55 protein-coding genes are annotated in these 49,993 nt (G+C 64.4%); 20 read left to right on the top strand and 35 right to left on the bottom strand.

Going from position 1 to position 49,993, the window contains the following annotated elements; genetic code table 11:
- Window positions 1-136 precede the first annotated feature (136 nt).
- The 8 genes from ACCD03_RS20835 to mutL all read right to left on the bottom strand — a co-directional run bounded on the left by ACCD03_RS20835 (window position 137) and on the right by mutL (window position 7,171).
- Window positions 137-400 carry an Ada metal-binding domain-containing protein gene (locus tag ACCD03_RS20835; protein WP_316671424.1) on the bottom strand — a complete coding sequence of 88 codons (264 nt, stop codon included), beginning with the start codon at window positions 398-400 and terminating at the stop codon, window positions 137-139.
- A 6-nt stretch (window positions 401-406) separates the two neighbouring features.
- Entirely contained in the window at window positions 407-1,492 is a 1,086-nt protein-coding gene (gene ada, locus ACCD03_RS20830) for a bifunctional DNA-binding transcriptional regulator/O6-methylguanine-DNA methyltransferase Ada (RefSeq protein WP_325650782.1), read from the bottom strand.
- Window positions 1,493-1,604: 112 nt separating this feature from the next.
- Window positions 1,605-2,255: a DNA-3-methyladenine glycosylase gene (locus ACCD03_RS20825; protein ID WP_325650780.1), complete on the bottom strand. Its 651-nt coding sequence runs from the start codon at window positions 2,253-2,255 to the stop codon at window positions 1,605-1,607.
- 15 nt (window positions 2,256-2,270) lie between these two features.
- Window positions 2,271-2,927 (bottom strand): DNA oxidative demethylase AlkB, encoded by a 657-nt coding sequence (gene alkB, locus ACCD03_RS20820; protein WP_413412747.1) that lies wholly within the window; start codon window positions 2,925-2,927, stop codon window positions 2,271-2,273.
- Between the two features lie 10 nt (window positions 2,928-2,937).
- Window positions 2,938-3,678 carry a 2OG-Fe(II) oxygenase gene (locus tag ACCD03_RS20815; RefSeq protein ID WP_253538838.1) on the bottom strand — a complete coding sequence of 247 codons (741 nt, stop codon included), beginning with the start codon at window positions 3,676-3,678 and terminating at the stop codon, window positions 2,938-2,940.
- An 80-nt stretch (window positions 3,679-3,758) separates the two neighbouring features.
- Window positions 3,759-4,286, bottom strand: coding sequence for a GNAT family N-acetyltransferase (locus tag ACCD03_RS20810; RefSeq protein ID WP_253538835.1), 528 nt, complete (start codon window positions 4,284-4,286; stop codon window positions 3,759-3,761).
- Window positions 4,283-5,260: a tRNA (adenosine(37)-N6)-dimethylallyltransferase MiaA gene (gene miaA, locus ACCD03_RS20805; protein WP_413412746.1), complete on the bottom strand. Its 978-nt coding sequence runs from the start codon at window positions 5,258-5,260 to the stop codon at window positions 4,283-4,285. Before miaA ends, ACCD03_RS20810 begins: the two co-directional genes overlap by 4 nt.
- A 3-nt stretch (window positions 5,261-5,263) precedes the next feature.
- Window positions 5,264-7,171: a DNA mismatch repair endonuclease MutL gene (gene mutL, locus ACCD03_RS20800; RefSeq protein ID WP_413412745.1), complete on the bottom strand. Its 1,908-nt coding sequence runs from the start codon at window positions 7,169-7,171 to the stop codon at window positions 5,264-5,266.
- 126 nt (window positions 7,172-7,297) lie between these two features.
- Between mutL and ACCD03_RS20795 the strand changes: the two genes are divergently transcribed.
- Complete coding sequence (locus tag ACCD03_RS20795; protein ID WP_037031467.1) at window positions 7,298-7,945, top strand: VTT domain-containing protein; 648 nt, start codon at window positions 7,298-7,300, stop codon at window positions 7,943-7,945.
- A 3-nt stretch (window positions 7,946-7,948) separates the two neighbouring features.
- Here ACCD03_RS20795 and ACCD03_RS20790 read toward each other — a convergent pair whose 3' ends face one another.
- Together ACCD03_RS20790 and murJ are read right to left on the bottom strand one after the other, a co-directional pair.
- Window positions 7,949-8,794 carry a SirB1 family protein gene (locus tag ACCD03_RS20790; protein WP_325650767.1) on the bottom strand — a complete coding sequence of 282 codons (846 nt, stop codon included), beginning with the start codon at window positions 8,792-8,794 and terminating at the stop codon, window positions 7,949-7,951.
- Window positions 8,794-10,347 carry a murein biosynthesis integral membrane protein MurJ gene (murJ, locus tag ACCD03_RS20785; protein WP_325650765.1) on the bottom strand — a complete coding sequence of 518 codons (1,554 nt, stop codon included), beginning with the start codon at window positions 10,345-10,347 and terminating at the stop codon, window positions 8,794-8,796. The genes ACCD03_RS20790 and murJ overlap by 1 nt, the downstream gene beginning before the upstream one ends.
- 315 nt (window positions 10,348-10,662) lie before the next feature.
- Between murJ and rpsT the strand changes: the two genes are divergently transcribed.
- Window positions 10,663-10,929 carry a 30S ribosomal protein S20 gene (rpsT, locus tag ACCD03_RS20780; protein ID WP_004631753.1) on the top strand — a complete coding sequence of 89 codons (267 nt, stop codon included), beginning with the start codon at window positions 10,663-10,665 and terminating at the stop codon, window positions 10,927-10,929.
- Window positions 10,930-11,073: 144 nt separating this feature from the next.
- Here rpsT and ACCD03_RS20775 read toward each other — a convergent pair whose 3' ends face one another.
- Window positions 11,074-11,397: a DUF3579 domain-containing protein gene (locus tag ACCD03_RS20775; protein WP_232040882.1), complete on the bottom strand. Its 324-nt coding sequence runs from the start codon at window positions 11,395-11,397 to the stop codon at window positions 11,074-11,076.
- A 368-nt stretch (window positions 11,398-11,765) separates the two neighbouring features.
- Between ACCD03_RS20775 and argF the strand changes: the two genes are divergently transcribed.
- Complete coding sequence (gene argF, locus ACCD03_RS20770) at window positions 11,766-12,692, top strand: ornithine carbamoyltransferase (protein ID WP_024974875.1); 927 nt, start codon at window positions 11,766-11,768, stop codon at window positions 12,690-12,692.
- Window positions 12,693-12,776: 84 nt separating this feature from the next.
- Here the strand turns inward: argF and argG are convergent, their stop codons facing one another.
- The 3 genes from argG to murB form a co-directional block, all read right to left on the bottom strand.
- Window positions 12,777-14,114 carry an argininosuccinate synthase gene (gene argG, locus ACCD03_RS20765; RefSeq protein ID WP_045202694.1) on the bottom strand — a complete coding sequence of 446 codons (1,338 nt, stop codon included), beginning with the start codon at window positions 14,112-14,114 and terminating at the stop codon, window positions 12,777-12,779.
- 42 nt (window positions 14,115-14,156) lie between these two features.
- Window positions 14,157-14,474: a pyrimidine/purine nucleoside phosphorylase gene (locus tag ACCD03_RS20760; RefSeq protein WP_253538825.1), complete on the bottom strand. Its 318-nt coding sequence runs from the start codon at window positions 14,472-14,474 to the stop codon at window positions 14,157-14,159.
- A gap of 149 nt (window positions 14,475-14,623) precedes the next feature.
- Entirely contained in the window at window positions 14,624-15,652 is a 1,029-nt protein-coding gene (gene murB / locus ACCD03_RS20755) for a UDP-N-acetylmuramate dehydrogenase (RefSeq protein ID WP_325650759.1), read from the bottom strand.
- A 106-nt stretch (window positions 15,653-15,758) separates the two neighbouring features.
- Between murB and ACCD03_RS20750 the strand changes: the two genes are divergently transcribed.
- Window positions 15,759-16,244, top strand: coding sequence for a YajQ family cyclic di-GMP-binding protein (locus tag ACCD03_RS20750; RefSeq protein WP_009241389.1), 486 nt, complete (start codon window positions 15,759-15,761; stop codon window positions 16,242-16,244).
- 66 nt (window positions 16,245-16,310) lie between these two features.
- Here ACCD03_RS20750 and ACCD03_RS20745 read toward each other — a convergent pair whose 3' ends face one another.
- The gene (locus ACCD03_RS20745) at window positions 16,311-18,698 is read right to left on the bottom strand and encodes an acylase (protein WP_413412744.1); all 2,388 of its coding nucleotides are present in this window, start codon (window positions 18,696-18,698) and stop codon (window positions 16,311-16,313) included.
- 160 nt (window positions 18,699-18,858) lie between these two features.
- Here ACCD03_RS20745 and ACCD03_RS20740 point away from each other — a divergent pair, with 160 nt between their 5' ends.
- A complete protein-coding gene (locus ACCD03_RS20740) occupies window positions 18,859-19,875 on the top strand; it encodes a GlxA family transcriptional regulator (RefSeq protein WP_413412743.1) in 1,017 nt (338 codons plus the stop codon).
- Here the strand turns inward: ACCD03_RS20740 and plsY are convergent.
- The 7 genes from plsY to queG form a co-directional block, all read right to left on the bottom strand.
- Window positions 19,872-20,495, bottom strand: coding sequence for a glycerol-3-phosphate 1-O-acyltransferase PlsY (gene plsY, locus ACCD03_RS20735; RefSeq protein WP_232040875.1), 624 nt, complete (start codon window positions 20,493-20,495; stop codon window positions 19,872-19,874). The two genes, ACCD03_RS20740 and plsY, sit on opposite strands and share 4 nt — an antisense overlap.
- A 70-nt stretch (window positions 20,496-20,565) precedes the next feature.
- Complete coding sequence (gene ybaK / locus ACCD03_RS20730) at window positions 20,566-21,057, bottom strand: Cys-tRNA(Pro) deacylase (RefSeq protein ID WP_413412742.1); 492 nt, start codon at window positions 21,055-21,057, stop codon at window positions 20,566-20,568.
- 22 nt (window positions 21,058-21,079) lie between these two features.
- A complete protein-coding gene (gene xerD, locus ACCD03_RS20725; protein ID WP_045202701.1) occupies window positions 21,080-22,015 on the bottom strand; it encodes a site-specific tyrosine recombinase XerD in 936 nt (311 codons plus the stop codon).
- The gene (locus tag ACCD03_RS20720; RefSeq protein WP_413412741.1) at window positions 22,012-22,488 is read right to left on the bottom strand and encodes a methylated-DNA--[protein]-cysteine S-methyltransferase; all 477 of its coding nucleotides are present in this window, start codon (window positions 22,486-22,488) and stop codon (window positions 22,012-22,014) included. The genes xerD and ACCD03_RS20720 overlap by 4 nt, the downstream gene beginning before the upstream one ends.
- Before the next feature lie 61 nt (window positions 22,489-22,549).
- Window positions 22,550-23,527: a tripartite tricarboxylate transporter substrate binding protein BugE gene (locus tag ACCD03_RS20715; RefSeq protein ID WP_413412740.1), complete on the bottom strand. Its 978-nt coding sequence runs from the start codon at window positions 23,525-23,527 to the stop codon at window positions 22,550-22,552.
- 123 nt (window positions 23,528-23,650) lie between these two features.
- Window positions 23,651-24,301, bottom strand: coding sequence for a chalcone isomerase family protein (locus ACCD03_RS20710; RefSeq protein WP_413412739.1), 651 nt, complete (start codon window positions 24,299-24,301; stop codon window positions 23,651-23,653).
- A gap of 258 nt (window positions 24,302-24,559) precedes the next feature.
- Entirely contained in the window at window positions 24,560-25,717 is a 1,158-nt protein-coding gene (gene queG, locus ACCD03_RS20705) for a tRNA epoxyqueuosine(34) reductase QueG (RefSeq protein WP_413412738.1), read from the bottom strand.
- A gap of 16 nt (window positions 25,718-25,733) precedes the next feature.
- Between queG and tsaE the strand changes: the two genes are divergently transcribed.
- From tsaE to ACCD03_RS20690, 3 genes are read left to right on the top strand one after another with little or no spacing between them, the layout of a single operon-like run.
- Complete coding sequence (tsaE, locus tag ACCD03_RS20700) at window positions 25,734-26,312, top strand: tRNA (adenosine(37)-N6)-threonylcarbamoyltransferase complex ATPase subunit type 1 TsaE (protein WP_413412748.1); 579 nt, start codon at window positions 25,734-25,736, stop codon at window positions 26,310-26,312.
- Window positions 26,306-27,829 (top strand): N-acetylmuramoyl-L-alanine amidase, encoded by a 1,524-nt coding sequence (locus ACCD03_RS20695; RefSeq protein ID WP_413412737.1) that lies wholly within the window; start codon window positions 26,306-26,308, stop codon window positions 27,827-27,829. The genes tsaE and ACCD03_RS20695 overlap by 7 nt, the downstream gene beginning before the upstream one ends.
- A 3-nt stretch (window positions 27,830-27,832) precedes the next feature.
- Complete coding sequence (locus tag ACCD03_RS20690) at window positions 27,833-28,378, top strand: N-acetyltransferase family protein (RefSeq protein WP_413412736.1); 546 nt, start codon at window positions 27,833-27,835, stop codon at window positions 28,376-28,378.
- Here ACCD03_RS20690 and ACCD03_RS20685 read toward each other — a convergent pair whose 3' ends face one another.
- A complete protein-coding gene (locus ACCD03_RS20685) occupies window positions 28,379-29,410 on the bottom strand; it encodes a bile acid:sodium symporter family protein (protein WP_413412735.1) in 1,032 nt (343 codons plus the stop codon).
- A gap of 119 nt (window positions 29,411-29,529) precedes the next feature.
- On the opposite strand from ACCD03_RS20685, the gene ACCD03_RS20680 reads away from it, so the two are divergent.
- Window positions 29,530-30,426: a LysR family transcriptional regulator gene (locus ACCD03_RS20680; RefSeq protein WP_232040865.1), complete on the top strand. Its 897-nt coding sequence runs from the start codon at window positions 29,530-29,532 to the stop codon at window positions 30,424-30,426.
- Window positions 30,427-30,440: 14 nt separating this feature from the next.
- Here ACCD03_RS20680 and ACCD03_RS20675 read toward each other — a convergent pair whose 3' ends face one another.
- From ACCD03_RS20675 to ACCD03_RS20645, 7 genes are all read right to left on the bottom strand, one after another.
- Window positions 30,441-31,199: a 3-hydroxyacyl-CoA dehydrogenase gene (locus tag ACCD03_RS20675; RefSeq protein ID WP_252690766.1), complete on the bottom strand. Its 759-nt coding sequence runs from the start codon at window positions 31,197-31,199 to the stop codon at window positions 30,441-30,443.
- Window positions 31,200-31,345: 146 nt separating this feature from the next.
- Window positions 31,346-32,014, bottom strand: a complete 669-nt coding sequence (gene adk / locus ACCD03_RS20670) for an adenylate kinase (protein ID WP_253538789.1) — start codon at window positions 32,012-32,014, stop codon at window positions 31,346-31,348.
- Between the two features lie 346 nt (window positions 32,015-32,360).
- Complete coding sequence (gene kdsB, locus ACCD03_RS20665) at window positions 32,361-33,167, bottom strand: 3-deoxy-manno-octulosonate cytidylyltransferase (RefSeq protein WP_253538786.1); 807 nt, start codon at window positions 33,165-33,167, stop codon at window positions 32,361-32,363.
- Window positions 33,168-33,183: 16 nt separating this feature from the next.
- Window positions 33,184-33,372: a Trm112 family protein gene (locus ACCD03_RS20660; RefSeq protein ID WP_004631803.1), complete on the bottom strand. Its 189-nt coding sequence runs from the start codon at window positions 33,370-33,372 to the stop codon at window positions 33,184-33,186.
- Window positions 33,373-33,440: 68 nt separating this feature from the next.
- Window positions 33,441-34,490, bottom strand: a complete 1,050-nt coding sequence (gene lpxK, locus ACCD03_RS20655; protein ID WP_413412734.1) for a tetraacyldisaccharide 4'-kinase — start codon at window positions 34,488-34,490, stop codon at window positions 33,441-33,443.
- A 30-nt stretch (window positions 34,491-34,520) separates the two neighbouring features.
- Window positions 34,521-34,949, bottom strand: a complete 429-nt coding sequence (locus tag ACCD03_RS20650) for an ExbD/TolR family protein (RefSeq protein ID WP_004631807.1) — start codon at window positions 34,947-34,949, stop codon at window positions 34,521-34,523.
- 28 nt (window positions 34,950-34,977) lie between these two features.
- Window positions 34,978-35,598 (bottom strand): MotA/TolQ/ExbB proton channel family protein, encoded by a 621-nt coding sequence (locus ACCD03_RS20645; protein WP_045202714.1) that lies wholly within the window; start codon window positions 35,596-35,598, stop codon window positions 34,978-34,980.
- 1,075 nt (window positions 35,599-36,673) lie between these two features.
- On the opposite strand from ACCD03_RS20645, the gene xseA reads away from it, so the two are divergent.
- Together xseA and sodB are read left to right on the top strand one after the other, a co-directional pair.
- Window positions 36,674-38,083, top strand: coding sequence for an exodeoxyribonuclease VII large subunit (gene xseA / locus ACCD03_RS20640; RefSeq protein ID WP_413412733.1), 1,410 nt, complete (start codon window positions 36,674-36,676; stop codon window positions 38,081-38,083).
- Window positions 38,084-38,230: 147 nt separating this feature from the next.
- Window positions 38,231-38,809 carry a superoxide dismutase [Fe] gene (sodB, locus tag ACCD03_RS20635; RefSeq protein WP_009241368.1) on the top strand — a complete coding sequence of 193 codons (579 nt, stop codon included), beginning with the start codon at window positions 38,231-38,233 and terminating at the stop codon, window positions 38,807-38,809.
- Window positions 38,810-38,862: 53 nt separating this feature from the next.
- Here sodB and ACCD03_RS20630 read toward each other — a convergent pair whose 3' ends face one another.
- The 3 genes from ACCD03_RS20630 to ACCD03_RS20620 all read right to left on the bottom strand — a co-directional run bounded on the left by ACCD03_RS20630 (window position 38,863) and on the right by ACCD03_RS20620 (window position 41,203).
- Complete coding sequence (locus tag ACCD03_RS20630) at window positions 38,863-39,582, bottom strand: site-2 protease family protein (RefSeq protein ID WP_112183829.1); 720 nt, start codon at window positions 39,580-39,582, stop codon at window positions 38,863-38,865.
- A gap of 3 nt (window positions 39,583-39,585) precedes the next feature.
- The gene (locus tag ACCD03_RS20625; RefSeq protein ID WP_413412732.1) at window positions 39,586-40,515 is read right to left on the bottom strand and encodes a DUF2167 domain-containing protein; all 930 of its coding nucleotides are present in this window, start codon (window positions 40,513-40,515) and stop codon (window positions 39,586-39,588) included.
- A 145-nt stretch (window positions 40,516-40,660) separates the two neighbouring features.
- Complete coding sequence (locus ACCD03_RS20620) at window positions 40,661-41,203, bottom strand: ester cyclase (RefSeq protein WP_316671354.1); 543 nt, start codon at window positions 41,201-41,203, stop codon at window positions 40,661-40,663.
- A gap of 251 nt (window positions 41,204-41,454) precedes the next feature.
- On the opposite strand from ACCD03_RS20620, the gene ACCD03_RS20615 reads away from it, so the two are divergent.
- The 7 genes from ACCD03_RS20615 (at window position 41,455) to ACCD03_RS20585 (ending at window position 46,700) form a co-directional block, all read left to right on the top strand.
- On the top strand, window positions 41,455-41,982 hold the full coding sequence (locus tag ACCD03_RS20615) for a hypothetical protein (RefSeq protein ID WP_413412731.1): 528 nt from the start codon (window positions 41,455-41,457) through the stop codon (window positions 41,980-41,982).
- Window positions 41,983-42,091: 109 nt separating this feature from the next.
- A complete protein-coding gene (locus tag ACCD03_RS20610; protein WP_413412730.1) occupies window positions 42,092-42,862 on the top strand; it encodes an IclR family transcriptional regulator in 771 nt (256 codons plus the stop codon).
- A gap of 58 nt (window positions 42,863-42,920) precedes the next feature.
- On the top strand, window positions 42,921-43,685 hold the full coding sequence (locus ACCD03_RS20605) for a glutamine ABC transporter substrate-binding protein (protein ID WP_045202721.1): 765 nt from the start codon (window positions 42,921-42,923) through the stop codon (window positions 43,683-43,685).
- Between the two features lie 15 nt (window positions 43,686-43,700).
- The gene (locus ACCD03_RS20600; protein WP_045202722.1) at window positions 43,701-44,369 is read left to right on the top strand and encodes an amino acid ABC transporter permease; all 669 of its coding nucleotides are present in this window, start codon (window positions 43,701-43,703) and stop codon (window positions 44,367-44,369) included.
- On the top strand, window positions 44,366-45,169 hold the full coding sequence (locus ACCD03_RS20595; RefSeq protein ID WP_413412729.1) for an amino acid ABC transporter ATP-binding protein: 804 nt from the start codon (window positions 44,366-44,368) through the stop codon (window positions 45,167-45,169). Before ACCD03_RS20600 ends, ACCD03_RS20595 begins: the two co-directional genes overlap by 4 nt.
- Window positions 45,166-46,125, top strand: coding sequence for a formimidoylglutamase (hutG, locus tag ACCD03_RS20590; RefSeq protein ID WP_413412728.1), 960 nt, complete (start codon window positions 45,166-45,168; stop codon window positions 46,123-46,125). Before ACCD03_RS20595 ends, hutG begins: the two co-directional genes overlap by 4 nt.
- Entirely contained in the window at window positions 46,122-46,700 is a 579-nt protein-coding gene (locus ACCD03_RS20585; protein ID WP_045202724.1) for a HutD family protein, read from the top strand. Before hutG ends, ACCD03_RS20585 begins: the two co-directional genes overlap by 4 nt.
- A 98-nt stretch (window positions 46,701-46,798) precedes the next feature.
- Here the strand turns inward: ACCD03_RS20585 and ACCD03_RS20580 are convergent, their stop codons facing one another.
- The gene (locus tag ACCD03_RS20580) at window positions 46,799-47,083 is read right to left on the bottom strand and encodes an HU family DNA-binding protein (protein ID WP_003272088.1); all 285 of its coding nucleotides are present in this window, start codon (window positions 47,081-47,083) and stop codon (window positions 46,799-46,801) included.
- 311 nt (window positions 47,084-47,394) lie between these two features.
- On the opposite strand from ACCD03_RS20580, the gene ACCD03_RS20575 reads away from it, so the two are divergent.
- Entirely contained in the window at window positions 47,395-48,147 is a 753-nt protein-coding gene (locus tag ACCD03_RS20575; protein WP_413412727.1) for an oxidoreductase, read from the top strand.
- A gap of 50 nt (window positions 48,148-48,197) precedes the next feature.
- On the opposite strand, the gene ACCD03_RS20570 is transcribed toward ACCD03_RS20575, so the two are convergent.
- Window positions 48,198-49,529 carry an MFS transporter gene (locus ACCD03_RS20570; RefSeq protein ID WP_325654189.1) on the bottom strand — a complete coding sequence of 444 codons (1,332 nt, stop codon included), beginning with the start codon at window positions 49,527-49,529 and terminating at the stop codon, window positions 48,198-48,200.
- 180 nt (window positions 49,530-49,709) lie between these two features.
- On the opposite strand from ACCD03_RS20570, the gene ACCD03_RS20565 reads away from it, so the two are divergent.
- The coding region (locus tag ACCD03_RS20565) for a hypothetical protein (RefSeq protein WP_413412726.1) at window positions 49,710-49,993 on the top strand (284 nt) is incomplete at its 3' end.

Genomic DNA, 49,993 nt, shown 5'->3' with positions numbered 1-49,993 from the left:
GCCGGGGCGGGCGCGGCAGGCTTGTGTGCGTCGTCGGAGCGGCCACAGCCCGCCAGCGCGAGAGCGGTGAACGCGGCAAGCAGCAGGGGTTTGGTCATGATGTGCGGAGCGTGTCGGCGATGTTCAGCCCACGACTTTACCCGGAACTGACCGATCGTTTCCATGCCGCATACGCCTGGGGCATGCACACCGCGCAGGGCCGGTAGCCAGCGGCACGCGCGTCGGCTTCGTTGAGGAAGAACACGCGGTGGCGCACATAACCGCCGCGCTCGATGGCCCGGCGTGCTGCTGCGCAATCGAGCCGGCCATAGATGCGCGCGCGCCGATGCCCGCCCAGCGTGCCGGGCACGGCGCTCTCATAGGGCTGGCCGCTGGCGCCGATGAGGGTCCACGTTCTCACGTGGTTTCATGCGGCGGATTGCGCCTCGCGTTCCAGTAGCGCCAACTTGCGTTCCACGCCCCAGCGATAGCCCGAGGTGTTGCCGTCCCGGCGGATCACGCGGTGGCACGGGATGGCCACCGCAATGTGATTGGCCGCGCAGGCCTGCGCCACCGCGCGCACCGCCTTGGGCGCGCCGATGCGCGCGGCAATCTCGGCGTAGCTTGTGGTGCTGCCCGGCGGCACTTCACGCAGCGCTTGCCACACGCGCTCCTGGAACGCGGTGCCGCGCACATCCAACGGCAGCTCCAGCCCGATGGATGGCGCTTCGATCAGCCCCACCACCCGAGCCACGAGGTCTTCGAAGCCCGCGTCGCCACCGATGAATTCGGCCTTCCGGAACGTGTCTTGCAGATCGCGCACAAGGGCGTCGGGATCGTCGCCCATCAGGATCGCGCAGATGCCGCGATCGCTCTGCGCCACCAGGATCGAACCAAGTGAGCATTCGCCCACCGCGAAGCGGATCGTCGTCTGTGCGCCGCCTGCGCGGTAGCGGCTGGCCGTCATGCCGAGCACGTTGTCGGACGCCTCGTAGAAGCGGCTGCTGGCGTTGAACCCGGCGTCGTAGATGGCCTCGGTGACGGTGCTGCCGCGCTCCAGCTGCGCGCGCAGCTTGCGGGCACGATGCGCATCGGCGTAACCCTTGGGCGTGAGGCCCGTGACGCTCTTGAACAGGCGATGGAAGTGATACGGGCTCAGCCCGGCGTCTTGCGCGAGCGCGTCGAGCGTGGGCGGCGTGTCGGCTGCTTCGATGCGGCGGCAGGCCTGTGCGACAAGCGCGGTTTGCTGCGCGCGCACGGTGGTCTGATCCGGCGCGGCGCGGCGGCTCGGGCGATAACCGGCGGCTTCAGCGTCGGCCGGCGTGTCGAAGAATTCGACGTTTTCCGGGCGCGGCAGGCGCGACGGGCTGCTCGGCTGGCAATACACGCCGGTGGTCTTCACCGCATAGACGAATTGCCCGTCGGCAGAGGGGTCGCGCGCCAGCACGCGAGCCCAGCGCGGGTCGTGTGCAACGAGGGTGGTGTCCGGTACGGTGCGGGCGGAGGTTTGCATGGCGTCATCCAGTGGACTGCGATGACTGTACTGTAGGTACGTCCGTCTGGCCGGGCACTCCGGGTCTTGCGGTCAAATTCGATGCCTCGTTCGCGTCACCCGTCCTATGCGTTCACGAGCGTGAAGCGTTGGCAGGCACCCGCCACAAATACCAGGCCGCGACGGTTCGATATGGGCTCCATGCGAGGCCGAGCTTTTCCATCTGGTTGCGCGTGGGTGTGGACTCGAGGCGCTTCAGGCGGCGATAACCGTCGCGTACGCCGAAATCATCCGCAGGCAGGATGTCGGAGCGCTCCAGCGTGTAGATCAGCAGCATTTCGACCGTCCATCGGCCAACCCCGCGCAGGGTCACCAGCCGATCGATGAGCGCTTCGTCTGACATGGTCTGCGCGTGTTCGCGCGTGGGCACGACGCCGTCGAGGGCGGCTTGTGCAATGCCGCGAATGGTCGCCAGTTTGGTCGCAGAGAAACCGCAGGCGCGCAGCGCTGCCTCGTCTGTGGCGAGCACCTGCTGCGGTGCGGGAAAAGCGGCGGCCGGATACAGCGCGAGGAAACGTCCGAGGATGGCGTCACCGGCCTTGGCGTGCAACTGTTGATAGGCGATCGCGCGGATCAGCGCTTCATAAGGTTCGCGCGCAGGCTTGGCGGTGTGGCGGCAGGGGCCGATGGCGGCAATATGGCGGGCCCAGTCTTCGTCCAGCGTGGCCAGGAATGTTGCGGCTTGCCGGTAGGCGCTTTCGGACAGGTCTGCGGCAATGGTCATGCGCTGATTTGCCGGTCAGCCGGCTTTGCGGAACGTGAGGTTGATGCGCTGGCTGCCCAGCAGCGTATGCGGGTGGTCTTTGAGCGGCGCAACGCCGTGATAGCGCAGGCGATCCGGGCCACCCCAGACGACGACATCGCCGTGAAAAAGGGGAATGCGCTGCGCCTTGTCTGCGCGGCGATGTCCGCCAAACAGGAAGACCGCCGGCATGCCAAGCGACACGGAGACGATGGGCGCGCCGTAATCCTGTTCGTCCTTGTCCTGGTGCAGCGACATGCGGGCGCCAGGCACATAGCGGTTGATGAGGCAGGCGTCTGGCGTGAAGGTGGGGAAGCCCGCTTCAGCGGCGGCGTTACGCGCCAGGCGCAGGAACATATCGGGCAGCGGCGGCCACGCGGCTCCCGTGAGCGGGTCGAGCGTGGAATAACGGTAGCCGCGGCGGTCTGAGGTCCAGCCCAGCGTGCCGCTGTTGGTGAGCGCGACCGACATTTCGAAGCCGCCCGGCGTGACCATGTGACGGAACACTGCCTGCTGTGCGATGGTGTGTACCGCAGCGAGCAGGGCCGGCGCATCCGCCAGCGCAAAGCCACGGAACACAAAGGCCGCCTCGCCGAGCGCGATGCGCGCGTCGTCAGCGGGTGCGTGGTCGGCAAACAGGTCCCCGGTCGTCATGGTGAGCTGGCTATAGCGCGTCGTGGAAGATGATGCCCACAGTATGCCGCTGGCCCGAGCGCAGGCGGCTCACGCCGTGGCGCATGTTCACGCGGTACGTGCCGCGCGTGCCTTGTACGGGGCGATGGTGCACCGCAAAGACCACTGCATCGCCTTTGCGCAGTGGCACCACCTCGGGCCGCGATTGCATCCGAGGGCGCTGCTCCGTCATGACGAACTCGCCGCCGGTGAAATCGACACCGGGTTCGGACAGCAGGATGGCCACCTGCAGCGGGAAGACGTGCTCGCCATAGAGGTCTTGGTGCAGGCAGTTGTAGTCGCCGGGGCCGTACTGCAGGATCAGCGGCGTGGGGCGCAACTGGCCGGCTTCGTGACAGCGGCGCAGGAAATCGGCGTGCTTGGCTGGATAGCGCACGTCGATGTCCATGACTTGGTTCCAGCGGTTGGCGATGGTCGCCAGTGGCGGGTAGAGCGACGTGCGCAACTGCGCGACCAGGTCCGGCAGCGGATACGCGAAGTATTGGTATTCACCGCGCCCGAAGCCATGGCGCTCCATCACCACGCGCGAGCGGTACAGGCGATCCTGCGGATACAGCGCGGCCAGGGCGTCGCACGCGTCATGCGTGAGCAGGCTGGGCAACACGGCGCTGCCGACCTCATTGAGGGCGTCCTCAACGGCATGCCAGTCGATGTCATCAAAATTGGGATGGCGCCCCGCGCTGACATGCGCGGCGGCAGTGGAAGGCGGCATATGCGCTCCTTTCGGAGATTCAATATGCCAAGCCTACGCTCACGGGAGTGCGCGCGGCACTCCGGAGCTTGCGGTCAAATTCAGGCCTGTGCGGCCAGGCTGGCGGGCATGGTCGTGGCGGCCAGCTTGGTCAGCGCGTCGCCGGTGGCGCGGCAGATGCGCCACTCGGGCAGCACATCCGCGCCCATGGCTTCGTAGAAAGCGATGGAGGGCGCGTTCCAATCGAGCACGCTCCATTCGAAGCGGCCACAGTCCCGCTCTTGCGCTAGACGCGCGAGGTGGATCAGGAGTGCCTTGCCGATGCCCAGGCCGCGGTATTCGGGCTCCACGAACAGGTCTTCCAGATACAGGCCCGGCTTGCACAGGAAGGTCGAGAAGTTGTGGAAGAACAGAGCAAAGCCCACGGCGCGGCCGTCGACTTCCGCCAGCACCGCCTCGCAATACGGGCGCGGCCCGAACAGCATCGTCGCCAGCGCGTCAGGCGTGGTCTGCACGAGGTGCGTGAGCTTTTCGTACTCGGCCAGCGCAGAGATCAGGCGCACGAGCGAGGCGCAGTCATCCGGTGTGGCAGGGCGCAGCGTGAAGCGGGTCGCTGTGGTGACGGTCATGGTGATTGCGATTCCAGTGAGGTTTGGACCAGGCGCGCGACCTGGTCGACGTAATCGGGCGCGAGGCAATCGACCACGTGCCGCTCGGGCGTGCTGCGCAGCCACGTGATCTGGCGCTTGCAGAGTTGGCGCGTGGCTGCGATGCCTTGCTCGCGCAGCGTCGCCATGTTGATTTCGCCTTCGAGGTAAGCCCACGCTTGGCGATACCCCACGCAGCGGATGGACGGCAGCGTGGGCGAAAGATCGCCCCGGCGGCGCAAGCGCTCCACCTCGTCGAGCAGGCCGCCGGCGAGCATCGCATCAAAGCGCTGCGCGATGCGCGCATGCAGAACGAGGCGGTCGGAGGGCTCCAGCGCGATCGTCAGATACGGCGCCGCTGCATCGTGCTGCTGGAACGCATTCGCGCCAGCCTCGCGGGCGAGCAGGGCAGACATCGGCTGACCGGTCAGCCGATACAGTTCGAGCGCACGTTGGATGCGCTGCGAATCGGTCGCGTGCAATCGCGCAGCCGTCACCGGATCGACCAGTGCGAGCTTCGCGTGCAGCGCCGGCCAGCCATCGCGCGTCGCTTCGGCATCGATTTCCGCGCGGATGGCAGGATCGGCGCCGGGCAAATCGGAGAGGCCTTGCGTGAGCGCCTTGTAGTACAGCATCGTGCCGCCGACGATCAGCGGCAGCCGGCCGCGTGCGCGGATGGCGTCGATCAGCGCGCTCGCATCATTGGCAAACTGCGCGGCGGAATACGCATCGAGCGGATCAATGATGTCGATCAGGTGATGCGGCGCGATGGCCTGTTCTTCGGCACTGGGCTTGGCCGTGCCGATGTCCATGCCGCGATACACCAGCGCGGAATCCATGCTGATGATCTCGACCGGCCAGCGCTCGGCCAGCTTCAATGCGGCGGCGGTCTTGCCGGACGCCGTGGGCCCCAGCAGGCAAATCGCGCGCGGTGCGCTTGCAGCAGATGCGGTCATCGGTTACTGGCCGCGCAGGAACAGGCGATCCAGGTCAGCCACGGTCAACTGGATCCACGTCGGGCGGCCGTGGTTGCATTGGTCGGCGCGTTCGGTGGCTTCCATCTGGCGCAGCAGTGCGTTCATCTCGTCCAGGTTCAGGCGGCGGTTGGCGCGCACTGCAGAGTGGCACGCCAGCGTGGCGAGCAGCTCGTTCTGACGTTCGGCCAGCACGCGCGAGCCGCCGTAGGCGTGAAGATCGCGCAGCACGTCGCGTGCGAGTGCCTGGGCATCGGCCTTCTGCAGCAGCGTTGGCACCGATCGCACGGCCAGCGTCGTGGGTGACACGGCAGAGATATCGAAGCCGAGCAGCGTAAGCGTGTCGCGGAATTCCTCTGCGGTGCCGATCTCCACCGGGCTTGCGGCAAACGTGACCGGAATCAGCAGCGGCTGCACTTCGACGCGCTTGGTTTCGAGCGCCGCCTTGAGCTGTTCGTAGAGGATGCGCTCGTGCGCGGCATGCATGTCGACGAGCACCATGCCGCGCGTGTTCTGCGCCAGCACGTAGATGCCGTGCAACTGAGCCACGGCAAAGCCCAGCGGATGAGCATCCTCGTCATCGGCGTGTTGCGCAGCGGGCGGTTCTGCAACGGCGGCGAGCGCTTGGACAGTCGTGGTGCCGCCGTCGAATAACGTTGCGGCGCTCGGCACATCGGTCATCCACGCGGGGCGGCTCGCCGGCATGGGCGCGCTATCGCCGCGCATCATCGACAGGTATTCCGCACGCGGTTGCGCAATGCCGAGCGACGTCTGCCGCGCGGCCATCTGGTTGATCCAACGCGTGGTGTTGTCGGCGGGCGAGGGCGTCGTCGTGACCCCAGCAATCTCGGGCGCATCGGCGATGTCGGTGCGCAGACTGTCGCCCTGTTCGCCGGCGTGGCGGGACAGCGCGCGTTGTACCGCGTGATAGACAAACTGGTGCACCGCGCGGCTGTCGCGGAAGCGCACCTCGATCTTGGATGGATGCACGTTCACGTCCACCGCTTCGGGCGGCAACTCCAGGCAGAGCACGTAGGCGGGGAAACGGTCGCCGTGCAGCACGTCTTCATAGGCGCTGCGCACGGCGTGCGTGAGCAGGCGGTCGCGCACGAATCGGCCGTTGACGTAGAAGAACTGATGATCAGCCCGGCCGCGCGAGGCGGTCGGCAGGCCGGCAAAGCCAAACAAACGCAGTTCGCCGGCAGATTCTTCGAAGGGCAATCGCGCACGGGCGAATTCGGTACCGAGTACGGCGGCGGTGCGCGAGTCTGCCTGCGTGGCGTTCCAATGCTCCAGCGGTTTCCCGTTGTGATGCACGGAGATGGCCACGTCGGGCCGCGCTAGCGCGGTGCGGCGGATGACCTCCATGCAGTGGCCCAGCTCGGTCTGCTCGGTCTTGAGGAATTTGCGGCGCGCCGGCGTGTTGAAGTACAGATGCTGCACATCAACCGTGGTGCCGACGCCGCCCGAAGCCGGCTGCGCTCGCCCGGTTTGCGCAATGATTTGCGTGGCGTGAGCGTCGTTTGCTGTGCGCGACGTGAGCGTCAGTTCCGCCACCGAGGCAATCGAGGCCAGCGCCTCGCCTCGAAACCCCAGCGTCGCCACCGATTCCAGCTCTTCCAGCGAGCCGATCTTGCTGGTCGCATGCCGCATCAGCGCGACGGGCAGTTCGCCCGCCGGAATGCCGCCGCCGTTGTCGGTGATGGCAATGCGCCGCACGCCGCCTTCCTCCAGCTTGATCTGGAGCTGCGTGGCGCCGGCATCCAGCGCGTTTTCCAGCAGCTCCTTGACCACGGATGCCGGCCGTTCGACCACCTCGCCGGCCGCGATCTGGCTGATCAGCTGGTCGGGAAGCGGGCGGATGGGGCGGCGGGAAGTCGAGGCGGAAGTCATCGCGGCATTATAAATGTCACGCCCTGTGCGGCGCACCGACGCAAGCCCGGCAAGCGCAAGGGGAAAATTAATTGACATCCGGTATCATTCCCCGCTGCTCAATCGGGGGTTGGTTTGGATATCGTGATGCAACTGGTCGACATCGTTCTGCATGTCGACAAATCGTTGGGACTGCTCATTCAGCAGTACGGCGCGTGGGTCTACGTGCTGCTGTTCGCCATCGTCTTTGCCGAGACCGGCTTGGTGGTGCTGCCATTCCTGCCGGGCGACACGCTGCTCTTCATTGCTGGCGCGATGTGCGCCACGGGCCAGATGGACGCCTGGCTGCTCATCGTGCTGCTGGTGACTGCCGCGGTAACGGGCAATACCGTTAACTACTTCGTCGGTTCATGGATCGGGCCCAAGGTATTCGACGGTCACATCCGCTTCCTTGATCACCAAGCGCTGCTTAGGACACACGCCTTCTACGAGCGCCATGGCGGCAAAATGCTGGTAATGGCACGCTTCATTCCGGTGGTGCGTACGTTCGCGCCGTTCGTGGCGGGCGTGTCGAAGATGACGTTCGCCAAATTCCAGCTGTTCAATATGATCGGCGCCGTGCTGTGGGTCGGCTTGTTGGTGCTGACCGGCGACCTGTTCGGTAACGTGCCGATCATCCGCGAGCACCTGAACACCATTGTGCTGATCGGTCTGGGTGCGGCGATTGTGCCGCTGATGCTGGGCGGGCTGTGGAAGTTGCTCAAGCGCCGCCGCGGCGCCGTCGCGCAGAAGTAAGCGTCAGTTCAGGTTCTTGCTCATGGCGCGCAGCGTTGGCATGCGCTCCTTGAGCTTGGCCGTGTCGGCTGCATCTGGCCGCGCGTCCACGTAGGCTTCCAGGTCTTCCAGCGCGGGTCGGAAGCATTCCAGGTTGGCGTAGGCCAACCCACGGTCGCGCACCTCCTCGATCGAATCGGGCAGCAGAATCACCAAGCGCTGCTGCACCGCCAGCAGGCGTTGCCAGCGCGACTCCTGCAGATAGATCGCCTTCAGATTGCGCAGCATGCGCGCGATGATCTCGCGGTGCGTGGCCACCTGCAGGAACACCCCGAGCGGCACCGAGTTCGGGTCTTCGATGCCTTCCTTCTCGAGGTACGGGTCGAGCATGTCCTGCAACTCTTCCTTCGACAACGTCTGACCCGTCAGCGGATCGAGCACGACCTCGCCTGCAGGAATGCTCATGCGCACCAGGAAGTGGTTCGGAAAAGACACGCCCTTGAGGGGCAGGCCAATCTGCTGGCCGATCTCCATCAGCAGCACCGCCAACGAGATCGGAATGCCGCGCCGGCCTTGCAGCACGGTATTCAGATAGGAATTCTCGGGATCGTAGTAATCGTTTGCATTGGGCCCAAAGCCCAGCTCGCGATAGAAAAACTGATTGAGCAGGCGCAGGCGCTGGATGGCCGGCGTGCCGTCGGCGATGCGGTTCTTGATCCGCGCGACGAGCACGTCGATGGCGGCCAACTCTGCCTGCAGGTCCAGATCCGGATACGCGTCCTGCGCAATTGACAGGGCGGTTTCTGTGAGTGGGATGCTGTCGTCGTCCGCGACCAGGGCCGAAAAATAATCGAGGACTTTAGTGGTCATCAGATGGCCTTTTTTCGGAACGTGGAAAACTTCAATCCGGTGAGCCACAGTGTACCGAAATAGACCACCGCGCACAGGACCAGGCTTGCCCCCAGCAGCGCGATGCGCACGAGCGGCTTGGCACCCAATCCCACCCAATCAAAATTGTGCGCAAGCCACAGCAGCACGCCCGCCAGCAGCAGTACGGCCGACATCACCTGCGCGATGAACAGACCCCAGCCCGGCAGCGGGTGGTAATAGCCGCGACGACGCAGGCCGAAGAACAGCAGCGCCGCATTGATCGTCGCGCCAAAGCTGATCGACAGTGCCAGCCCCGCATGGCCGAAAATCGGCACGAAGATATAGTTGGACAGCTGCGTCGCCACGAGCACCACCAGCGCGATCTTCACCGGCGTGCGGATGTCCTGCCGCGCATAGAAGCCCGGCGCCAGGATCTTGATGACGATCAGCCCGACCAGCCCCACGCCGTACGACGTCAGCGCCTGGCGTGTCATCTCGACGTCCATGCCGGTGAATTTGCCGTAGTGAAACAGCGTGGCCGTGAGTGGCGCGCCAAACACGAACAGCCCCACCGCCGACGGCACTGCGAGCAGCACCGTCAGCCGCAGGCCCCAGTCGAGCAGCGACGAGTACTCTTCACGGTTGTTGTCGGCGCTTGCCTTCGACAGGCTTGGCAGCAGGATCGTCCCGAGCGCCACACCCAGCAGTGCGGTCGGGAATTCCATCAGCCGGTCTGCGTAGTTCAGCCACGACACGCTGCCCGTTGGCAGGCGCGATGCAATGTTGGTGTTGATGATCAGGCTGATCTGCGCGACCGACACCGACAGCGTGGCCGGCAGCATCTGCTTAAGCACGCGCCGCACGCCCGGGTGGTGCCACGCTTGTCGCACATTGAATGACACGCGCGGCAGCATGCCTACGCGGCGCAATGATGGAAACTGAATGGCCAACTGCAGGATGCCGCCCACCACCACCGCATAGGCCTGCGCGTAGATGGGCGTTTCAAGATATGGCGCCACAAACACCGCGGCCACGATGAACGACAGGTTCAGCAACACCGGCGTGAAAGCGGGCACCGCAAATTGCCGCCACGTATTCAGAATGCCCGACGCCAGCGCCACCAACGACACGAGCCCGATGTACGGAAACATCACGCGCGTCATGAAGATCGCCGAGATATAGGCTTGGTTCTCGTGCGCCTTGAAGCCCGTCGCGACAGCGGTGACGATCAACGGGGCACCGATCACGCCCAGCGCCGAGATGACCACCAGGAACCACGTCATCACCGTGGCCACCGAGTCGACCAATGCGCGTGTTTCGGTTTCCCCTTGGCGATTCTTGAATTCGCCCAGGATCGGCACGAACGCTTGGGAGAACGCGCCCTCCGCCGAAAGCCGGCGTAGCAGGTTCGGGATGCGGAAGGCGACGTTGAAGGCATCGGTGTACACCGATGCACCAAAGGCACGGGCGATCAGCGTCTCGCGAATGAGCCCCGTGATGCGCGAGAGCATCGTCAGGCCGCTGATCGTGGCGAGTGTTTTGAGGAGATTCAAGATGAATGCTTGGTTGGGCGCCGTCTGGGAGGCAAACACGGCGATGGCGGTCTGACCGATGGCGCCATGCGGGGTTCGCGCCCGGCGTGACTGACGTGACCGGAGGGCACAATTGCGGCCGTATTATAGGGACCGGCTCGTCATGCGCCCAAAAGTGCCGCAAAAGCCGCAAACTGCCGTCATCCGGGCGATTTCACAACAGGGTTTGCGTTGGGCGCGGAAGTCTGCGTATAATTGCCGTCTTTCACCAATTTGCGCGCTTCGGCCTTCCGTGTCTCCCGGGGCGCTTGCTACCGTTTCTTCAGGGATTTTTCCATGGCAAACACCGCACAAGCACGCAAGCGCGCACGCCAAGCCGTCGTTCAGAACGCTCACAACTCGGCTCTGCGCTCGCGTCTGCGTACCGCAATCAAGGGCGTCCGCAAGGCTGTGGCCGCTGGCGACAAGACTGCTGCCGCTGCTGCATTCAAGACCGCCCAAAGCACGATCGACAGCATCGCTGACAAGAAGATCGTCCACAAGAACAAGGCTGCACGCGCCAAGTCGCGTCTGTCCGCTGCCATCAAGGCAATGGCTGCCTAAGTTCGGGTGATGCCGGCCTAGCCGGCATGGTGCGACACGCAACGTCGCGCTCCGACGATAAAAAAGCCCGTCTTTAGGCGGGCTTTTTGCATTCTGCGCGCTCCCAATGTGCGAGGCGCCGAGTGGAGCGGCGTTCTTAGGGGATCAGGCTTTCGCGGGCGTGCCGCCTTCGGGCAGGATGCAGGCTTCCACGAGCTGCAGATTGTTGTCGTGCGCGAAGTTCAGCACGAAATCCAGGGCCTTGGGTTCGATGTCACGCAGGCGCTCGTCGACGAACACGCTGCGGATGCCGCCCGACATGACCGGGCGCACATAGGGGGAGTAGGTGAAGCGGGGGTCTCCGGAATCACCGGCGGGTCGGAACTGCGCCATCACACCGCACAGCCGATCGGCCCAGTCGCTCGGGCGGAAGGTCTTTCCGTCGCGGGTGACGCCCTGGATAAAGAATTGGCGGGGGTTGGCTGCCATGGACTGCGTGGGGCTGTGGAGATTTGCAAACGACTTCGACCGTGCGGGTGCTGCAACGTTCGAGCGGGGTGCACTTGTGGTGCGGATGATGCGCCTGCCTGGTTGCCGATTCGTGAACCGGACGGGCCGGCTCGTTGTGCCGGTTTGCGGACGGTTGGAGCATCCGAGGCAGCCAGTATTATATCTTATATAAGACTTTCATCGGCCTTTCACCAGGGCCTTTATGGTAGCCGCCCGCGCAGGCGCGAAACTCGCCAAATGGGTGGCGATCCCGTATGATGGACTGAATCTTCAACAGGCAAGGCGGCTAGGGCGACGTGTCACGGGATGTTCCCGGTGCGTCATCTGCAGGCCGCCTTCGTTGTTTTATGAACCCACCAAGCTCGATCAAGCACTACCTGCAGTTCAAGGACTTTTCGCTGGAAGAGTACGAATACCTGCTGGACCGTTCCGCGATCCTCAAGGCCAAGTTCAAGAACTACGAGACGTGGCACCCGCTGCACGACCGCACGCTGGCCATGATCTTCGAGAAGAATTCCACGCGTACGCGCCTGTCGTTCGAAGCTGGCATTCACCAGCTTGGCGGCCACGCGGTCTTCCTGAACACGCGCGATTCCCAACTGGGGCGCGGTGAGCCGATCGAAGACGCCGCGCAGGTCATCTCGCGTATGACCGACATCATCATGATCCGCACCTTCGGGCAGGAGATCATCGAACGGTTTGCCGCGCATTCGCGCGTGCCTGTCATCAACGGGCTGACCAACGAATACCACCCGTGCCAGGTGCTGGCCGACATCTTCACCTTCATCGAGCAGCGGGGCCCCATCAAGGGCAAGACCGTCACGTGGGTGGGCGATGCCAACAACATGGCGTACACGTGGATCCAGGCGGCTGAGATTCTGGGTTTCCGCTTCCATTTTTCTGCACCGAAGGGCTATCAGCTTGATCCGGCCATGGTGGCCGATTCCGCTTTGCCGTTTGTGCACGTGTTCGAAAGCCCGCTCGAAGCCTGCGATGGCGCGCATCTGGTGACCACCGACGTGTGGACCAGCATGGGCTACGAAGCCGAGAACGAAGCGCGCAAGAAAGCCTTTGGCGACTGGATGGTCACCGAGGCGATGATGCAGCGCGCGCAACCCGATGCGCTGTTCATGCACTGCCTGCCCGCGCACCGCGGCGAGGAAGTCGAGGCAGCCGTCATCGACGGTAAGCAAAGCGTCGTGTGGGATGAGGCGGAAAACCGCCTGCACGTGCAGAAGGCGCTGATGGAATACCTGCTCTGCGGGCGCTATTGAGCCCAGCAGCCCAAGTCTGCAGTCATGAAAAAGGCCGCTCCGATTGACGTCGGAGCGGCCTTTTTGCTTTGACGCGGCAGGTAGTTACTTCTTGCCGCCGTCGAGCTGGGGCAGTGCGTTGGCGGTACCCAGCGACAGCAGGCCAGCCTTCGAATAGATGGCCAGCTTGTCGCGCGTGTCCATCAGGTCCAGGTTGCGCATGGTCAGTTGGCCGATGCGGTCGGCGGGGCTGAACGGTGCGTCTTCGACCTTCTCCATCGACAGACGCTCAGGTGCGTAGGTCAGGTTCGGCGATTCGGTGTTCAGGATCGAGTAGTCGTTGCCGCGACGCAGTTCCAGCGTGACGGTGCCGGTCACAGCGCGAGCGACCCAGCGCTGGGCAGTTTCGCGCAGCATGATCGCTTGCGGGTCGAACCAGCGGCCTTGGTACAGCAGACGGCCGAGGCGCAGGCCGTTGATGCGGTACTGCTCGATGGTGTCTTCGTTGTGGATGCCGGTCACCAGGCGTTCGTAGGCGATGTGCAGCAGCGCCATGCCCGGGGCTTCGTAGATGCCGCGGCTCTTGGCTTCGATGATGCGGTTTTCGATCTGGTCGCTCATGCCCAGGCCGTGGCGGCCGCCGATGCGATTCAGCTCCAGGAACATCTCCACCGGGTCGGCGATTTCGCGGCCGTTGACGGCGACCGGACGGCCTTCGTCGAAGGTGACCGACACTTCTTCCGCCTTGACCTCGACTTCCGGCTTCCAGAACGCCACGCCCATGATCGGGTTGACGATGCGGATGCCGCTGTTCAGGTGCTCCAGATCCTTGGCCTCGTGCGTGGCGCCCAGCATGTTGCTGTCCGTCGAGTAGGCCTTTTCGGCGCTCATCTTGTAGCCGAAACCTTCCTTGGTCATGAAGGCCGACATTTCGGCGCGGCCGCCCAGCTCGTCGATGAAGGCCTGGTCCAGCCACGGCTTGTAGATCTTCAGTGCCGGGTTGGTCAGCAGGCCGTAGCGGTAGAAACGCTCGATGTCGTTGCCCTTGAAGGTCGAGCCGTCGCCCCAGATGTTGACGTCGTCTTCCTTCATGGCGGCGACCAGCATGGTGCCGGTCACGGCGCGGCCCAGCGGCGTGGTGTTGAAGTACGTGATGCCGCCGGTGCTGATGTGGAAGGCGCCGGCCTGGATGGCGGCAATCCCTTCATTGGCCAGTTGCGGGCGGCACTCGATCAGGCGGGCCTTCTCTGCACCGTACTCCATGGCCTTGCGCGGGATGGCATCGTAGTCTTCTTCGTCGGGCTGGCCGAGATTGGCGGTGTAGGCGTAGGGCAGAGCGCCTTTGTTCTTCATCCAGCGCAGCGCGGCGCTGGTGTCGAGACCGCCCGAGAAGGCAATGCCGACTTTCTGGCCGACGGGAACGTGTTGCAGGATGGTTTCCATACTCTTTCTCTTCAGATGATCGCTGCTGGCGCTTAGGCGCGCTTAGGCATAGTGGCAGATGTAGTGGTAGGCCTCGGTCACCCGAATGTCGAACTTCGAGTTGGCCGGAACCTGGAAGCTTTCGCCGGCGGCGGACGTCTTCCACTCATCGGTGCCGTCGAGCTTGTATTCGCACGAACCGCCCACGCACTCCATGATCTCGGCGGCGGCCGTGCCGAAGGTCAGCGTGGCCGGCAGCACCACCCCCACGGACTTCTTGGTGCCGTCGGGCAGGGTAAAGCTGTGGCTGACGCACTTTCCGTCAAAGTACACATTGGCCTTGGTGGTCAGGCGGACGCCGTCAAAGGTTTCGGTGGTCATGAAATGGAACGCGAAAAGGGAAGTCGTAGGGTCAAACCAGCCATTTTAGGCCATTGGGTCGACCGCGGGTACGTCAGGCGAGGGTTGCCTGAGGTCAGGCCTCGCGGGATGTGGCGCAAGGTGCTCAAGAAGCACGTCCGCCGGGTCGTTCACACCACCACGGGTTCGGGTTCGATGCGCACGCCAAAGCGCGCTTGAACCGCGTCCTGGATCTCACGCGCCAGCGTCATCAACTGGACCGCGCTACCGCCGCCACGGTGCACCAGCACCAGCGCCTGCTTTTCATACACGCCCACCGCGCCGCTCTGCCGGCCCTTGAAGCCGCATTGATCGATTAACCAGCCGGCGGCGAGCTTGTAAGTGCCGTCCGGCTGCGCATACCCGACCAGATTCGGGAAGCGCGCAACCAGCGCATCGCGCGTGGCGGCATCGACGATGGGGTTCTTGAAGAAGCTGCCCGCGTTGCCGATCTCCGCCGGGTCGGGCAGCTTGCGGCGGCGGATGGTGACCACCGCATCGAAGATGTCCTGCGCCGTCGGGCTCGCGATGTTTTGCGCGGCCAGCTCGCGTGCGAGTTCGGCGTAGTGCATGTCGGGCTGCCAGTCGACTGGCAGGGCGAAGGTGACCTCGGTGATGATGTAGCGATCGGCACCGGCGCGTTTGAAGACGCTGTCGCGGTAGCCAAAGGCGCAATCGGCGGCGGTAAGGGTGACGAACTCGCCGGCGTGGCGGTCGTATGCGCGCAGGGAGTGGAAGCGGTCCTTGATCTCGACGCCGTATGCGCCGATGTTCTGGATGGGCGCCGCGCCCACCGTACCGGGAATCAGCGCGAGGTTTTCCAGCCCAGGCAAGCCATGAGAGACGGTGTGAGCCACCAGGCCGTGCCACGATTCGCCGCCGCCTGCGGTGACGGTGTGGACTTCGCGGCCATCGACCGTGCTTCGGCCGGCGGCGATGCCCGGAATCTCCATCAGCAGCACGAGGCCTTCGAAATCGCGCGTGAGCACGACGTTGCTGCCACCACCCAGCACCAGCACAGGCAGGCCCTGCACGCGCGGGTCGGCCAGCGCCGCGGGAATGTCTTCCGGCGTGCGCACGTGCGCGGCGTAGCGGGCAGTGGCCTCAAAACGGAACGTGTTGTGCTGGCCTAGGGGATAATGCGTGTCGAGCAACGCCATGGCGCCAAATCTGCTGGGAAAGCCGAGATTATAGAAGCCATGGCGCACGCGGCACCCGCAAAGAAGCGCCGCAGCAACCCGAATTCAAGTCTGCAAGGAGAACACGATGCCGTCGTTTGACGTGGTATGCGAAGCCAACATGGTGGAAGTGAAGAACGCCGTGGAACAGGCCAACAAAGAGATTTCGACGCGATTCGACTTCAAGGGCTCGGACTCCCGGGTCGAGCACAAGGAGCAGGAACTGACCTTGTTTGCCGATGACGATTTCAAGATCGGCCAGGTGAACGATGTGCTGATGAACAAGCTCGCCAAGCGCAACGTCGACGTGCGCTTCCTTGACTATCAAGACAAGCAGAAGATCGGCGGCGACAAGATGAAGCAGGTCGTCAAGATCAAGAAGGGCGTCTCTGGCGACTTGGCCAAGAAGATCGTCAAGACGATCAAGGACAGCAAGATCAAGGTGCAGGCAAGCATTCAGGGCGATGCGGTGCGTGTGACCGGCGCCAAGCGGGATGACCTGCAAAGCGTGATCGCCATGCTGCGCAAGGACGTGAGCGACACGCCGCTGGATTTCAATAACTTCCGCGACTGAGCGCGTCGCGCTCGCAAGCAAAACGCCCCGCACGAGCGGGGCGTTTGCATTTGCGGTGGCAAAACTTCACTGCGACAGCTTGGTCACCTTCAGTGCCGGATCCGCGGCGATGGCGGCTTCCGAGAACGGCAGCCGGTTCCAGCGCTTCGCAGAGAACTCGCGCATCTGGTCGAACGCATGCGGCGATGCCGGATCGGTCGATTCACCGTAGGTCAGAAGCGCATCGGCAACCGGCCCCTGATCGTCGAACGTGACAGTCTGGATGTAGCTCGTGCCGAAATACACCTGCAAGCCCTTCGGTCCGATCGGCGTGCTTTGCAGCTTGTTCAGCACGCCTTCGTACTCCTCGCCGCCGTGCAGGGCGATGTCGCCGCCCGGCGCGTGTGCCGCCTGAACCGTGCCCAGCGGTGCGTCCAGCGCAAAGCCGGCCGTGCGGACGGCGCCCACGGCATCCTTCAACGCTTTGAACACGGCCGTGCGCACGGTTGCATCGCTCATGCGCAGGTTGCGCGGTGTGTGGATCGGATCAGCCGGGTTGAAGTCGACCGCGTAGACATGCGGGATGTCCTTGGCGCGCATCCAGAACTCGCGGAACAGGTGTGCAGCGCGAGCGTCGACGTTGTCCGTGAGGTTCCATTGCGCAAGGGCAGCGCAGCCGTCGCGCACATCGGCATCGAGGTTGGCCGTGGCTTTGCAGGCGGCCAGCAGATCGTCGCGCACGAGGTGGCCGGCGAGGTTGGCGTCGCGGAAGATCATCGCCTGCAGGTTCGGCAGGTTGACCTTGTTGCCGGGCAGTCCGTCGGTGCCGGCGAGGCGGCGCTCGATTTCGATGAGGCCGATGCGGGTGCGCAGGCGTTGCGGCACGTCGGTCGAGCCCATCACCGGCGAGAAACCCGTCAGTTTCTGCGCCGGATTGCTCAGCCACGAGCTGTCGTTGCTGTTGGCGACGTAGTCATCGCGCTCCAGCACCGGCATGCGTGCGGGTGCCACCAGGCCTGGCACCGGCGATGCCGGATCGACCTGCCAGTTGCACGCACTGCGTGAGCCGTCGAGCAGCACCAATCCCGCGCCCTTGAAGAGCTTGTCGGCCAGCGGAGACGGCGCGCAACGCTTGAGCGCTTCAGCCGAGACATCCGGCGTGGTCGACACGTCGGCAAACAGCGCACGGCCGTTGCGGTCGGTGGCAATCGTGTTCACCCAGGGAATGCCGAGGTTGCTGATGGCCTGCCGGATGCCGGCCACGTCCTTGGCCTGCGCGATATGCAGCCACGTATCGATTGAGCGCGTGTTGTTGCGATTGACGTCGCGCAGCGTGTAGGCCTTCTGCGTGGTCCATGGCATGCCGCCGGCAGGCATCGACAGCACGGGGCCGTACACCGTGTTGTAGAAAGTGTGGGTCCGATGTTCGATGCGGCCGTCCGGCAGCTTCACGTCAAAGGCCACCGTGCGCGTGGTCATCTTGTGCGGCTTGCCGTCGATCAGGTAGGTGGTCGGGTCGCCCTCGGCAAGCTTCAGTTCGAACAGCGTGAAGCGGCGGCCGGTGGAAACGGTGTGCGTCCATGCCACGTCTTTGTTGAAGCCGATGCTGACGACGGGGAACGCGGCAATCGACGCGCCCATTACATCCAGCTTCCCGGGCACCGTCAGGTGGACTTGGTAGAAGCGGTTGGTGGTCGTCCAGGGAAAGTGCGGGTTGCCGAGCAGCACGCCGCGGCCGTTATCGGTGGCGGCCTTGCCGAAGGCCCAACCGTTGGAGCCGATCGGCATGTCGCGCAGTTGCAGGTCGCGGTCGAGTGCGGCGGTGTCGACGGCATGCGGTGGAATGACAGCGGAGGCAGGCGCGCCGCCCGGCGGCTGCGCAGCGACGATGCTCGCCAGCATGGCGCCTGCGCTGGCCTGGATGGCCTTTTCTTCGCCCATCAACATCATGTCGGCCATCGTGAGGGGGCGCACCCAGTCGGCATTGCGGCAGGCCGCCGGGCGGTTGGCGGCCGGCGTGTCTTTCAGATAGCGGTTGTAACCCGCGATGTAGCCGCGCAGCAGCTCGCGCGCTTCAGGCGACATCTGTGCATAGCCAGCGCGCAGGCCGGCTTCGTCAAACGCGCTTTTGAAGAAGGCGTCGGCTTGCGTGTTTGGCACCGGCTTGAACGACACCACGACGGTGCCGTCCGGCCCGAATGTCTTCGAGCGCTCGCCGTTGACGGTGACGACCTGATCGGCGAGCAGGCACACGTTGTCCTGCGCATAGGCATAGGCCATGCCGAAGCCGAGGCTGGCGTAATCGTTGGCGCGGACGTGCGGAATGCCGAAGCGGGTGCGGCTGATTTCGGCCGAAAGGCCGGTGTCCGAAGGCGTGACCCAGCCGCTGTCTGTGCTGGCGCAGCCGGCCAGCGCCGCAAGCGCGGCCATGGCGAGCGTGCCGCGCAGTGCGAATCCCTGCATGAATTGCTGCATCGTGCGTTGTCTCCTGATGTCGGTGTTGTTATGGGCGGTTGCGTCTGTGCGCAGCCACCGTCGCATCGTCAATCGGGTGATTCAGATTCGGAAGAGGTATTCCCGCCAGAGTTGGGGTCAATATCGCCACGCAGATTGCCCCTGGCGCCTATACTCGGGCATGCCAACAATCGACCTGCTGACCTTTCCCGACGCCGCTTTCTCCACGCTGGCGATCGCTGCCGACACGCTCGGCGTGGCCAATGCGCTGGCTTCCATGCAAACCGGCAAGCGGGCCAATGCCGCCAAGACGCCGGTGTTCGGCTGGCGCCTCATCGCGCGGGACCCAGCCCGTTGGCAGGCTGCGGCAGAAACGCTCACGTGTCCTTGTGACGCACTACCGGAAGACAACACGCACCTCGGTGATGCGTTGATCGTTCCCCCGCTGCATTTCGATCACATCGGCACGCTGGAGCAGCGTCTGGCGTTGCTGGAAGTGGAGCGCGCCACGATCCGCCGTTACCTGGATGCAGGACGGCTGGTGGCGTCATCCTTCACGGGTGTGGCGATGCTGGCCGACGTGCTGCCCGCCGGCCAACGGTTGACAGTGACATGGCTCATCGCAGGTTGGGTGCAGGGCTACTTTCCGCATCTGAAAGCCGCGCCAGCGCAGGCCATCGTCAGCAGCGGCAACGTCATCACGGCGCGGGCGATGGAGCATGGCGTGGCGCTCATGCATCGCGTGGTCGCGCGGCTGGCTGATGCGCGGCTTGCGCGCACGCTGGGCAATACGGTGCTCGACCACCCCTCCCGCGGCGAGGCCATCGGCATCTGGCTGCGCAGCAAACCGGCCATCCGCGACAGCGTCGTGCTGCGCGCGCGCCGTTACCTGCAACAGCATCTGCACGAACCGTTTGATCTGGGGAAGCTTGCCGCCGTCGCCTCCACCAGCGAGCGGACGCTGTTGCGGCATTTCACGAAAACGGTGGGGATGTCGCCGTTGCAATTGCTGCACCGGCTGCGCGTGGAGCGCGCGTGCCACCTTCTGGAAGTCAGCACGCTGAGCCTGACGACGATTGCCGAGCAGTGCGGGTATCAGGACATGTCCGCCTTCCGGCGGTTGATCCGGCGGCACACGGGCCGGCCGCCGGGGGAACATCGGCGCGCGCACTCGGTGCGCGCCGAGCTGCGAAATTAGGCGGCCTTTTTCTTCTCGCCGATACGGCTTTCCTTGCCGGCCAGCAGCTTGGCGATATTGGCGCGGTGGCGTGCGATGAGCAGCACCGCCATCAGCGCAACCGCCCCGGCAATCCAGTCGAAGCCGTTCATCAGCACGTAGAAGAACGGTGCGAACACCGCCGACACCAGCGCCGCCAGCGACGAATAACGGAAGAACACGGCGATGATGAGCCACGTAGCCAGCGTTGCCAGCCCGAGCCACACGTTCAGCGCCAGCAGAATGCCCGCCGCCGTGGCGACGCCCTTGCCGCCCGCAAAGCGATGGAACACCGGATACAGGTGACCCAGGAACACGGCGATCACCACCAGCGCGATGCCGGTCTCATCTACGCCAAAGCGCGGCGCCAGGAATAGCGCCAGCCACACCGCCAACCAGCCCTTGGCCGCATCGCCGAGCAGCGTGAGGATGGCCGCCTTCTTGTTGCCCGAGCGCAGCACGTTGGTGGCGCCGGGGTTGCCCGAGCCGTAGGTGCGCGGGTCTGCCAGACCCATGGCGCGGCTCACCACCACGGCAAACGAAATCGAGCCGATCAGGTAGGCGGCCACGGCAAAAAGGACGGTTGCGACGACTGGTGACATATGGAATGTGAGAAATCAGGCTGCGGGATTGTAGCGTGGCCGCAAGCGTGCCCCAGCGGCGGCGTCCGTTTCAATCGGGGTTTGCACAATTGACGGGCTGCGCGTTCAGTACCGACGTCAGCGCGCTGGGCGCCAGGCTCACCAGAAAGCCACGCCGTCCACCGTTGATATAGATGCGCTCCAGCTCCAGCACGCTCGCCTCCACATACACCGGCATCGCCTTACGCACGCCAAACGGCGATGTGCCGCCGACGAGGTAGCCGCTATGCCGCTGCGCAACCTCGGGCTTGCACGGCTGCACGCTCTTGCGGCCGGTCTGCCGCGCGAGGTTCTTGGTCGAGACCGAGCAATCGCCGTGCATCAGCACGATCAGCGGCTTGGCGTGCTCGTCTTCCATGACGAGCGTCTTGACGACGGCGTGCTCGTCCACGCCAAGTTGGCGGGATGACTCGGTCGTGCCGCCCTTGTCGACGTAGTCATAGGTGTGTTCAGTAAAGGCCACGCCATGCGCCTTGAGGTATTGCGTGGCGGGCGTCTCGGAAACGTGCTTGGACTTGCTCATACGGGGCAGGGAAGAACGATCGCTATCCGCGCGGATGGTGCTGTGCGTGCAGCGTGCGCAGCCGCTCGCGCGCGACGTGGGTGTAGATCTGCGTGGTGGAAATATCCGCGTGGCCGAGCAGCATCTGCACCACGCGCAAGTCTGCGCCGTGGTTGAGCAGGTGCGTGGCAAACGCGTGCCGCAACGTGTGCGGCGACAGCGGCGCGTGGATATCGGCGAGCAGCGCGTAGCGCTTGATGAGATACCAGAAGGCCTGGCGCGTCATGCCTTCGCCGCGCGCGGTGACGAACAGCGCGTCCGCCGTGCGCTCGCCGAGCAGCGCCGTGCGGCCATCGCGTAAATAACGCCGCAGCCAGTCGCCGGCTTCGGCGCCAAACGGCACCAGACGATCCTTGCCACCCTTGCCGCCAACCACGCGCACCACACCTTCGTTCAGGCCAACTTCCACCGTTTTCAGCGCGACGATTTCCGACACGCGCAGCCCGCTCGCATACATCAGCTCGATCATCGCGCGGTCGCGCAGGCCGAGCGGCGTGTCAACATCCGGCGCGTTGATGAGCGCTTCGACTTGCGTTTCGGACAGCGTCTTCGGAAAGCGTGGCGGTTGCTTGGCCGTCGGTAGCAGGCGCGACGGATCGGTGCTCACAACGTGCTCGCGCAGCGCCCACTGGAAGAAGCGCTTGAACACGGTGCGGCGCCGGTTGGCCGACGATGCGCGGCTCTCGGCATGGCGTGCGGCAAAGTAATCGGCCAAGTCGCCGTCTTCGGTTTCGGCGATGGACTTGCTGCGCTCGGCCAGCCAGTGCGCGTAGAGCGTCAGGTCGCGCCGGTACGCATCGAGCGTATTGCGAGCGAGGCCATCTTCCAGCCACAGCGCGTCGCAAAAGCGCTGGATGGCATCTGCGCTTTGCGGCGGTAGGGCCGGGGCTTCGGCGTCTTTCAGTGCAGCCTTTCTCATATCAGCATCACGCCTTCGTGGCGCAGCAGCCAGTGCTTGATGTTCAGCAGGTAGCCATCCGTGTGGTGCGAAAACCCGCCGATGCCCGACGCGCTCACCACGCGGTGGCAAGGGATGAGGATCGGGAACCAGTTATCGCCGCATGCCTGGCCCACCGCGCGCGGCACGCTGCCGATCTGGTGCGCGATGGTGCCGTAGGTGATGACGCTGCCGCACGGGATGGCGCTGATGGCTCGCCACACTCGGTGCTGGAAATCGGTGCCGGCGGGCGCGAGCGGGATATCGAAACTTGCGCGTGGGTCGCTGTAGTACGCGTCGAGCTGGCGGGCCAGCCTGGCGATCAACACGTCTGATGAATCGACGATGGGCGTGCTATCGGGCAGGTAAACGAGTTCACGCAGGGCGCCGTCGGCCACGCGCACGCCCAGCTTGCCGAAGGGCGCTTCCAGAACGGCGTCGAAAGGGGATGGCATGACAGGGGCCGGCGCAAAAAACAATCCTGCGAATCTAGCACAGGCCCCTGGGCGGGCAGCGCTACTGATCCAGCTTGATGTTCTGCTGCTTGACCAGCGTGCGCATCTTGTCGAATTCGCGCTTGATCTCGGCCGTATATTGCTGAGGCGTATTGCCGACGGGCTCGGCACCGGCACCGCGGAATCGATCGACCAGGCCCGGATCTTTCAGCGCCTTGACCGAAGCTTCGTTGAGCTTGCGGATGATGTCGTCCGGCGTGCCGGCCGGCGCGACGAGTCCGTACCACGCCGGGTCATTTGCGTCCTTCAGGCCGACTTCGGCAAAGGTGGGCACGTCCGGCAGGCTATCGATGCGCTTATTCCACGCCACCACGATCGGCCGCAACTTGCCACCCTTGATGAACTGCATGGACGAGGGCAGGTTGTCGACCATGATCGGCACCTGGTTGGCCAGCACGTCGTTCAGCGCAGGTCCGGCGCCGCGGTATGGCACATGGACCATCTGCGTTTTGGTCAGCACCTTGAACTCTTCGCCCAGCATGTGGCCGATACCGCAGGTGCCTGATGTTGCGAATGAATATTTGCCGGGGTTCGCCGTCAGCGCTGCGACAAATTCCTTGTAGTTCTTGGCCGGAAAGGTCGGATTGACCGCAATCACGTTGGCCACGGTGGCCAGGTTGGTGATCGGCTTGAAATCCTTGAGCGGGTCGTACGAAAGCTTCGGGTTGCACGCCGGGTTGACGGCATGCGTGGAGACCGTGGCGATGCCGATCGTGTAGCCATCCGGCACAGCCTTGGCGATGGCATCGGCGCCGATCGAACCGCCGCCGCCGCCCTTGTTTTCCACCACCACGGCCTGGCCCAGCACCTTGGAAAGCTGATCGGCCACACCGCGCCCCACGATGTCCGTCGTGCCGCCCGGCGGAAACGGAATGATCAGCTTGAGCGGCTTGGCGGGGTAGTTGTCGGCCAGCGCCGGCCCGCATGACAGCGTTCCAGCGACTGCGATCAGGCTGGCGATCAGTCGTCCCTTGGTCATCGTCATCCTCCTTGTGGCTTGGTGTGCGTTCTGCGTTCTTGTGGGGAAACTGCTGAATAGCACAACCGCAAACGCCAACCACACGGCCACCGGGGAAACCCTGAAAAGCCAATCGTCAGATTGTCAGGTTCCGAGCAGCCCGCTTTTCAGATCGCGGTCGACCGGGCTGTTGCCGATGAAGATGCTGAGCACAGCCTGGTAGAAGTCTTCGCCGGGGATGGCTTTGGTGCGCGCCACGCCATTGATGCTGATGGTGGTGCCGGCATCGGGCGCGTAGTCGAAGTTGATGGTGTCGCCACGCTTGGTGGAGCCGATCTGGCGCATCGCGTCTTCCAACTGCGTCAGACGGTCGGCCAGCCTCTGCATTTGAATTTCTGTTTGGTTGCGGTGGATGCCGTCGTTCAGCGCGCGGATGAACGTATCGGCGCCCACATCACGCAGCGGGTGGATCTGCAGCCGCTTCGGCCCCTTCATGCCGAGGATGACCGCAGCGTTCTTCGCACGCTCGGGCAGGTACAAGCCTGCGACATAGCCCTTGATGACAAACACTGAACGCAGGCCCGTGCCATTGAGCAGCAGTTCGCGGCCGGCCACACGTGCGGCGTCGTCGAACGGCACACCCTCGACGTTCACCGTTGCCCATGCCGGGCTCGCGCACGCGACGCAGAGCATCGCGCCCATGACGCCGCCGCGCCACGCGCGTGCCATCCTGGATGAACGGGCACGCGCAGCAACCTGCAATGCGCAACAGAGATGAACAAGAGCGGAAAACATCGAAATGGGCGGTTTGAGATTAAGCCGCCATTTTCCCGATATTTTATTTACAAACAATTAGTGTCTGCCCTGATGCGCAAGCGTTTGCGTACTAGGCGGTATAAGGCCCCGCTGGCGTGAGCGTTAAGCAGGTATTCGCGGTTTTGTGCTACACGCACTTTGTTGGATTTTTAAACCAATCGGCGTGGCAACTTGGAAAGGCAGATTAAAGGCGCATCACAGTCCTGATGCGTTGGCGTGCCTAACCCGAGCGAGCGCTCACGTCGTCTGCGCCAGTGCCCAGGCCACGTGTTCACGCACGAGTTCCGAGGCGTCATCGGCGCGTGCTTTCAAGGCGGTAATCAGTTGCGCGCGCGTGGTATCCGGCAGCGGGGCGCGCAGTGCGTTGCCGATCGCCACGGCAATGTTGCGCAGCCAGCGCTCGTGCCCGATGCGGCGGATCGGACTGCCTTCCAGTCGCTGGTTGAATTCGGCGTCGGTCCAGTTGAACAGACCAGCCAGCGTGGCCGCGTCCAAGCCGTTGCGCACGTCAAAGTCAGGCAGGTTGGCCGGCACTGCAAACTTATTCCACGGGCAGATGAGCTGGCAGTCGTCGCAGCCATAGACGCGGTTGCCCATCGCCGGGCGCAGCTCGACCGGGATGCTGCCCTTGTGCTCGATGGTCAGGTACGAGATGCAACGGCGTGCGTCCACCGTGTATGGCGCGACGATGGCCTGCGTAGGGCACACGTCGATGCAGCGCGTGCAGTTGCCGCAGTGGGGCTCCACGGGCGGATCAACGGGAAACGGCAGGTCGACGAGGATTTCGCCGAGGAAGAACATCGAGCCCGCATCGCGGTCCAGCAACAGCGTGTGTTTGCCGCGCCAGCCCAGGCCGCCGTTGGTCGCCAGTGCGACTTCCAGCACCGGTGCTGAATCGGTGAACACGCGAAAACCATACGGCCCCACGGCGCCAGCAATCTTTTCTGCGAGCTTCTGCAGGCGTTGCCGCAGCACCTTGTGATAGTCGCGGCCACGTGCGTAGAGCGAGACAGTCGCGTCTTCGGGGCGGCGCAGACGATCCCACTCGATGGTGCGCCAGTCGCTGCCGGCCATTCGCGGATCGGCCAGATGTGGCAGATACGGCATCCGCGCGACGATGGCGCGTACCGTTCCGGCAACAAGTTCGGCCGGGCGTGCGCGGAGCATGCCATGGTTCGCCATATAATCCATGTCACCGTGAAACCCCTGCGCAAGCCACGTCTGGAGCCCTTCTTCAGCGTGCGACAGGTCGACATCGGCGATGCGGATTGCATCGAAGCCGAGTTCGGCACCCCAGGAGCGGATCTGCGCCACAAGCGCGTGCATGCCGGCCTCATCGGCTGGCAAGCGTGCATCCAGGTTCGTTTCGGGTGATGACGTGGGGGTGGCGGACATGCCTAAATTGTACGCAATGCCCACCGTGCTCCCTGCTGACGCGCCTTCTGGTCTGACCCCTCCGCTCACCGAGCGCACGCTTTCGCTTGTCGATGAAGCGGCCACGTCGGCCTTTGGCGCGGCGCTGGCGCATGCCGTGCTGGCACTCGGTCCGCGGCCCGTGCAAGTGCAACTCTCGGGCGATCTGGGCGCGGGCAAGACGACGCTCTCGCGCGCCATTCTGCGCGGCCTCGGACATACCGGGCGCGTGCGCAGCCCCACCTATACGCTGGTCGAGCCGTACGACGTTGCCGGAACTACGGGCACGCAAAAGGTCTATCACTTCGACCTGTACCGCTTTGCCGATCCCGAAGAATGGACTGATGCCGGGTTCCGCGATTGCTTTGCCGAACCCGCGCTGTGCCTGGTCGAATGGCCCGAGAAGGCCCAGGCGCTGCTCGGCACGCCCGATCTGCACATCGCTTTATCGGTCGACGTTGTGCACGAAACCTACGATGACGGCGTTGAGCATGCACCGCGCCTTGCACGTCTGAGCGCACGCACGCAGACCGGCCTTCAACTTCTACAGTCGTTGCAACACCTGTTCCCATGCTGATCAAGCATCTGCCGACCGACCAACCGGATGATCCCAACCTGCCGAGCCAGGCCCGCCGCCAATGGCTCACGCGCATGGCGAAGGCCGGCGCAGGCACGGTCATCCTGAGCCTGGTGGGCCCGCAGATTGCGCGTGGCGCCAACATCGTCGCTGTGCGCGTGTGGCCCGCCCAGGATTACACGCGCGTGACCATCGAGTCCGACGTCGCGCTCAAGGCTACGCATCAGCTTATCAAGGATCCGGATCGCCTGATGGTCGACATCGACGGGCTGGACCTGAACCCGACGTTGCGCGAGCTGGTCGCCAAGATCGCGCCGAATGATCCGTACATCCGCCAGGTGCGCGTGGGTCAGAACCGGCCGAGCGTCGTGCGCCTGGTGTTTGACCTGAAGGAAAGCGTCAACCCGCAGGTGTTCACGCTGTTGCCGATTGCGGGCTATCGCAACCGGCTCGTCTTCGATCTGTATCCGACCAACCCGCCCGACCCGCTGATGCAGCTCGTGCAGGCCACCGAGGGCAAGCAGGAGCGCTTTGCTGCGTCGGGCGGTACGCCGATGCCGTCGCCGTCGGATGACGATGACCCCATCGCCGCACTGGCACGCCGCAGCAGCGGCGGCAGCCCGACCAAGCCGCCGATCGAAGAGCCGCACCTCCCTGCGCTTGCCAACCGCACGCCGCCGCGCAAGGTGCCGCCGGCGACCTCTACGAATCCTCCGTCGACGCTCGCCAACGCGCCGAACACGCCGCCGCTGGAGATCATTCCCGAGCAACCCGTGCCGCGCGCGCCGTCGAGCGGCCCGCGCATGCGTCGCCTGCTCACGGTCGCCATCGACCCCGGCCATGGCGGCGAAGACCCGGGCGCCACGGGCGGTGCCGGCACGCACGAGAAAGACGTGGTGCTGTCGATCGCTCGCATGCTTAAGGCCAAGATCGACGCCCAGCCCAACATGCGCGCCATGATGACGCGCGATTCCGACTACTTCGTCCCGCTGGGCGTGCGTGTGCAGAAGGCGCGCCGCGTGCAGGCGGATCTGTTCGTCTCCATCCATGCTGATGCGTTTCTCTCGCCGGAAGCGCGCGGGGCATCGGTGTTTGTGCTGTCCGATCGTGGCGCTTCGAGCGCGCAGGCCAAGTGGCTCGCCAACAAGGAAAACGCGGCCGACATGATTGGCGGCGCGAATCTGGGCTCGAAAGACGCGCAGGTCACGCGCGTGCTGCTGGACTTGTCGACCACCGCACAGATCACCGACAGCATGAAGGTCGGCAGGGCAGTGCTGGATCAGATCGGCGGCGTCAACCGGCTGCACAAGGGGCAGGTCGAGCAGGCGGGATTTGCCGTGCTCAAGGCGCCGGATATTCCGTCGATCCTGGTCGAGACGGCCTTCATCTCCAACCCGGAAGAAGAAGCCAAGCTCAACGATCTGGGCCATCAGAACCAGCTTGCCGACGCCATCCTGCGCGGCATTCGCGCCTACTTTGCCAAGAACCCGCCGTTATCGCGCAACCCGGGCGTCTGACGCATGACGACGCTCGTGCTGCGCGAAGGCGGTGCGTCTGACGCCAGCACCATCGCCGACATCCACACGCGAAGCTGGCAGAGCGCGTATCGCGGGCTCGGCATCCTGTCCGATGCGTATCTCGACGACGTGGCCAACGCTGAGATGCAGGCCAAGTGGCATGAACGCATGACTGCACCCGTGGCAGGGCAATGCATGTGGTGTGCCGAACTGGACGGCGAAACCATTGGTTTTCTCTGCACCCTGCGTGAAGACGGCGCGCCTTGGGGTGTGCTTGTCGACAACCTGCATCTGCTGCCGGCGTCACGCGGCCATGGCGTCGGCAAGCGCCTGATGGGCGAAGCGGCACGCTGGGCCGCAGCTCAGGGCATTACACAATTGCATCTGCTGGTGTACGAGGCGAACACCGCCGCGATCGGCTTTTACGAAGCGCTGGGCGGTGTGCCGGTCAGCCGGGATTGGCTGGAGACTGCCGATGGCGGGCACGCTTGGGTGCGCACCTACCACTGGCCGGAAGAGGAACTCGCGAGCTTGACGACCTTGCGCTGATCAAGCCGGGCGGCTGGCCGGGGCGCCTGCGCCGGCCTCCGCATGGGCAACGCGATCCGCATACCTGCGCGCCAGCGTCGAGCACACGATCAACTGCAACTGGTGATAGATCATCAGCGGCAGTACGATCAGACCCAGCGCGGGGTTGCCGGCAAACAGGATCTTCGCCATCGGCACGCCGTTCGCCAGGCTCTTCTTCGAGCCGCAGAACACGGCGGTGATCTCGTCGGCCAGGTTGAAGCCTGCGCGCCGCGACAGCCATGTCGTCGCACCCAGCACGACGAACAACAGCGCGCCGCTCATGAGGGCCACCGCCACGATGGTCTCCCACGGATACTTCGACCACACACCCGCGTGCGTCGAATCCGCAAACGAGTTGAACACGATCAGCAGGATGACCGCGCGGTCGACCTTGTTGATGATCGGCTTGTGTTTGTTGATGAAGCCGCCGAGCACCGGGCGCAGCAACTGGCCCAGCACGAACGGCAGTAAGAGTTGTTCGGCCACGCCCAGCAGCGCCTTGCCGACTGAGAGGTCCGCGCCCGAGGCCTGGATCACGAAGCTCATCAGCAGCGGCGTGGCAATCATGCCGATCAACCCTGAAATGGTCGCGTTGAAGATGGCGGCCGGCACGTTGCCCTTGGCCATTGCCGTCATCGCCACCGACGACGAAACCGTGGATGGCAGCGCGCACAGATAGAACACGCCCAGCAGCAGCTCAGCCGGAATGAACGGCTTGCACGCAAACAGGATGACCGCGCCGATCAGCGGAAACAGGATGAATGTGCAGCTTTGCACGAACAGATGCAGGCGCCAGTTGCGGGCGCCTTCCACGATTTTCTCGCGCGAGAGCGCCGCGCCGTGCAGGAAGAACACCAGCGACACGCCGACGATGGTGACAATGTCGAGCCGCAGCGGACCGTCGCTCGCGCCAAGCGCGGGGAAGAACAGGGCGAGCGCGACCATCACCAGCATGGCGCGAATGAACCCATCGATATGGGACAACAACGGAGACAGAAGCGGAATCTTCATGTGCGTGCGCAGTCACCGTTACGTGACGGCGCGGGTTGGATGGCGGGATAGGCGCTATTGCACAACATCCCCATCTAGAATACAAATGCATTGATCGAATCAATTCATACGTCGTCAGCATGAATGTGACCCTGCGCCAATTGCGTGTCTTTCTCGCCGTGGCACGTGCGCACAGCTTCAGCCGCGCGGGCGACACCATCGGCCTGACACAGCCGGCCGTGAGCCGCTCGATTTCCGAGCTGGAAGGCGAACTGGGCTTGAAGCTGCTCGATCGCACCACCCGCGAAGTCGTGCTGACGGAAGTGGGGCGCTCGCTGGCGACGGCGCTTGATCGCCTCGTCGCTGATCTGGACGACACGTTGCAACAGGCGCGCCAGGTGGGCGAGCAGCGGCGCGGGCGCGTGGTGGTGGCGTCCAGCCCAACGGTGTCGACCCGATTGATGCCGGTGTACGTGGCAGAGTGCGCAGTGCGCTATCCGGATATCCGCATGATCGTGCGTGACTCCGTGCAGGTCGACACGCTGCAATTGATCCGCACAGGCGGAGCAGATTTCGGTGTGGTGGTGGAGCCGCTCGATACCGAGGGCCTATGGACCGAGCCGCTGCTGATCGATCCGTTCTGCCTCGTCTGTCGCAAGGATCATCCATTCGCGCAACGCAGCAGCGTGCGCTGGAAAGATCTGCATCGCACGGCGGTCGTCCTGCTCGACCATGCTTCGGGCAGCCGACCGCTCATCGACCGCATCTTCCTGCGCCACGGCGTTCAACCTGATGTCGCGCAGGAGATGGGCCACAGCAGCGCGGTTTTCGGCATGGTGGAAGCGGGTATCGGCGCAGGCGTGGTGCCGTCGCTGTCGTTGCCGCTACCGTCGTCGTCGCCCTTGGTGGCGGTGCCGCTGTCGCCAAAGGAAACGCGCGCCATCGTGCTGGCGCGTCGGCAGGATCGCTCGCTCTCGCCGGCGGCCGAGGCGGCGTGGCAGATGATTCGCCGGATGGCGCTGCCAGCCACCTCGTGACCTGACCGCCGCGCTTATTTCGGCTGCATGCGGATGGCGCCATCCAGGCGGATGGTTTCGCCATTGAGCATCGGGTTCTCGACGATCGCGCGCGCGAGCTGCGCATACTCCGCCGGCTTACCGAGGCGCGGCGGGAACGGCACCATCTTGCCCAGTGCGTCCTGCACTTCGGCCGGCATGCCGAGCAGCATCGGCGTCTCGAAAATACCGGGGGCAATCGTCATCACGCGGATACCGTCGCGCGACAGGTCACGTGCAATCGCCAGCGTCATCGCCACCACGCCGCCCTTGGACGCCGCGTAGGCCGCCTGGCCAATCTGCCCGTCAAACGCTGCAACCGATGCCGTGTTGATGATCACGCCGCGCTCGCCGCCGGCGTTGGGCGTGTTACCGGCCATGGCCGTCGCGGCCAGGCGGATCATGTTGAACGTGCCGATCAGATTGATGTTGATGACACGTGCGAACTGGTCCAGCGGATGCGGCCCCGTCTTGCCCACCGTGCGCGATGCCGTGGCGATACCCGCGCAGTTCACCAGCCCGCGCAGCGTGCCCAGCGATGTGGCGGCTTCCACAACGGCTTGCCCGTCCGCTTCGGATGTGACGTCGCAGCGCACGAAGCGGCCGCCCAGTTCCTGAGCCAGTGCGGTGCCGGCGGCCTCATTCAGGTCCGCAATCACCACCTTGCCGCCGGCTTCCGCCAACGTACGTGCCGTGCCTGCGCCCAGTCCCGACGCGCCGCCGGTGACGATGAATACCTGATCGCGAATCTCCATGCCGTGTCTCCTCGTTTGTGGATTGCGAGTTACTTGACGTTTACGTCAACGTCATATGGTAGCGCGAAGCGGCCGGCGATCGCGCAAAAAAAACGGCGCCTCATGATCGAGGCGCCGTTTTTCCTGGCGAGTGTTTGCGGGTGCGCTTAGTCCTGCAGGGCACCGAACACGCGGGCCGTGATTTCGTCCACGTTGCCCACGCCGCTGATCTTGCGGTACTTCGGAGGGGCAACCTTGGCGGCGCCATTGCCGTTGGCGGCCCACTGCGAGTAGTAGTCCACCAGCGGACGCGTCTGGTTCTCGTACACGTCCAGGCGCTTGCGCACGGTTTCTTCCTTGTCGTCATCGCGCTGGATCAGCGCTTCGCCGGTTTCGTCGTCCACGCCTTCGGTCTTGGGCGGGTTGTACTTGATGTGGTACGTGCGGCCCGATGCCACGTGCACGCGACGACCGCTCATGCGCTCGATGATGGCGTCGAACGGCACGTCGATTTCCAGCACGTAGTCGATTGCTACGGCGGCATCTTTCATGGCTTCCGCTTGCGGAATGGTGCGCGGGAAGCCGTCGAACAGGTAGCCGTTCTTGCAGTCAGGCTGCTGCAGGCGGTCTTGTACGAGGCCGATGATGATGTCGTCCGACACCAGGCCGCCGGCATCCATCACCTTCTTCGCTTCGATACCCAGCGGGGTACCTGCCTTGACGGCCGCGCGCAGCATGTCGCCGGTGGAGATCTGCGGAATGCCGAACTTTTCGCAGATGAATTTGGCTTGCGTACCTTTGCCGGCGCCGGGCGCGCCCAACAGAATCAACCGCATGGTGACGAGTTCCTCAAGTTTTCGAATCCTGTCGCGCTGTCAGGCTCTATGAAGCGCGTTGGGAATCGGTCCGAGAGGGCGGATTCCCAATACGCCTGGTGATCAAGCCATGGCGACGCAATCGACGCAAACAGGCAGCCTAGCGGGCGAAGTTGACGCCAGCCTTACCGGACTCTGGGGAATCAGGCGTCCGCCGGACGGCGGCACCCATGGCTCGATTTGTCTCCCTGTCGCCGCTGTGGCGCCTGCGTGGGCGTCGTCATGCGGCTTGTCGTCCTTGCGATTATGCCATGGCGGGGCCGGGGTTTTGGCAGCCCCGCGCGCAAAGTTCAGAGAAATAGCGGCTTCAGGGGCCGTCCTGGGTCAGCAGTTCAGCCCAGGCAGCGCGCACTCGGGCGAGGTCTTCGGGGGTATCGACACCGGCAGCGGGGGCGTCATTCGTGGTCAGCACGGCAATGCGCTCACCGTGCCACATGGCGCGTAGCTGCTCCAACTGCTCGGTTTGTTCGAGGGGGGTAGCGGCCAATTGGGGGAAGCGGCGCAGGAATCCGGCACGGTACGCGTAGATGCCGATATGGCGCAGCACGGGCATGGCCGGCAGCGGGCGCTCCGCAGCGGACTGCGCCATGACGGCGGGCGTCCAGGTGTCGCGCGCCCAGGGAAGCGGCGCCCGCGAGAACAGCAGTGCGCGCTCGGCAGCGTCCAGCACGACCTTGACGACGTTCGGGTTGAAGACGTCGGCCGGGTCGTGGATGGGGTGGGCAGCGGTGGCGATGGCGCAGTCGGGGTGATCGCGCAGGTGCGCGGCCACGTTGTCGATCAGCGTCGGCGCGATCAGCGGTTCGTCGCCTTGCACGTTGACGACGATGGCGTCGTCGGGAAGGCCGAGCACGGTGGCCACTTCGGCCAGACGGTCGGTGCCGGAGGCGTGGTCAGCGCGCGTGAGCACGGCTTCCACGTGATGCTGCATGCAGGCGTCGGCGACCGACGCTGCATCGGTGGCGACCACCACGCGCGCGGCCGACGACTGATGCGCGCGTTCAGCCACGCGCACCACCATCGGCTTGCCGTCGATATCGGCCAGCGGTTTGTTGGGCAGCCGCGTGGACGCCAGCCGCGCGGGAATGACAGCGATGAACGGCGCGTGCGACATGGCGGCGACCTTCGTATCAGGCCGGGTCGACCGGCGTGCCTTCCACGGTCTGGCGCGCTTCGTCAGCCAGCATGACCGGGATCCCGTCGCGGATGGGGTAGGCCAGCTTGTCGACGTGGCAGATGAGTTCGTTGTTGGCGCGGTCGTGTTGCAGCGTGCCCTTGCACAACGGGCAGACGAGGATTTCCAGCAGGCGATTGTCCATGGCGGTAGAGGCTCCGTGGCGGCCGCTCAAAGGGTAGGCGGCGCGCCGGTACTGCGGATGGGGTGGCGTTATTGTGCGCTTGCCTTGAGCGTTGCGCGATCGGCCAGGGCGCGTACGCGCTGGCAGACCTGTTCGACCAGCGCGGGGTCGACCACCGGTGTGGTCGGCACCACCCAGATGCGCGGGTCGTCGAGATGGCCGCATTTTACGGCATCCTTTTCGGTGATCAGGATGACTTCGGCGTGGCTGTCGGTGAACGGGTTGTCGGCGAAATCGTAGTGGTCGGGCAGCGGCAGCGTGCTCGGCTTGAGGCCGGCGGCACGCAGCGAAGCGAAGAAGCGCTCGGGGTTGCCGATGCCGGCCGCGGCCAGCAATTGCCCGCCTTCGACGCGTGCGAACTGGGCCAGCGGGCGGCGCAGCGCCGGGTCGGCCAGGTTGTAGGCGTCCTGCAGCTCGAGGTGCATGCCGAAGACGTCCGGGCGGTCGGGCGTGGCGCGGTAGTTCGGGTCGTTGATGAGCGTGGCGTCACGGCGGCGCGTCATCGGCTCGCGCAGCGGGCCGGCGGGCAGCAGGAAGCCGTTGCCGCCCATGCGCGTGTCGAACACGATGATTTCGATATCGCGGCGCAGGCGATAGTGCTGCAGGCCGTCGTCGCAGACGATCACGTTGCAGCCCGGGTGCGAGGCCAGCAGCGTCTGCGCGCACAGCACGCGATCAGGGAAGACCCACACCGGCAGATCGGTGGCGCGCGCGATGAGCAGCGGTTCATCGCCGACGTCTTCTGCGCGGGAGTGTTCGCGCACAGGGCGCGGATGCTTCAGTTGCGCACCGTAGCCGCGCGAGACGATGCCCGGCCGCAGGCCGGCTTCAGCCAATGCCGACGCCAGCGCAATCACGGCGGGCGTCTTGCCGGCCCCGCCCACCGTCACGTTGCCGATCACCACCACCGGCATCGGCAGCCGCACCGAGCGCAGCACGCCAGTGCGGAACAGCAGCCGGCGCAAGGCGCTCACCCCGCCAAACAGCCACGACAGCGGCCACATCACCCACGCAAACCAGCTGCGTTGCTGCCATTGGCGGGTGACAAAGCTGGCAAGGCGGTGCTGGGCGACGGGCATGCGGCGTGATGGTGGTTTAGAGACAGTCTCTTAGCGGGCGTTGCCGGTTTGCGTGGCGAAGGTCAGGTGCGACAGACCAGCCACCCGCGCGGCTTCCATGACATTCACCACCGCCTGGTGCGCGGCTTGCGCATCGGCGTTGACGATGACGATGGGCTCAGGGCCGCCGGCCTTGCCTGCGGCATTGCGCAGCGCGTCGGCCAGGCTGGTGACATCGCGGGTGTCGAGCACTTGCTTGTCGACAGAGTAGACGCCGTTGGCAGTGACGGACACAACGATCTGGCCCGGGCGCTCGGTGGCTTTTTCAGCCTCGGCGGTGGGCAGGTTGACCTTGAGTTCGGTGTAGCGGGAATACGTGGTCGTGATCATCAGGAAGATGAGGATCACGAGCAGCACGTCGATCAGCGGGATCAGGTTGATCTCCGGCTCTTCGCGGGCACGGCGCGGGCGGAAGCGCATGGCTGTTTCCAGTAGGGCGTTGCCCGGATCAGCCGCGCCGCGGCGGCAGGATCGCGTCGAGGTACGTGGTGGAGAGATGCTCCAGCTCGACCACGTAGTTATCGACCACGCCACGGAAGTAGCGCCAGAAGATCAGTGTCGGGATGGCCACCACCAGGCCCAGCGCGGTGTTGTACAGCGCGACCGAGATGCCGTGCGCCAGCGCTTGCGGGTTCGTGCCCGCGGCGGTCTGGCTGCCAAAGATCTCGATCATGCCGACCACGGTGCCGAACAGGCCCATCAGCGGCGCCACCGAAGCGATCGTGCCGAGCGCGTTCAGATAGCGCTCCAGGCGGTGGGCAACATTCTGGCCGGCTTCTTCCACCACTTCCTTGGCGGCATCGCGCGTGGTGTTCGGATGCAGCACCACGTGGCGCAGCGCAGCGGCCAGCAGCCGGCCCAGCGGCGAGCCCTGTTCCAGCGTGTTCACCACTTCTGGCGTGGCACGGCGCTGATGCGCGACGGCCAGCGCCTCGTCATACACCTTGGGCGGAATGATCTTCTTGCGTTGCAGGGCGACGAAGCGTTCGATGATGAGCGCGAGTGCGAGCACCGAGGCGATCAATAGCGGCCAGATTGGCCAGCCGGCGGCTTGAATGATGGAAAACACTGGACAACCCGTTTTGTCGTTGTAGAAGGAGTGTGATTCTGTTCTGGTTTGCTGCTTGTGCCGTCCGCGTCCCCGAACGCTGTCCGTTGCGGCAAAAACAGGCAGCACTCTAGCGCGTCGGACCTGCCACGGCAACACGATGGCGCAGCATCGCGACAGCCGCAGGCGATGGTCAACGCGCTGTCACGAAAGATGCTGGCCGCGGCAATCCACAGCCGCGCGGGACAGTCTTGTGGACGGGTTGTGGACATTGCCCGAACAAGCAAACTAAGTGCTTGATGCGAAAGGGAGTTCGGTGTCGTGCTTAAAAAATGTGCAAGCGGCATTTCGGAGGCCAATCCATGAACAAACGCCCACGGACCCGATAAAACAGCGAGTAATCCCCACCGCTGCGGGACAGTTGTGTGGATGGGTTGTGGACATTGCCTCAACAAGTACGTTAAGTGCTTGATCCAAAAGGAAGTCCCGCGGGGTGCTTAAAAAAGAGGCAGCCAGGGTTTTGGCGTGGATTTGGAGAAGAACGAGGGCGCGCCTCGAAAAAGCGCAAGGAAATCCACACCGGCACGGGACAGTCCTGTGGACGGGTTGTGGACATTGCCCGGACAAGCACCTTAAGTGACTGATTCAAAAGGGTGTTCGGTGGTGCGCCTAAAAATTGTGCAGTGGGCATTCGCACGAAAAAATGGGGATCCCGGCCGCGATCGTGTGAGAATCGACGGCCGATTTATCCACTGCCCAGGCGTCACATCACGGTTTTCCAGCGCCGCTGTGGATAACTTTGTGAACATCCTTGGGGCGCCTGCGCTAAATGCTTGACGCAGAACGAAATTACTTGCGCTGCTGAAATTTTGACATGGGTGGATTTTTCATAAGAATCAATAGGTTGCGTCAAAATGCAGAGAGCGCGTCACCCGACCGCTGTCAAGCTTGACAAGCAAGTTATGCTGTGGACAGGTAGCCCACCCAGCGTCGGTTGCCTCCCCTATTCAAGGTAGAAGTCGCCCCGAAGCCTCATCGTTTTGCGCTCCTCGCACCACTTATGACCCCGCCGCCGTCTTCCCGCCGCCCATTCTGGATGGATGCCACCGCACCCACGCCCACATCCACACCTGAGGTGTCGGCCGCACCAGCCGCTGCGTCTGCACCGAGTCGGGGCTCGCAGGACGTGCTCACCGTCAGCGACGTCAACCGCCGCATTGCGGGGCTGCTCGAACGCAACTTTCCGCTGGGTTGGGTGCGCGGCGAGATTTCGAACTTCACGCGCGCGGCCAGCGGACATTGGTATTTCTCGCTCAAGGATGCGGGCGCGCAGATTCGCTGCGTGATGTTCAAGGGCCGTAACCAATACGCCGATTTCACCCCGCGCGAAGGCGAGGCCGTCGAGGTGCGTGCGCTGGTCACGCTGTATGAAGCGCGCGGCGAATTGCAATTGAGCGTTGAAGCCATCCGCCGGGCGGGCCTGGGAAATCTGTATGAAGCCTTCCTGCGGCTGAAAGCCGCGCTCGAGGCGCAAGGCTTGTTCGAAGCCGACCGCAAACGGCCCCTGCCGCGGCATCCGCGTGCGATTGGCGTGGTGACGTCGCTGCAGGCGGCGGCCTTGCGCGACGTGCTGACCACGCTGCGCCGGCGCGCTCCGCATGTGCCGGTGGTGGTCTATCCCGTGCCGGTGCAGGGCGCCGGTGCGTCGGAGCGCATCGCCGCCATGCTGGAACGGGTCAATGCCCGGGCAGAGGTCGACGTCATCATTCTGTGCCGGGGCGGGGGCAGTATTGAAGACCTATGGGCCTTCAACGAAGAACCGGTGGCGCGTGCGGTGGCCGCATCGGACATTCCCATTGTGGCGGGCGTCGGACATGAGACGGATGTGACCATCGTCGATTTTGTGGCCGACGTGCGGGCGCCCACGCCGACTGCGGCCGCCGAACTCGTCAGCCCTGATCGTGCTCGCATGCTGCGCGATGTCGGGCGCGACTGGGATGCGCTCTCCGCACAGTTTCGTCGTCAGCTCGATCGCCGCGCGCAGACCGTCGATTGGCTCGCGCGCCGCCTGCGCAGCCCGCAGGCGCAGATGCGCGAACGCCGCACGCAGCTCGCCCATCTGGAAGGCCGCCTGCGCTTTGCCCTGACCGGCCGCGTGCAGCGCGCGGAACACCTGCAGCGTTTGCTGACGATGCGCCTGGCCGCAGCCCGCCCCGACGCCACGCGAGAGCGCACGCGCCTGCAGCAAGCGGAAGCGACGCTGGCACGCGTCATGCGGGACAGGCTGGCTCGCGCGCAGGAGCGTCTGGCACGTCAGCACAGCGGGCTGGAACTGCTGGCGCCGCAGCGCACGCTGGAACGTGGTTATGCGGTGCTGCTCGATGCCAAGGGCCAAGCCATCCGCGATCCGAACGCCTTGCATGCCCGGGCACGGATCGAGGCCCGGCTGGCGCAAGGCAGCGCCGATATCGAAATCGCCCGGGTGCAACCGAAGCTCGAACTGTGACCGGCGCATGACCTTATCGCGGCAATGATCGCGATTCCGCACGCGTTTAGCGGGTATTCCCACTATTTGGCATGCGGTTTGCGCCGGTTTTGCAACTCTCCTACAATCGTCGCTCCCAACCTGTACAACCCACAGAAGGCAAGAACAATGGAACACACGCTCCCCCCGCTGCCGTACGCCCAAGACGCTCTGGCGCCGCACATCTCCAAGGAAACGCTGGAGTTCCACTACGGCAAGCACCACCAGACCTACGTCACGAACCTGAATAACCTGATCAAGGGCACCGAGTTCGAGAACCTGAGCCTCGAAGACATCGTCAAGAAGTCCTCGGGCGGCGTGTTCAACAACGCCGCACAGGTGTGGAACCACACGTTCTACTGGAACGGCCTGAAGCCGCAAGGCGGCGGCGCTCCGACCGGCGCGCTGGCTGACGCCATCAATGCCAAGTGGGGCAGCTTCGACAAGTTCAAGGAAGAGTTCACGAAGACGGCCATCGGCACGTTCGGTTCGGGCTGGGCCTGGCTGGTGAAGAAGGCTGACGGCTCGCTGGATCTGGTGTCGACCTCGAACGCCGCGACGCCGCTGACGACCGACGCGAAGCCGCTGCTGACCTGCGACGTGTGGGAACACGCCTACTACATCGACTACCGCAACGCCCGTCCGAAGTACGTCGAGGCGTTCTGGAACCTGGTCAACTGGGACTTCGTTGCCAAGAACTTCGCCTAAGGCGAATCGCTCCGGCGACCCAAGAAAAAACCTCCGCACCAGCGGAGGTTTTTTTATGCGCGCACGCTGCCGAGCATGTCGTGCAACTCGTGGCTCATCATCGCCAGAAAGACGACCAGGCCGATGTAATACACCGTGTAGGTCAGGCGCGACTCGTTCGAGATGCTGTAATACGCGCGGTTTTCCGGCGCATGTGGGTCGTAGCGCCAAGCCTTCATCAACTGCGGCACGGCCAGCACCGCAATCAGGATCAGGATCGGACTCGGCCGCCAGATGAACAGCGCCACCAGCACCGGCACACCCAGAAACCAGATGCGCGGCGACAGCACCGCCGTGATGCGTCCGCCGTCAAACGGCGAGAGCGGGATCAGGTTGAACAGGTTGAGGAAGCAGCCGGCGTAGGCCAGCGCCAGCAGCAACTGGCTGTCGGTGTAGCGCGCAAGCCCGTAGCACAGCATGGCGCCAACGGTGCCCGCCACGGGGCCTGCGAGGCCGATATGGGCTTCGGTTTCGACGTCCATCGGCTGCTCTTTCAGGTCGATCCACGCCCCCACGAACGGGATGAAGGTGGGCGCCCCAACCGCCAGCCCGCGTTGGCGTGCCGCCATGAAGTGGCCCATCTCGTGAATGAACAGCAGCACCACGAAGCCCACCGCATAGCGCCAGCCGAACACGAAGGCATATGCGGCCACCGACAGCAGCATCGTGCCGCCGGTGGTCAGCAACTTGCCGAACTTCAGCCCGGAAAACAGCAGAATCAGCAGCTTGGCCACGGCTTATGCGCTCGGCTTGCGCTTGAAGAACTTGGCCATGGCCGCGCCAAAGCCCACCACCGCCAGGATCGCCACCTTCGCAAACTTGACCAGGAACGCGGCCATCACGGCAAACAGCCCCAGCTTCTTGGCGGCGATGCCACCCACCAGCGCTGCCAGCCCGTACTCGGCCACCTTGTCGGTCTTCGAGTTGAAATCGGTGTAGCGCTTGCCATCTTTGAAATCGAGATCGGCGAGCAGCTTTTGCACGGCGGGTTTGTCGGCGTCGACATGGTCGCGGCCGGTGATCAGGTTCAGGCTGATATAGCCGTCGCGGCCCAGTGCGTAGGTGTTGTAGTTGACCGCGCCCGGATCGTCGGTCGGCTGGCCTTTGGAGCGCGCAGCCATCGACCAGATGAGGCGGTGTGTGGCGGCGTCATAGTGCGGACGCTCGACCCAGCCCTGGATTTCCAGTGAGGGGATGCCGCGCTTCTCGCGCTCTTCGTTGGCAGCGGCGGTGCCTTCCTTGAGCGATTTGTACAGATCGTCGACGTTCCAGTCGCGGGCGTCGTCATCCTTGATGTAGCCAGAGGCCTCGTACTTGGCGACGACCATCCATTCGTCATCGTCGCTGGTGGGCATGACCAGGCCGAGCATGTCGGGGTTGTTGCTGTTGCCCATGGCGTGCATGAGCTGCCCGGCAGCCGGCTGCGGGATGAAAACCTCGTCCTTGCCGATCTTGAGCGTGGCTTGGTCACGCAGTTCGATCGACGTGGGGCCGACCTTCGCGGCGGCCTTGGCGGCGGCCCAGGCCTGCTTCATTTCCTGTTGCGGATCGGTGGCCTGTTGCGCGTGGGCTGCCGTAGCGCCCATCGCCCCCATCGCACCGAGCACCGCCGCGAAGGCGAGCGCGCCCGCCCAGGCGCGCAGTGCGCCGTGAAACCCCTTTCCCATGGACTTCTCCCGAAGATTTTCTTGTGTGTTGATTGGCTCGATTCTTCTCATGCTTGCGCAGCCGCCAGGCGGTCTGCAAGCTGGGCCGAAGCATAGCGGGAGCAGGGAGTTGAGCTGTTAATGGGCGTTAACGAAGCCGTGAGGACTACGGTTGAAGGCCCATCTGCCGCAGCAGTGTCTGGTTGTCTTCCAGGTGCCAGTTTTCGGCGATCTTGCCGTCGGCAATCCGATACAGGTCGAAGGCCTGGAAGTCGATCGGCTGGTTCTGCCCGTGCGTGCGGCCGAACTCTCCGGTGAAGTGTCCGCGAAAGCGCAGGTGAACCGAAACGCGGTCGCCGGCAACGACCATGTCTTCAATCTCCACGCGCATGTCGGGCACCGCTGTGCGGAACGCCTTGGATGCATCGAGCGGGCCTTGCGCGCCCTGCACGCGGCCAGCGGGCAATGTGCGATCGACAAACGCGGGCGACAGGGCCTGCGTGGCATAGCGCGCATCTCCGGTATGCCAGAAGGTGGCGTAGCGGCGTGCGGCAAGCACGGCGGCTGCAGCCTGCGGCGTGTCGGGCGCGGCGACGTGGTCCGCGCGGATGAGATCAGCATCGGAGGTTGACGCAATGGCTGCGGGTGCCATTGCGAGGGCGGGCAGCGTCAGCACGGCGGCGGCGAGCAGGGCGGGGCGGATAAGCATGGTGGACTCCGTTGGTGGTGAAGCGCTGCACTGTAGATTTCCAATCGCAGACGATAAAGGGCTTGTGAGTCGATCTGGTTTCAATCCAGATTTGATGATCGATCGCCATGCTGGTCGCCCGCACGAACGCAATGCTGCGCACGTGATAGTCGGTATCGCACGCCCGGCGGCGCTCAAATGGTCCGCGCCGCGCCGGGTTTTTCTAGACTGGCCCTTCATCGAACAGACGCATAAAAACAAGGGAGGGGACGGTGGATCTGAGCCACATCCTGTCGCGCACCGAGCGCGGCACGCAGGAGCTGCAAGCGCGCAGTGGGCACGTCACGCATCGGCAGCGGGCGATCCTGCTGCTCGTCAACGGCGAACGCTGCGCGGCGGACATCCTGGCGCAATTGAGCAGCGCCGGCCCCGACATTGAGGACCGCGCCGAAGACCTCGCGCGCCTGATTGCCGACGGCTATGTCGCAAGCCGCGCGCCAACGGTGGCGCCCAAGCTCAAGACGTCGCCCCAGCCGGCGCCTGCCACGCCATTTGCACCGCGCCATGTGCGGCAGGCTTCGATTGCCGACTGGCGCCTTAGCCAGGCCGGCGCGTTCTCGGCTTTGCAGCGCTATCTGGCCGAAGGTCCGGAAGCGCCGATCGACTTCCTCAATGGCTTGGCCGCGCCGCTCTACACCGCGCTAACGACGTGCCGCAGCGAGGCTTCCGCCCACGCCGTCGTCGCGTTTCTGGAAGCGCGCCTGGACGAGGAGGCCTGGCATGTGACGGAGACATCCTAGGTGTAAATACCGAATTCGTGATTAATTCCCGATAAATGGGAATGTCGCGTTGATGTATTGAGAAAATCGTCGCATTCTCCGTCGCAACATCACTCGACGGAGTTTCGCGATGACCGAGCCGGGCCTGGCACCTTCACCAGCACAATCCGCTGCCGCTACCAGCGGTTCGGACCGCGTGCTGATGGTGCTCGCCACCATCGCGCGCCACGGCCGCCCGGTTGCCGCGCGCGAGCTGGTCGAACTGACCGGCCTGCCGCAGAGCACGCTGTACCGTCAGGTCGCGATGCTCAAGCGCTGGGGCTTCGTGCTCGAATCGGCGGGCACCTATGCCCCGGGGCCGATCAGCCTGCAGCTCGCGCTGGGTTTCGACCACGCTTCGCACCTCGTGCAGGAAGCGCGCATCGGCATGGCCAAACTCGTGGCCGAGTCGGGCGAATCGGTGGGGCTGGTCGTGGCCGTCAAGGATCAGGCCGTCTGCCTGGAGATGGTCGAGAGCCAGCAGTCGCTGCGCTGCTCATTCGAGAAGGGGCGCGGCGTGCCGCTGCTGGCCGGCGCCTCTGCCAAGTCATTGCTCGCGTTCATGCCGCCTGCTGCCGCGCGCGCCATCCTCGCCGACTTGCTGGCCGTCGATGCCGACACCCAGGCGCAACTGCAAGCTGAACTCACTGGCATTCGCGCCGCGGGCTATGCGCTGTCCGAAGGCGAGGTCGACCCGGGCGTCTGGGGTGTGAGCGTGCCGGTGTTCCGTCTGCCCGGCCACGCGCTCGGCTCCATTACGTTGATGGCGCCAGCAACGCGCGTGCGTGGCAAGGAGCAACGCCTGATCGACATGACCGTTGCAGCGGCTGCATCCATTTCTGCGCGGCTGCAGGACATCTGAATTTTTGATTTTCCGATTCTTTTTCTCACCCCACATGCATCACACAAGGAGACCACTCATGGGGAATCGTCGTCACTTCATGCATTCGATGATGGCTTGTGCCGTGGCGTTGTCCGCTGCGGCGTCTTTCGCAACTGCCGCGCACGCTGCTGGCGAGCCGCTGCGCGTGGCCACCGACGCCACGTTCGCGCCGATGGAGTTTGTCGAAAACGGCAAGCGCACCGGCTTTGATGTGGACCTGATCGAAGCGCTGGCCCGCACCATGGGCCGTCCGGTCGAGTGGACCGACATCGACTTCAAGGGCCTCGTGCCGGGTCTCATCTCGCGCCGCTTCGACGTAGCCATCTCGGGCATCTACATCACGGAAGAGCGCAAGAAGGTGGTGGACTTCACGGTGCCGTACTACCACGGCGGTCTGGTCGCGCTGGTCAAGCAAGGCAACACGGCCATCAAGACGCCGGCTGACCTGAATGGCAAGAAGGTGAGCGTGCAGGTGGGTACCAAGTCGGTCAACTACCTGCGCGAAAACTACCCGAAGGTCGAGCGCGTGGAGGTCGAGAAGAACAATGAGATGTTCAACCTCGTTGAGATCGGCCGTGCAGATGCCGCCGTCACAGGCCGCCCCGCTGCCGCGTACTACGTGAAGGCGCGCCCCGGTCTGCGCCTGGTTGAGCCGGCGCTTACCACCGAGGAATACGGCATCGCCGTGCGCCGTGACCAGCCCGAGCTGACCAAGGCGTTGAACGCCGCGTTGGAGAAGATCAAGGCCGACGGCACGTACGACCAGATCGTCAAGAAGTGGTTTGGCGCCACTGCCAAGTAACGACCGGACACGCTGATGGAACTGGATTTTTCTCCCGTCTGGGCCGGCTGGCACGACATCCTGCGCGGTACGCTCGTCACCGTTGAGGTGACGGCCGCAGCGCTGGTGCTCGGCTGCGTGCTGGGCCTGCTGATCGGCATCGGGCGGTTGAACCCGCGCCGCCGATTCATCTACGGCATCTGCACGGTGTACGTGACGTTCATCCGTGGCACGCCGCTGCTGGTGCAGCTCTTCCTGTTGTTCTTCGGGCTGCCGCAATTCGACATCCTGCTGCCGGCGTTCGTGTGCGGCGTGCTGGGGTTGGGCGTGTATTCGGGCGCCTATGTGTCGGAAATCGTGCGCGGTGCAATCCAGTCGGTGGATCGCGGGCAGATGGAGGCGGCACGCTCGATCGGCATGTCGTCGGCGCAGTCGATGCGCGCCATCATCCTGCCGCAGGCCGTGGTGCGGATGATCCCGCCGCTGGGCAACGAGTTCATCGCGCTGATCAAGAACTCGGCGCTGGTGTCGCTGCTGACGATCCACGACCTGATGCACGAGGGGCAGAAGATCATCAGCGTGTCGTATCGCTCGCTGGAGGTGTATCTAGCGATTGCGCTGGTGTATCTGGTGCTGACCAGCGCCGCCAGCTATTTGCTGCATCGGCTTGAACGCAACATCCGTGCGGGAGGCATGGTGCAATGAGCGTGACAAATGCGGCTCACCCGCAAACTCTCAAATCCACGCTGGATGTGCCCATGATCCAGATCCGCGGGCTGACCAAATCGTATGGCGATCACACCGTGCTCAAGGGCATCGACTTTGAAGTCGACGCGTCGCAGGTGGTGGTCGTCATCGGCCCCAGCGGCTCGGGCAAGAGCACGTTCCTACGCTGCTGCAACGGGTTGGAGACGGCCGAAGGCGGCACCATCGACATCTGCGGCAAGCGCCTGATCGACAACGGCAAGTTGCTGCCCGAGGGCGAGTTGAACCAACTGCGGCAGCAGGTCGGGATGGTGTTCCAGTCGTTCAACCTGTTCCCGCATCTTTCAGTGCTGCACAACGTCACGGTTGGGCCGCGCATGCTGAGTGGCAAGTCGAAGCAGGAGGCGGAAACCGAAGCGCGCGAGCTGCTGCAGAAAGTGGGCCTGGCGCACAAGGCCGACGCGATGCCTGCCAGCCTCTCGGGCGGTCAGAAGCAGCGCGTGGCCATTGCGCGTGCGCTAGCGATGCGCCCCAAGGTGATGCTGTTCGACGAGCCGACGTCTGCGCTTGACCCGGAACTCGTTGGTGAAGTGCTGCAGGTGATGAAGGTGCTCGCCAAGGAAGGCATGACGATGCTCGTGGTCACGCACGAGATGGGTTTCGCACGTGAAGTGGCCGACGTGGTGGTGGTGATGGACGGCGGCGGCATCGTCGAAGCGGGGCCGCCGTCGGTCATCTTTGGCGAGCCCAAGGAAGCGCGCACGCGTTCATTCCTGCAAGCGGTGCTGACACGCGCATGACGATGACCGAAGCTGCAACGTTCGATGCCTCCATCTGGCAGGGGCGTAACGACACGGGCGAACGCGGCGACGTGACGCGCCTTTTCCAGGTCGTGCAGTCCGCCGATGCGGTGACGTTGTCTGGCGTGCCTGCGCTGGTCGGGTTTGCGTGCGATGCGGGCGTGGTGCGCAACCACGGCCGCGCCGGTGCTGCGCAGGGCCCGCGCGAAATTCGACGTGCGTTGGCTAACGTGCCCGCGCATGGCCTGTCGGTGCTAGCGGACGCGGGCGATGTCACGTGTGACGATGGCGACCTGGAAGGCGCGCAAGCCGAACTCGGCGAAACCGTGTGCGAACTGCTCGATGCCGGCGCGCGGCCGGTCGTGCTCGGCGGCGGCCACGAGGTTGCCTTCGGCACTTATCAGGGCCTGCGCCAGCATTGGCAGAAACAAGGCTGGAGGGGGCGTCTCGCGGTCGTCAACTTCGATGCGCATTTCGACCTGCGCACGAGCCGCCCTGGCAACTCCGGCACGCCGTTCGACCAGATCGCCGAAGACTGCGCCGCACACAGCATCGACCTGACGTATTGCTGCCTGGGTGTGAGCCGCCTGTCGAACACGCCCGCGCTGTTTGACCGCGCCGATGCGCTGCACGCGCATTACGTGGAAGACACCGATGTGCAGGAGCGCCACCTCGATGCGCGCGTGGCCGATCTCGATGCATGGCTGGCAGATGCCGATCACGTCTACCTGACCATCGACATGGATGTGCTGGCCGCTGCCGTGGCGCCCGGCGTGTCCGCGCCCGCGGCGTACGGCATCACGCTGCCGGTGCTCGAGGCCCTGGCGCAGCACGTCTGCGCGACAGGTAAGGTTCGCGTGGCAGACATCGCCGAGACCAACCCCGAGTACGACCAGGACCGTCGCACCGTGCGCGTTGCGGCGCGTCTGGCGTATCACTTGTTGCGCCGTTCATGAAACTGATTCCTGCAGATGCAATGCGCCGTATGCCGTGGAAAAACGGTGGCGGTGTCACGACCGAAATCGCCATCGAGCCCGCTGGCGCTACGCTCGACAATTTCGACTGGCGCGTGAGCACTGCGCAGGTGGACGCGGCAGGGGCGTTCTCGCGCTTTGCCGGTATTGACCGATCGCTTGCAGTGATTGCGGGCGGCCGGCTGACGATGCATCGCGCCGACGCCGAAGCCGTGATGCTGGCGCCCGGCGAAGCCCCCGCGCGCTTTCCCGGCGAAGCGGATGTGCATGCCACGCTTGACGCGCCGCTGTCGGATTTCAACGTGATGACGCGGCGTGACGCCTGGGCACATCACGCCGAGGCGATTGCCCTGGCAGCCGGCGAGCGCCGCTCGCTGCCGCGCTTGCATGGGGGCATGCAATGGCTGGTGTATTGCGTGCACGGCGTGCTGTCGATCGGCGCCGACGACGTACCGCAAGGCGCTGCTGCATGGCTCGATGCAGAGGGCGATCCAGACACGGTTGTCGCGCGTGTCGGTTCGGTCGGTTATCTGGTGGCCTTGTGGCCGGTCGGCTGACGTTGCGCCAGATCAAACGCACCAAAAGAAAAGGGACCCCGTAGGGTCCCTTGCAAGTCTCCCGGTCCGGCACGCATGCCGGGCTCGGCAGAAGACTCTTACTTCTTCTTGTTCACGGCGTCCTTGAAGCCCTTGCCAGCCGTGAACTTCACGGTCTTGGTTGCCGGGATCTTGATGGCTTCGCCGGTGCGCGGGTTGCGGCCCGTGCGTGCTGCGCGCTTGCCCGACGAGAACGAACCGAAGCCAACCAGCGTGATGGTGCCGCCCTTGGCGACGGTCTTCTTGATGTTTTCCAGCGCGGAGTTCAGCGCGCGCTCGGCGGCGGCGTTGCTCAGTTCAGCGTCTTTCGCAATGGCGGCTACGAGTTCGGATTTGGTCGTCATGTCAGTTCCCCACTTCAGGTTTGTTGGACAGCGTTGTACTGCGACCCGTTTTATATCACCGTTGCGAAGGGTTGCACATCCCCTAACTGCAAGGGTTTGCGGGCCGTTGCTTGCACCCGACACTTGCCCCGCCTGGGTTTGCGGGCAGGTATCCGGGAAACACCTGATATCGACGGGGTTTGTTTGCATTTCCGCAAGCGTCCCTCATGCCGAAAACGCACCGAAAGCGCGCAGGCGACGCTGCCGAAAACCGGTTCGGCAGACGCCGTACACTGTGTTTCCGGGCCCGTGCAAACTTCATGGAGAACATCATGTCGAGTTCGCAAATGCTTGTCGGACAAGGCTTCGCGGCCGGCGGCGAAGCGCCGGAGCACCCGCGCGGACCGGCCGTTCTGGTGGCCGGTGCCAACGGGCTGGTGGGCCGCGCGGTGGTGCGTCGTCTGGTTGCGCAGCCCTGGGCGGGCAGCGTGACGGCGCTCGTACGGCGGCGAGCGGCCTTGACAGCCGGGCCGGCGACGCCCGGTCGATTGCGCGAATGCGTGGTCGATTTCGAGCACCTGGATGCGCCCGAAACCCAGTCAGCGTTTGCTGCCGATATCGTCATCTGCGCGCTTGGTACGACGATCCGGCAGGCTGGCTCGCAGGCGGCATTCCGGCGCGTTGATGTCGAGTATCCGGTTGAATTGGCGCGGCGCGCGTTTGCTGCGGGTGCGCACCATTTTTTGCTGGTGAGTGCGTTGGGCGCCGATGCGCGCTCGCGCGTTTTCTACAATCGCTGCAAGGGCGAAGTGGAGGCGGAAATCCTGTCGATCGGCTTTCCGTCCGTGACGGTGGTTCGGCCTTCACTGCTGCTCGGCGCACGCACAGAATTTCGGCTCGGTGAACGTATTGCGCAAGGCCTGTCGTGCGCAATCGGATGGATGGTGCCCAAGACATGGCGACCGATGTCGGCGGAATCGGTGGCGGCAGCGCTTGTCATGACGGCGCGGGTGGATGCGCCGGGTGTGCGTGTGCTGGAAAACGCGGCGTTGCTGGGCGCAAAAGACGAACGGCCGGTGGGTTGATCCACCGGCCGTTTTTCGCTCGTGCTTCGCGGAGGAGCTATTTCAAGCGATTACTTTTCGATCGGCTTGCCTGTGCGATCGTGCATCAGCGACAGCGCCAACACGCTGATGATCGCCGCGGCCATCACGTAGTACGACGGTGCCAGCTTGCTGCCGGAACTGGCAATCAACCACGTCACGATCAGCGGGGCAAAACCACCAAAGATCGTGACCGCCAGGTTGTACGAAATCGACAGGCCGGTAGAGCGCACCGCCGTCGGAAACTGCTCGGCCAGCACGGCAGGCGCCGGGCCTGTGAACGCCGCCAGCAACACACCCAGGATCACCTGCACCTGCAGCAGCGTCTGCACCGTCGGGCTGACGTTGAGCCAGTGGAAGAGGGGATACGCCGCAGCAGCGATGATGAGCGCCACCGTGCCCAGCATGCGCTTGCGCCCGACGCGGTCGGACAGCGTGCCCATGAGCGGGCACAGCACGAAGATGATCGCACCGCAAAGCGCCGTCGACTGGAACGTCGCGCCCAGGGGCAGACCGAGCTGTTGCTTCGCATACGTCGGCATGTAGAACACCAGCGTGTAGGTGCAGACGGTCCAGAGAATCGTCACGCCCAGGCCGCCAAGCACTTCGCGCGGGTGATCGCGCAGCACTTGCGACAGCGGTGCCAGACGCGACTCTTTCGCGGCCTTTGCCTTCTGCGCTTCGAACGCGGGCGGCTCGTGCAGGTGTGAGCGGATGTACATGCCGACCGGCCCGATCAGCAGGCCGAACAGGAACGGAATGCGCCAGCCCCACGCATCGATCTGCTCGGGCGACAGGCCATTCGTGACGATGGCACCCATGGCGGCACCCAGGATGAACGAGATGCCCTGACTCGCCTGCTGCCAGCTTGCGAAGTAGCCGCGCTTTTCGTCCGGCGCATACTCGATCAGGAACGCCGTGGCGCCACCGACTTCACCGCCGGCCGAGAAGCCCTGGATGAGCCGCGCGATCACGATGAGGATGGGTGCACCGATACCGATTTGCGAGTACGTCGGTGCGAGGCCGATGAGGGCCGTGCCGATCGCCATCAGCATGATGGTGAGCGTGAGTGCAGCCTTGCGGCCCACGCGGTCGGCGTACACACCGAGTACGACGGCGCCGACCGGGCGCATGAAGAACCCCACGCCAAACGTGGCGACGGTCAGCATGAACGACGTGAAGTCGTTGCCGGTGGGGAAGAACAGCTTGGCGATGATGACGGCGAAGAAACTGTAGACCGTAAAGTCGAACCATTCGAGGCCGTTGCCGATGGTGGCGGCGATGATGGCCTTGCGTCGGGTGGCCGCAGAGATGGCCGGTGCCGGTGCCCGATCGCCGTGGGTGGGCGCTGCCGTGGCTTGCATGGATGTGTCCTCCAGTGTTTTATGGGCATCGCCTGCCTCGATCTCTCCCCAGCGCGGGCGGCGAAGCGGTCATGGTAAGTGATCCGGCAAGGATTCGCTGCGGCGGCATACGAAGTCCTTGGAATTGAACCAGCCAGACACTGTCGAATGCATATGCACATGCATCCAACGGAGCACATCATGAGCCGCACACCGCAACTTGGTCGTCGTTTAGCCGCCATCCTGCCGGGCGCGGTGGCCGCGTGCGCGGCCGTCTTGCTGGGCGGCTGCGTGGTCGCGCCGTATTACGACGCCTACGGCAACCCGATCGCGCCTGCAGCCGTGGCGCCTGCGCCGGTGGCGATGTATCCGTCGTATCCGTACGATCCTTATTACTACTATGGGCCGGCCTATTACCCGGCGCCCGTCTTCGGCAGCGTGTGGATTGGCGGGGGCGGCTGCTGGGGCTGCCATCGCGGTTGGGG

The organism is Ralstonia sp. Ralssp135 (assembly GCF_047304345.1).
Classification (GTDB): domain Bacteria; phylum Pseudomonadota; class Gammaproteobacteria; order Burkholderiales; family Burkholderiaceae; genus Ralstonia; species Ralstonia chuxiongensis.
The sequence above is the reverse complement of the archived record's forward strand: the minus strand, read 5'-3'. Positions and strand labels throughout refer to the sequence as shown.

Bases quoted from the DNA above. Each gene is read 5' to 3' on its own strand.
- ada (WP_325650782.1), bottom strand. From the start codon at position 1,492: ATGCAAACCTCCGCCCGCACCGTACCGGACACCACCCTCGTTGCACAC.
- ACCD03_RS20825 (WP_325650780.1), bottom strand. From the start codon at position 2,255: ATGACCATTGCCGCAGACCTGTCCGAAAGCGCCTACCGGCAAGCCGCA.
- alkB (WP_413412747.1), bottom strand. From the start codon at position 2,927: ATGACGACCGGGGACCTGTTTGCCGACCACGCACCCGCTGACGACGCG.
- ACCD03_RS20815 (WP_253538838.1), bottom strand. From the start codon at position 3,678: ATGCCGCCTTCCACTGCCGCCGCGCATGTCAGCGCGGGGCGCCATCCC.
- ACCD03_RS20810 (WP_253538835.1), bottom strand. From the start codon at position 4,286: ATGACCGTCACCACAGCGACCCGCTTCACGCTGCGCCCTGCCACACCG.
- miaA (WP_413412746.1), bottom strand. From the start codon at position 5,260: ATGACCGCATCTGCTGCAAGCGCACCGCGCGCGATTTGCCTGCTGGGG.
- mutL (WP_413412745.1), bottom strand. From the start codon at position 7,171: ATGACTTCCGCCTCGACTTCCCGCCGCCCCATCCGCCCGCTTCCCGAC.
- ACCD03_RS20795 (WP_037031467.1), top strand. From the start codon at position 7,298: ATGCAACTGGTCGACATCGTTCTGCATGTCGACAAATCGTTGGGACTG.
- ACCD03_RS20790 (WP_325650767.1), bottom strand. From the start codon at position 8,794: ATGACCACTAAAGTCCTCGATTATTTTTCGGCCCTGGTCGCGGACGAC.
- rpsT (WP_004631753.1), top strand. From the start codon at position 10,663: ATGGCAAACACCGCACAAGCACGCAAGCGCGCACGCCAAGCCGTCGTT.
- ACCD03_RS20775 (WP_232040882.1), bottom strand. From the start codon at position 11,397: ATGGCAGCCAACCCCCGCCAATTCTTTATCCAGGGCGTCACCCGCGAC.
- argF (WP_024974875.1), top strand. From the start codon at position 11,766: ATGAACCCACCAAGCTCGATCAAGCACTACCTGCAGTTCAAGGACTTT.
- argG (WP_045202694.1), bottom strand. From the start codon at position 14,114: ATGGAAACCATCCTGCAACACGTTCCCGTCGGCCAGAAAGTCGGCATT.
- ACCD03_RS20760 (WP_253538825.1), bottom strand. From the start codon at position 14,474: ATGACCACCGAAACCTTTGACGGCGTCCGCCTGACCACCAAGGCCAAT.
- murB (WP_325650759.1), bottom strand. From the start codon at position 15,652: ATGGCGTTGCTCGACACGCATTATCCCCTAGGCCAGCACAACACGTTC.
- ACCD03_RS20750 (WP_009241389.1), top strand. From the start codon at position 15,759: ATGCCGTCGTTTGACGTGGTATGCGAAGCCAACATGGTGGAAGTGAAG.
- ACCD03_RS20745 (WP_413412744.1), bottom strand. From the start codon at position 18,698: ATGCAGCAATTCATGCAGGGATTCGCACTGCGCGGCACGCTCGCCATG.
- ACCD03_RS20740 (WP_413412743.1), top strand. From the start codon at position 18,859: ATGCCAACAATCGACCTGCTGACCTTTCCCGACGCCGCTTTCTCCACG.
- plsY (WP_232040875.1), bottom strand. From the start codon at position 20,495: ATGTCACCAGTCGTCGCAACCGTCCTTTTTGCCGTGGCCGCCTACCTG.
- ybaK (WP_413412742.1), bottom strand. From the start codon at position 21,057: ATGAGCAAGTCCAAGCACGTTTCCGAGACGCCCGCCACGCAATACCTC.
- xerD (WP_045202701.1), bottom strand. From the start codon at position 22,015: ATGAGAAAGGCTGCACTGAAAGACGCCGAAGCCCCGGCCCTACCGCCG.
- ACCD03_RS20720 (WP_413412741.1), bottom strand. From the start codon at position 22,488: ATGCCATCCCCTTTCGACGCCGTTCTGGAAGCGCCCTTCGGCAAGCTG.
- ACCD03_RS20715 (WP_413412740.1), bottom strand. From the start codon at position 23,527: ATGACCAAGGGACGACTGATCGCCAGCCTGATCGCAGTCGCTGGAACG.
- ACCD03_RS20710 (WP_413412739.1), bottom strand. From the start codon at position 24,301: ATGTTTTCCGCTCTTGTTCATCTCTGTTGCGCATTGCAGGTTGCTGCG.
- queG (WP_413412738.1), bottom strand. From the start codon at position 25,717: ATGTCCGCCACCCCCACGTCATCACCCGAAACGAACCTGGATGCACGC.
- tsaE (WP_413412748.1), top strand. From the start codon at position 25,734: ATGCCCACCGTGCTCCCTGCTGACGCGCCTTCTGGTCTGACCCCTCCG.
- ACCD03_RS20695 (WP_413412737.1), top strand. From the start codon at position 26,306: ATGCTGATCAAGCATCTGCCGACCGACCAACCGGATGATCCCAACCTG.
- ACCD03_RS20690 (WP_413412736.1), top strand. From the start codon at position 27,833: ATGACGACGCTCGTGCTGCGCGAAGGCGGTGCGTCTGACGCCAGCACC.
- ACCD03_RS20685 (WP_413412735.1), bottom strand. From the start codon at position 29,410: ATGAAGATTCCGCTTCTGTCTCCGTTGTTGTCCCATATCGATGGGTTC.
- ACCD03_RS20680 (WP_232040865.1), top strand. From the start codon at position 29,530: ATGAATGTGACCCTGCGCCAATTGCGTGTCTTTCTCGCCGTGGCACGT.
- ACCD03_RS20675 (WP_252690766.1), bottom strand. From the start codon at position 31,199: ATGGAGATTCGCGATCAGGTATTCATCGTCACCGGCGGCGCGTCGGGA.
- adk (WP_253538789.1), bottom strand. From the start codon at position 32,014: ATGCGGTTGATTCTGTTGGGCGCGCCCGGCGCCGGCAAAGGTACGCAA.
- kdsB (WP_253538786.1), bottom strand. From the start codon at position 33,167: ATGTCGCACGCGCCGTTCATCGCTGTCATTCCCGCGCGGCTGGCGTCC.
- ACCD03_RS20660 (WP_004631803.1), bottom strand. From the start codon at position 33,372: ATGGACAATCGCCTGCTGGAAATCCTCGTCTGCCCGTTGTGCAAGGGC.
- lpxK (WP_413412734.1), bottom strand. From the start codon at position 34,490: ATGCCCGTCGCCCAGCACCGCCTTGCCAGCTTTGTCACCCGCCAATGG.
- ACCD03_RS20650 (WP_004631807.1), bottom strand. From the start codon at position 34,949: ATGCGCTTCCGCCCGCGCCGTGCCCGCGAAGAGCCGGAGATCAACCTG.
- xseA (WP_413412733.1), top strand. From the start codon at position 36,674: ATGGATGCCACCGCACCCACGCCCACATCCACACCTGAGGTGTCGGCC.
- sodB (WP_009241368.1), top strand. From the start codon at position 38,231: ATGGAACACACGCTCCCCCCGCTGCCGTACGCCCAAGACGCTCTGGCG.
- ACCD03_RS20625 (WP_413412732.1), bottom strand. From the start codon at position 40,515: ATGGGAAAGGGGTTTCACGGCGCACTGCGCGCCTGGGCGGGCGCGCTC.
- ACCD03_RS20620 (WP_316671354.1), bottom strand. From the start codon at position 41,203: ATGCTTATCCGCCCCGCCCTGCTCGCCGCCGCCGTGCTGACGCTGCCC.
- ACCD03_RS20610 (WP_413412730.1), top strand. From the start codon at position 42,092: ATGACCGAGCCGGGCCTGGCACCTTCACCAGCACAATCCGCTGCCGCT.
- ACCD03_RS20605 (WP_045202721.1), top strand. From the start codon at position 42,921: ATGGGGAATCGTCGTCACTTCATGCATTCGATGATGGCTTGTGCCGTG.
- ACCD03_RS20600 (WP_045202722.1), top strand. From the start codon at position 43,701: ATGGAACTGGATTTTTCTCCCGTCTGGGCCGGCTGGCACGACATCCTG.
- ACCD03_RS20595 (WP_413412729.1), top strand. From the start codon at position 44,366: ATGAGCGTGACAAATGCGGCTCACCCGCAAACTCTCAAATCCACGCTG.
- hutG (WP_413412728.1), top strand. From the start codon at position 45,166: ATGACGATGACCGAAGCTGCAACGTTCGATGCCTCCATCTGGCAGGGG.
- ACCD03_RS20585 (WP_045202724.1), top strand. From the start codon at position 46,122: ATGAAACTGATTCCTGCAGATGCAATGCGCCGTATGCCGTGGAAAAAC.
- ACCD03_RS20580 (WP_003272088.1), bottom strand. From the start codon at position 47,083: ATGACGACCAAATCCGAACTCGTAGCCGCCATTGCGAAAGACGCTGAA.
- ACCD03_RS20575 (WP_413412727.1), top strand. From the start codon at position 47,395: ATGTCGAGTTCGCAAATGCTTGTCGGACAAGGCTTCGCGGCCGGCGGC.
- ACCD03_RS20570 (WP_325654189.1), bottom strand. From the start codon at position 49,529: ATGCAAGCCACGGCAGCGCCCACCCACGGCGATCGGGCACCGGCACCG.